Raw genomic sequence first — 57421 nt, 5'->3', positions numbered from 1 at the left:
GCATCGTGCTGCATTACCTCGTCATGCCGCTTGCCGCGTGGGTTATTGCAAAGGCGTTGCACATGCCGCCCGATCTGACGGCGGGCATGGTGCTGGTTGGCAGCGTGGCGAGCGGCACGGCGTCCAACGTCATGATTTATCTGGCGCGCGGCGACGTCGCCTTGTCGGTGACCATCAGCGCGCTCTCGACACTCGTCGGCGTGTTCGCGACGCCGCTGCTCACGCGCCTTTATGTCGATGCGTCGATCTCGGTCGATGTCCACGGCATGTTGATGAGCATCCTGCAGATCGTCGCGCTGCCTATCGTGGTCGGACTTATCGTGAATCATCTGTTCGAGAAGTTCGTGCGCAAGATCGAATGGCTGCTGCCGCTCGTGTCGATGGTATCTATTCTGCTCATCATTGCCGCCGTGGTCGGCGGGACGCAGAAGAGTATTGCGTCGGTCGGGCTCGTGGTCGCGTTCGGCGTGGTGATGCATAACGGCATCGGACTCTTGAGCGGCTATTGGGGCGGCCGCTTGCTCGGCTTCGACGAGGCCGTGTGCCGCACGCTCGCTATCGAAGTGGGCATGCAGAATTCGGGGCTCGCGGCTACGCTCGGCAAGCTTTATTTCACGCCGATAGCGGCCTTGCCCGGCGCCCTGTTCTCCGTGTGGCACAACCTCTCGGGCTCGATGCTCGCGGGTTATTGGGCTGGCCGTCCGGCGAAGGGTTCGACACGCGATACGGATACGGCCGCGGTCGTCGCTGCAAAACGAAACTGACTTGCACGTTGCGTGGTGCGCTTCGAGGCGCGCTAGTTTTTGGCGCCCCGACCTTTCCACGTCGCGATGGCCACACCGAGAACGGCGACGCCCATCGCCCACCAGGCCATTGTCGGCAACACTTCGCCGAGAATGAAGTAGGACATGATTGCCGCGCCGGGCGGCACGAAGAAGAACAGCGCCGCTACTTGCGACACCTTTCCGGCGCGTGTCAATGCGAGCAGCAGCGTGATCGCGATCAGCGAGTTGCCGATCACGAGATAAGCGAGCGTGACGGCGAGCGTCGGGTTCCACTGCACTTCCGTGCGCTCGAAGAAGAATGCCATCGGCGCACAGCACGCGAAGCCCACTGAATATTGAACGAGGTTCGACGTGAGCGGGTCCTGCGCGGTGCCCGCGCGTTTCTCGTACAACATCGCGGCCGTGATGCCGATTAGCGCGCCCACCGCGAGCAATACCGGCCCGAGTGCCGATGCGTGCAGCGTGCCGCGCGACAGGATCACGCCGGCCGAGCCGCCAAGCGCAAGTATCAAGCCCAGCCATTGCCGCACGCCGATACGCTCACCGGTCAGCGATGGCGCAAGCACGCTCACGAGTATCGGCTGCAACGAAACGATCAGCGCAAGCCATGACGTTGCAATGCCCGCTGTCATCGACAGATAGCTGAGGCCGAAGTACATCACCTGCACGAGCAGGCCCATGACGACCAGGTAACGCCAGCTTCGCATGTCGCTTGGCCATAGCGGCCGTCTGAACACGCATACGCCTATGAGCACCGCGATGCTGAGCGCAAAGCGTATCGAGAGAAACGTGAGCGGCGAGGCGTAGTGCAGGCCGGTCTTGGCGACGGGAAAGCCCGCGGACCACAAAAGCAAAAAGACAATCGGACCGCCGATGGCAAGCCAGCGTCCGCCATCTTGCGCTGCTTCCTGCGTGACGCTATGCGCGTTCGGCCCCTGTGCCATGTCTCGCTTCCCTTTAGGTTTTGATCGTCTTGCGACCGGAGCAAACGCGCGTTCGACAAGACGTGGACGGTTTAAAGCCTTCCACGTATGGCTTTGCCGGGAACAATGTCTGCTCTTGCTTACGAGCTAAGGCACTGTTGAAAGCCTTCGCATGACGAGTACTTCCTCTCAAAAAAATAGCATTAACCGCGTCTTGCACATTTGCGAAGACATTCTCGCGAAGCCACGCGCGGACTGCCTACGGAGCCCACCTATGCGTGACCTCGACCTCGATCATAACGTCCGACCCGCCCTTCGAACGCCCGCCCCGAAACTCATGCGTCGTGCCGCATTCGGTGTGGCTGCTTGCTTGTCGTTCTCTCTTGCAGCATGCAACAGCGCACCGGACAAGCCGTCACCCGTGGCGAACGCGGTCGCCAATGCAACCGCGGCCGTGCGCGCGGATGACGACATGAAGACCGTGCTCGACGCTTATGCGGCACTCGATCCGAAGGCCATCGAGAAGGTCGATGTGCCGACGGCGCGCGCTCAACCTACTATCGCCGATGCCGTCAACTCCGTGTTGAAGACGCAGGGTCGCAGCACTTCGCCGCAAGCGTTGGTGCCGGGCGTCACGAGCCGCGACATTACCGTGCAGGGCGCGGCCGGCAGCTTGCCCGCGACGGTGTACAAGCCCGCAGGCAATGGCCCGTTTCCCGTCGTGACGTATTTTCATGGGGGCGGCTGGGTAATCGCGGATCGCAAGGTCTATGACGGCGGCGCGCGCGGACTTGCGAAGGCGGCCAATGCAATCGTCGTATCGGTCGATTACCGGCGTGCGCCCGAGGCGCGCTTTCCCGCCGCGTGGGATGACGCCTTCGCGTCGTACAAGTGGGTGGCAAGCCACGCCGCTTCGCTTGGCGGCGACCCGAAGAGGCTTGCGCTCGCGGGGGAAAGCGCGGGTGGCAATCTCGCGGTCGCGACGGCCATCGCCGCACGCGATGCGAATGCGCCGAAGCCGCTTGCCGTGATCGCCGTGTATCCGGTGGCGCAAACGGGCAGCATGAACACGGAGTCGTATATCGAGAACGCAGTGGCCAAGCCGCTCAACAAGCCGATGATCGCGTGGTTCCTCGACAAGCTCTTGCGCACGCCGGCCGACAAGCAGGACACGCGTCTCGACCTGGTTCACGCCAATCTCGCGGGCTTGCCGCCGGTCACGATCATCAACGCGCGTATCGATCCTTTGCGTGACGATGGCGCGCAGTTGCAGAAGGCGATTGCAGCGGTGAACGGGCCGGTCGATCGTCGCGTCTATGACGGCGTGACGCACGAGTTCTTCGGCACGGCGGCTGTGGTGCAGAAGGCGAAAGATGCGCAGCAGTATGCGGGGACGCGCTTGCAGCAGGCTTTTGGCACAGGTCAGTAAGCGCGGGTAATGTGATTTGCACGCGGGACGGCTTCGATGTTTCCCGCGTGCGCCTCGTGGCTCATGGGTTGAATGTCATTCCTCGCACGGCACGTTGCAAGCCGCGGCAACAGGCCGTGCCTCCGCGCCGATGCCCGCAAGCGTCGCAAGTCCCAGCAACGCCAGCGCACCGCCCACCATGAAGTCCGTCGGAATGCTCGCGCGATCGACGACCGCGCCGCCGACGAACGAGCCCATCGCAATCGCCACTTGGATGATGCTCACGAAAAGCGCCGATCCCGCCTCCGGATGCTCGGGCGTCGCGCGCTGAATCCACATGCTGAAGCACAGCGGCAGCGCGCCGAATGCAATACCCCACGCCAGCACAACCGCGCTGACCGCGAGCGACGAATGCCGCAGGATCGGCATCAGCAGCAGCGCGAACATAAGGAGCGACACCATCGTGAGAAGCGTGCCCTTGAGATTGCGCTGCACGGCGGACGACGCCGCGAAATTCGAGAAGAACCCGATGATGCCAAAGCCGAGCAGAAGCCACGTGACCGTCGCCATGTCGAGGTGTGCATCGCCGAGCAAGAAGGGCGTTACGTACGTGTAGGAAGAAAAGTGCGCGCCGAAGACGAGCGCCACCATCAAAAGACTTCTGCGCGGATGCGAGTGCTTGAGAAGCGCCGTGAGATCGCCGAAGCGCAAAGCCGCAGCCGATGGCAACGAAGGCACGAGCAACCACTGCGCGACGAGCGCGACGGCAACGAGCCCTCCCGTCGCCAGAAACGACACGCGCCAAGACGCCACGCTCGCGATGAACGTACCGAGCGGCACGCCAATGACCGTCGCGCACGTCACACCGGTGAGAATGGCGGCCATTGCGCGTGCACTGTCTTTCGCCTCGACGAGCCTTCCCGCCGCCGATGTCGCGAGCGTCCAGAAACCGCCGAGCGCGGCGCCCAGAAGCGCGCGGCCAAGCAGCATGACAACGAGATTCGGTGCGAACGCCGACAGCAGGTTCGAGCACAAGAGCAACGCGGTGAGCAACAGGAACACATGCCGCCGGTCCATGCGTCCCGCGCCGAGCATCAAAGCGGGTGCGGAAATGGCCGCGACGATGCCGGGAATGGTCACCATCAATCCCGCCACGCCGGGCAGAATGTTCAAGTCGTGCGCGACGTGAGGAAGCAATCCAACGGGTAGAAATTCGGTGGTGACGAACGCGAACGCGCCAATCGTCACGGCGGCGACCGCGAGCCACTGACGCAGCGACGAGTTTTTGTCGTCGGTCAGGGGCGTGGCGCGTTCGAGCGTCGAGTCTTCCATCAGCATGGCGTTTTTCGATCCGGGTAAGGAGTGAGTGCGGGCTTATCTTCGAGCATCTTTGCCGGCAACATAACACTGCCTTTCATCTTCTGCACAAGTGACCCAACCGCGGCTTATGGGGCCGGGTTAGCAATGCCATGCATGTTCTTAGCAGAAGTGCTTGGTTCTATTTTTGGCGGCGCTGCGCTACTTTCGAGGCTTTGGCTTTTATCCGCGTCTCATGCCCAGCAACTCCACTTCTCCGCTTCTTCAAGTGCGTCACCTCGATGTCGACTACGGCGCGCATCGCGCGGTGCGCAAGCTGTCGTTCGACATCGCGGCGGGGCAGGCGGTGGCGCTCGTCGGCGAATCGGGCTGCGGCAAGTCTACTACGGCGATGTCGCTCATGCGCCTTCTGCCGAAGCATGCGAAGACCGGCGGCGCGGCGCTCTTCGATGGCATCGATCTTTTATCGGCGCCGGAACGCAAGCTCGCGGACCTGCGTGGCCGCCGCATGTCGATGATCTTTCAGGAGCCGATGACTTCGCTCAATCCCGTGCTGACTATTGGTGCACAAGTCGCCGAGGCGCTGATTCTTCATACATCGATGTCGCGTGCCGCTGCGCGCAAGCGTGCCGTCGAACTGCTCGATCTTGTGCGCATTCCCGAACCCGCGCGTCGGGCGGACGACTATCCGCATCATCTTTCCGGCGGACAACGCCAGCGCGCGATGATCGCCGCAGCCATCGCTTGCGAGCCCGCGCTTCTTATCGCCGATGAACCCACCACCGCGCTCGATGTCACCGTGCAGGCCGGCATCCTGCGTCTGCTCGATAACTTGCGGCGCGATCTTTCGATGGCATTGCTGCTCATCACGCACGATCTGGGCATCGTGTCCGACTGGGCGGATCGCGTAGTCGTGATGCATGGCGGCGAGGCGCTCGAACAGGGTTCGGCGCGCGACGTGCTCGATCATCCGCGTCATGCCTATTCACGTGGACTGCGCGGGGCGGCGCTGCATCTCTCGGCCGACAAGCATTATCGCGAGGCGCGCTTGCCGGAGATTCGCGCGCTCGCTTCGGCCACGGGCACGACGGATTTCACGCTACATGTACCGACGCGCGCGGCGCATTCGACACGGCCCATCGACCACGATGCAAGACCGCTGCTCTCGCTCGACAAGGTCGACACGGCTTACGCGACAGCGCGTGGCACGCGTCATGTGCTGCACGATATTTCCTTCGATATCGCGCGTGGCGAGACGGTGGGTCTGGTAGGCGAATCGGGTTGCGGCAAGTCCACGCTCTCGCGCACCATCATGCGGCTTTTGACGCCGGATGCCGGACGCATCGTGCTCGATGGCGTCGATATCGCGCGGCTGACGCGGCGTGAGCTGGCGCCGCATCGGCACAAGATGCAGATGGTGTTTCAGGACCCTTATGCATCGTTGAATCCGCGCAAGACGGTAGGGCAGATTCTGCATTTCGCGCTCGATGTTCAGGGCACCGTTCCTACCCGCGATCGCGACGCAAGGATCGTGAAGATGCTCGATGCAGTCGGTTTGCCTTCGGGCGCGGCGCGTCGTTATGCGCACGAGTTTTCGGGCGGGCAGCGGCAACGCATTGGCATTGCGCGGGCGTTGATACTCGAACCGGCGCTTCTGATCTGCGACGAGCCGGTATCCGCGCTCGATGTCTCTATTCAGGCGCAGATACTGAATTTGCTCAGCGATCTGAAGGATGAATTCGGTCTGTCGATGCTCTTCATCTCGCACGATCTCGCTGTCGTTCGCTACATGGCGGATCGCGTGCTGGTGATGAAAGATGGACGCATCGTCGAAAGCGGCGGGCACGACGAGATCTGGGACGCGCCCAAGCACGCTTACACGCGCACGCTCATTGCATCGGTGGCGGGGCAGCGGCAGCGTGCGGGCAGCGATTCCATCGCCGCATAAGCAGTTGAGCGCTCAACGCTCCGCATGCAAGCCGAACAAGGAAGCAAGACCATCGCCGAGCAGATTGAGCGCAAGCACCGTAACGACGATAGCAAGACCCGGCAAGGTCGCGATATACCAGTCCGTGCGCAGCACTTCGCGGCCCGCGCCGACCATGTTGCCCCAGCTCGCCACGTTTGGGTCGCCAAGCCCGAGAAACGCCAGCGCGGACTCCGTGAGAATGGCGGTGGCAACCAGCAATGTCGATGACACGAGCACGGGCGTCATCGTATTGGGCAAGACATCCGACACGATGATGCGCAAGTCGCTCGCCCCAAGCGCGATGCTTGCCTGCACCATCTCGCCGTGCCGCAGCTTTTGCGTTTCCGCGCGCACCAGCCGCGCGAGGTTCGGCCACGAAGTCACGCCGATAGCGAGCGCAATCGTCATCACCGAAGGCTGCACGATGGCGACGATGGCGAGCGCGAACAGAAACGGCGGCACCGTCTGAAAGAACACGGTGACGCGATTGATTTCACGATCGAGCCAGCCGCCGAAGTATCCGGCGAAAAGGCCCGCCACCACGCCGATGACGACGCTGATGAACGTCGAAGCCGCGGCGATCACGAGCGAGGCGCGTGCGCCATACAACAATCCCGAGAGGATATCGCGGCCCAGCATGTCGGTGCCGAGCGGAAACGCCGCATCTTGACCCGGACGCAAAAATGGTTCGGCGACGAGTTCTAGTGGATCTCCGGGACGCAGCCACTGCGCACAGAGCGCGACCGCGATGATCGCCGCGAGCAGCACGCCGCCGATCAACGCGGAAGGCGCGCGCAGAAAGCGCAGAGCGGCATGCCAGCGGCGAGGCTTTTGCAGCGCGGAGAGTTGGGACATGGTGCGGTTCTCAGGAGATGCGCGGGTCGAGCCAGCGGTTGATGGCGTCGGTGGCCCAGTTGACGAGGACGACGAGAATCGAGCTGCACAGCAGCACGCCGAGCAGCACGTTGAGATCGCGCCGCACGAGCGCATCGAAAGCGAGCCGCCCGAGCCCCGGCCACGAGAACACCGTTTCGACTACCACTGCACCGCCGATCACCGAGCCGATCTGCATGCCGAGCATCGTCACGAACGGAATGAGCGCATTGCGCAGCACGTGCACGCGAAAGAGCCGCAACGGCCGCACGCCGCGCGCAATAGCGGTGCGCACATAATCTTCGCGACGTACTTCGATGACGGTCGCGCGAATCAAACGCGCATACGTGGCGACGTAGAAAAGCGCGAGCGTGACAGCGGGAAGAATAAGATGATGTGCGACATCCAGCACATGCGCCCAGCCTGTGAGCCCGGAGGAAATGGTCTGCATGCCCCCGACCGGCAGCCAGTCGAGCCACACCGAAAACACGACCACCAGCATGAGCCCGGTCCAGAAAAGCGGCGTGGCGAAACAAAGCAGCGAGAGCGTGGAGATGACGACATCGACGAAACGTCCCGCGTACCATGCAGCGAGCGCGCCGAGCAGCAGTCCGACGATGGCCGCGATCAGCACTGCGCTGCCCATCAGCAAAAGCGTGGCGGGCACGCGGTTCCAGATGAGCTGCGCGACGGGCATGCCTTCGCGGAACGAGTAGCCGAGATCGAAGCGCGCGAGATGTCCGAGGTACTTTGCAAACTGCACCCAGAGCGGTTGATCGAGCCCGAACTGCTGACGCAACGCGGCGACGTATTGCGCCGACGCGCCGCCGGATTCGCCCGCGATGACCTGCACGGCATCGCCGGGGGCGAGCCGAAGCAGGAAGAAGTTGACGACCGCAATGCCGAGCACGACGCCCACGAGTTGCCCGAGCCGATGCAACGCGATGGAGAGCCATCGCGCGGTGCGCTTCGTATCGGTCGCGATGAGCTCACTCATGCTTCGAAGGGTCGGTGTACCACACGTTCTTGAACGAGCCATAGACCTGATCGACGCCGCTTACCGTATCGTTGAGGTCGGCCGATTGCACCGTGAAGAAGTGCAGTTCGAGCAGCGGCAGCGACGGCAGATCGGTCTGCACCTGACGCTGGAACGCTTTGAAAAGCGTTACGCGTTCGGCTTGATCGCCGGAGGCTTGCGCATCGCGAATCAGTTGGTCTACCTTGGCGTTGCGATAGCCCGAACCATTCGTGAAGGGAATGTTCTTGCCGATACTGTCCGACTGATATTCGCGCGTCACGCCCACTTGCGGGTCCGAGAAGCCTGCGTACCACTGGATCGTCACGTCGAAATCGCGGTCGCCGTAAATGCGGCGCGTGTAGGTCGGCGTGTCCTGATTGCGGATATCCGCGTCGATACCGATTTTCTTGAACGCTTGCTTGATGAACTCCGCGCTGCGAAGAAACTCGTCACCGTACGGCAGATAATCGATAGTCAGCTTGAAGCGTGTACCGTTGGGGCCTGCCTTGTAACCGGCCGTATCGAGCAGCGCGTTGGCCTTCGCAATGTCGTAGGGATACTGCGGCACGTCGGGCTCGAAGAACTCCTTGAGCGTCGATACGACAGGGCTCACCGCTGGTTTGCCGAAGCCTGACCACACCACGCGGTTATATGCATTGCGATCGATGGCCAGATAAAGCGCCTGCCGCACGCGCGCATCCTTCAACTGAGGACGATCGTTGTTGATGTCGAGAAAGAGCCACGGCGAGAGCCATTCATAACCCTTCGTTTCCACCTTGAGGTTCGGCAGTTTCGCGAGACGTTGGGCGTCGCGAGCGGGTACCGGGCTCAGCGGCGCGTATTGCACTTCGCCCTTTTCGAGCGCGGCGGTGCGTGCGCCGCCATCGGGAATCACACGATAGATCACCTTGTCGAGATACGGCTTGCCCTTGTCCCAGTAGTCCGGATTGCGTTCGAGCAAAATGTAGTCGCCCTTCACCCATTTGCGGAAAATGAACGGACCGGTGCCCACTGGCTTGTTGTTGTACGGATTGTTGAGGACGTCCGTGCCTTCATAAAGATGCTTCGGCAACACTTGCGCGCCGTTGCTGTTGAGCGAACTCAGCACGGCAAGCGATGGCTTCGAAAAATGGATGATGACGGTGTAATCGTCCGGCGTATCCACGCGGTCCGCGTTGGCGAACAGAGCCTGATTGCGCGGATGATATTTCTTCCACACGTTTTCGAGCGTCCACTTCACGTCGGCGGAAGTGAAGGGTTTGCCGTCGTGCCACTTCACGCCCTGACGCAGATTCAACGTGAGCGTCTTGCCGTCGGTCGAAAGCGCCCACTTGACCGCGAGTCCCGGCTTGAGATGAAAGTCGTTGTCGTATTCGATGAGGCCGTCGAAGACATTGGTGCTGAAGGTTCCCGTCGGCGACGACGTGCTCAGTGCTGCCGTCAGAATGACAGGCTCGGGCTGCGAGATGACGGTGAGCGTGCCGCCGCGTTTGGGCGTCTCTGCGTGAGCCAGGCTCGATCCCGCGATGAGCGCCACGAATGCGAGCGGGCGCGCCCAACGCTGCCAGAGCCTGAGTGTTGTGCTGGTCGACACGTGCGATTCCTCTTGTTGTGATGTTGCGCGATATTTGCGTAGTGTTGATTCGATGTTGCGGTAGATGGCCGCTGCAAGACAGGGCGAGCACCTTGCGGGATCGCGAACGATAGCAACGACTCGCCACGTGAGGAACCAATAAAAAGTGCTGTGCATATGACGTGGCATGCTTCGCATCGGTGCGGTGGATGAGCGCTGCGTGGCCACGAAGAATGGTGTACGTTTCGTGTCTCGCCTGGCTTTCATATCGAACGGATCGCACATGACTCATCAAGCCGATGTCCGCGCGCTCGCCGCGCTCGAATCACGTAACGCGCATGCCGGGGCGTTTCGCCGCCTCTCGCAGGCGCATTGGAGCGACGGTCGTCTGTCGAGCCGCGACAAACATTTGGTCGCTGTGGCGGTGGGGCAGGTGACGCGCTGCGAGTACTGTATCGAGCATCACGCGGAGATCGCGAAGCGCCTGGGTGCGTCGCTCGATGAGTTGCTTGCCGCTTCGTATATCGCTGCGGCGCTAGAGACTTTCGGGCGCGGGGAAGTAAAGATCGATGCCGCCTTCACGTTCGAACAACGCGAGTCGGTGATCAACGGCACGGCTATCGGCGCGGGCCGCGATACGTTCGCAAGCACCGTCTTTCGCGACGATACCTTGCCGCGTGAATTGCGCCTCGTGACCGCCGCCGCTGTCGCGCAAACGCAAAATCACGAGCCGTTGCGGCGGTCGCTGCACGCGCTTGCCATCGAAGCAGGCGTCACATCCGAGGCGCTCGAAGAAGCCTACGCGGTCGCGATCATTCTGCGTGCGGGCGCGGTCTACGCGCATACCTTGCCTATCGCGAGATTGTTCGAAGCGAAGTGATGCAAGCCGGGTCCATTCATCGTGGCCCGGCTTTTCTTCATCCCAAAATAGCTACTAACGGTCTCTCGCCAACAAGTCAGTGAATCGCGCAAAGCCGTGCGAATAGAAAAACAACGCGCTTGGTTCGGAGAGCCTGCAAGTCAGGCGCGATACTCTATGGTTTTTGCGCTCAACGTGACCGAGATGACACCGACTTCGCCTGGCAACGGCTTGGCTTCGGCCAGCAGGTTTATCGTCGTGACCGTGCTCGTGGGTGTGGGCGCGGGCATCGGCGGCATGTTGCTCGCGTTGTTGCTGCACGCCATCCAGCACATCGCGTTCGGCTATAGCCTCGATGCGGTCATCAGCCGGGAGAGCTTTCTCGAAGGCGTGACGGCCGCGCCACCCGAGCGCCGGCTCGTCGTGCTTACGGTGTGCGGTCTCGTTGCGGGAATCGGCTGGTGGTGCGTGTATCGCTTCGGCAAGCCGCTCGTGAGTATCCGCAAGGCCGTCAAATCGGACGATCCGCGTATGCCGGTGATCAGCACGCTCGCGCATACGGTGTTGCAGATCGTCACGGTAGCCATGGGTTCGCCGCTCGGCCGTGAAGTCGCGCCGCGCGAGATCGGTTCGCTGTGGGCGGGATGGCTCGCGCATTACGCGGGACTCACGCCCGCGCAGTCGCGCATCATGGTGGCGTGCGGCGCGGGTGCGGGGCTCGCGGCGGTCTATAACGTGCCGCTCGGCGGCGCGGTGTTCGTGCTCGAAGTGCTGCTCGGCACCTTCGAATGGTCCATCGTCGCGGCGGCGTTCGCGACTTCGGCAATCGGCGCGCTGGTGGCGTGGGTCTGTCTCGGCGATGAACATCAGTATCGGTTGCCCGCGCTCGCCTTCAATGCGCAGATCGTCGTGTGGGCCGTGGTCACGGGGCCGCTTTTCGGCGTCGCTGCCTGGGTGTTCGTGCGGCTGACATCGGCGGCGCGCAATGCCGCACCGCGCGGCAATGCATTGCCGGTGCTCGCACTCATCAACTTCGCGATGATCGGCGCGCTCGCCATGTATTTCCCGCAACTCGTCGGCAACGGCAAGGGGCCGGCGGGCCTGTCGTTCGACAATCAGATGACGCTCGGGCTCGCCGCCGTGCTGCTCGTGCTCAAGGTGATGGTCGAAGTGAGTACGTTGCGCGCGGGCGCGGAGGGCGGTCTGCTCACGCCGGGGCTCACGAATGGCGCGCTGCTGGCCGTGATTCTCGGTAGCGTGTGGAATGTGCTCTGGCCGGGAACGTCGCTTGGCGCGTTCGCTGTGGTGGGGGCGGCGGCGTTCCTGGGGGCATCGATGCAGATGCCGTTGACGGCCATCGTGCTGATGATCGAATTCACGCGTTTCAGCCAGGACTTTTTGATTCCGGCTGCGCTCGGCATTGCGGGTTCGACGGTGGCGTACCGGGCGGTCGAATCCTACGCGGCCCGCGCGGTCGCACGGCCGGAGCAACCGGCCAATGGCGTCGACGGGATCACGCCTTGATACATCGCGGGCTTCGCGCGGCAGCACCGCACGCGGCCGCCGAAGCCCGCGACGACCTCAATCGTCCAGCAGCGAAGCGTCCCGCACCGCGCCCTTATCCGCCGACATCACGAGCTTGGCGTAAGCCTTGAGCGCGGTCGATACCTTGCGCGGACGCGGCGCGGCCGGCTTCCAGCCTCGGGCGTTCTGCTCTTCGCGGCGGCGCGCGAGCTCGTCATCCGACAGCAGCACGTCGATAGTGCGATTCGGAATGTCGATGCGAATCTTGTCGCCATTGCGCACGAGGCCGATAGCGCCGCCCGCCGCCGCTTCGGGCGAGCAATGACCGATGGACAGCCCCGACGTGCCGCCCGAAAAACGCCCGTCCGTGAGAAGCGCGCACGACTTGCCGAGACCCTTGGACTTGATGTAGCTCGTCGGATAAAGCATCTCCTGCATGCCGGGTCCGCCCTTCGGACCTTCGTAGCGCACGATCACCACGTCGCCCGCCTTGACCTTGTCGTTCAGAATGTTTTCGACCGCCTCGTCCTGCGATTCGGTGACATGAGCCGTGCCTTCGAACACCAGAATGCTCTCGTCCACGCCAGCCGTTTTCACCACGCAGCCGTCCAGCGCGATATTGCCCGTGAGCACCGCCAGTCCGCCTTCGCGCGAGAACGCGTGTTCATACGAGCGGATGCAGCCTTCGGCGCGATCCGTATCGAGACTCGGCCAACGCGTGTTCTGGCTGAACGCCACTTGCGTCGGCACGCCTGCGGGACCGGCCATGTAGAAGGTTTTCACGGCATCGTCGGGATTGCGCTTGATGTCCCACTCGTCGAGCGCGTCCTTGAGCGTGTGCGCGTGGACCGTCGGCACGTCGGTATGCAGCTTGCCCGCGCGATCCAGTTCGCCGAGGATAGCCATGATGCCGCCCGCGCGATGCACGTCCTCGATGTGATACTTGTTCGTGTTCGGCGCGACCTTGCACAGTTGCGGCACGACGCGCGAAAGGCGGTCGATGTCCGTCATGGTGAAGTCGATTTCCGCCTCGCGCGCAATGGCCAGCAAGTGCAGGATCGTGTTGGTCGAGCCGCCCATGGCGATGTCGAGCGTCATCGCGTTTTCGAACGCCTTGAAGCCGACCGAGCGTGGCAGCACGCGGTCTTCCTCGTGCTCGTAATACTGCCGCGCCAGACCGACGATACGGCGCCCCGCGCGCTTGAAAAGCTGCTCGCGATCCGCGTGCGTGGCGACCACCGTGCCGTTGCCCGGCAGCGACAGACCGAGCGCTTCGGTCAAGCAGTTCATCGAGTTGGCCGTGAACATGCCCGAGCACGAACCGCACGTCGGGCACGCGGAGCGTTCGACCTCGGCGACATCGGCGTCGGAGTAGGAGGCGTCGGCGGCGATCACCATGGCATCGACCAGATCGAGCTTCTTGAACTCGATTGCCTTGGTCTTCGGATTGGCAAGATGCGTCTTGCCGGCTTCCATCGGTCCGCCGGACACGAAGACAACCGGAATGTTGAGGCGCATGGCGGCCATCAACATGCCCGGCGTGATCTTGTCGCAATTGGAAATGCAGACCATGGCGTCGGCGCAGTGCGCGTTGACCATGTACTCGACCGAATCCGCGATGATTTCGCGGCTCGGCAGCGAATACAGCATGCCGTCGTGACCCATGGCGATGCCGTCATCGACCGCAATGGTGTTGAATTCCTTGGCGACGCCGCCCGCTGCCTCGATCTCGCGCGCGACGAGCTGACCGAGATCTTTCAGGTGGACATGTCCGGGAACGAACTGCGTGAACGAATTGACGACGGCGATGATCGGCTTCGAAAAGTCTTCGTCTTTCATGCCGGTGGCGCGCCACAGCGAGCGCGCTCCCGCCATGTTGCGGCCGGCGGTGGAGGTTTTGGAACGGTATGCGGGCATTGTGATTTCGAGGAGTCGCGGGGAAGAATGCGGGCCAGGGGATGAGCGGCCGGACATGCGCCCGTGCGAACGACCTTTTGAGCTTCGCCGCGGGCGATCCCAATATTATCCCACAGGCCCTGAAACGACCGCTGGATGCGGCTTTGGCGGTTTTATCGCGATACGGGCGGCTGGAGCGGCTGGGGTGGCCGGGGTGGCGTTACCCACATGGCGCTCGGCACGATGAAATACTGCGGCGCATTGCGCGTGGAGAGCGTGCCAGTAACGGCGATAGGGACCCGCACCGGAGGCGGCGGCACGCCAATGAGCTGTATGCGCGGGACCATGAGCCGTCCCAGCGCGTCCTGCGAAAACCGCCTGTCCACGACGCACAGGGGCGGGTCCATTGCGAGCATCCAGGCGGTCCTGACGGAGCCATCGCTCGATTCCACGTCTTCACGCACGGCGGTGCCGAAAAGCGTGATTGCCGTGCCGACCGGATAGCACGCCACGTCGGCCCGGACCGCGCCGGCCCACAACCACAGTGCAACAAACAGGGAGCCGGTCTTCACGGATAAAGTGCGCAACGCGTTGTTCGTTACGCGCGTCGCGGACGCTGCACGCGCGCCATCGGCGTACGTTCGTCCGTCCTTCTCGGCGGCAGCGTATGCGGCTCGCACACAGTGGAGATCGCGTTCTTGTAGATGGCCTGCGAGCCTACCGGCGACTGCACGGCAATGACGTACTGATCGAAAGACTCGATGACGCCGGTGAGTTTTATACCGTTCACGAGAAAAACCCAGACGGTTTTTCGTTCGGCTATCAGGGCATCCAGGAATGCGGATTGAATTTCATGTTCGACTTGTGACATAGCGGCCATCCTCGACTTGCGTTATTCGCCTAAAAATTGTTATCACAGGGGCGTATCTGTGTAGTAAAGCATATGTGCCGGCGCTCATTCCGGGTAAGTCATCGGTACTCCGGTAAGGAGCGCCCTGAGGTCGTCGGTATTAAACGGTTTCGCCAGAACGGTTACACCCAGGCGACGCGCCTCGGCGAGATGATCAGCGTAACCTGTCATAAGCACGACCGCTTGCCGGGGCAAATGTTTTCTTATCCATTCGGCCAGGCAAATTCCGTCGCAGCCCGGCATCTGAATGTCGGACAGTACCAGAGTGAATCGGTTTCCCTCCTTTAATACGCGCATGGCCGCGTCTCCGTCCGACTCGTGGCGCGCGTGCCAGCCGAGCACGTCCAGCACCGCGACGAGTCCCGCAGCCACTTCCTCGTTGTCCTCGACCAGCAGCACGGACGTCTCATTGTCGATCAAAGGCACGCTGACCGGTTCCGCTTCGTCTGCTTCGAGCGGCGCGGCGCCCGTCCAGCGTGGAAGGTAGATGAAAACGGTCGTGCCTTTTCCCCATGTCGTCTCCAGTCGCGCCGTGCCTCCGGCTTGCTCGGCCATGGCCAGTACCTGAGCGAGTCCGAGGCCCGTGCCCGCGCCCGCTGCCTTCGTGGTGAAGAGCGGCTCGAAAGCCTGGTGCGCCACTTCGTCGCTCATGCCGGTTCCGGTGTCGCGGCTTTCGATCACCACGTAATCGCCGGGCGGAACGCTGTAGCGCCGGCTGCTGAACGAGGTATTGCGCGCGGTGACGATGAAATGGCCGCCGCCACGCATCGCGTCTTTCGCATTGACGGCAAGATTGACGAGCGCGGACGTGAGCTCGACAGGATCGACCTTGACCATCCAGAGCGCGTCCGGCGCATCGATTTGCACCGTGATCTTGCTGCTCATGGCCGAATGGAGCAGCGGCTCCGCCTGTTCGAGCCAGCGGTTCAGATTGAGCACGCGCTGTTGCAACGGCTGCTTGCGTGCGACGCTCATCAGCCGGCGAGCCAAGACTCGCGCATTGATGGACGCGCGCTCGACCGCGTTCACCTCGTTCCTGACGCCGATATAGTTCTTGCGCCGCACGAGCTCCATGTTGGCCGTGACGACCATCAGCAGGTTGTTGAAGTCGTGTGCCACGCTCGCCACGAGATTACCGAGCGCGCCCATGCGTTGCAGATGCCGCGTCGCGTCTTCGGCGCGCTGGCGCATCGCCAGTTCGCGGCGCCAGTTGAGCCAAGCCGCTTCTTCCGCCTTGAGGCGGCGCAGCGAAAATACGACGAGAAACCACAGGCAGACGCATGGCACGAGCGCAAGTCCGGCCACCAGCATGTCGTCGTGCCACCAGTCGTGTATCACGTCGCTCATCGCATAACTCGCCGAAACATAGACCGGGTAATTCGATGCCTCGCGAAACGCCATCATGCTCTGGCCGCCATCGAGCGGTGAGTCGCCTCGCAGGGAGCCGATGGACACCTTGCGCGCGAACGCGTTGGCGAGCGGCACATGATGCGTCGGCGCATTCATGAGCTTCGGCGCCGGCAGACGCACGAGAATGCCGCCGTCCTGTCGATACAGACCGAGCGTAAGTCCAGGATTGTCCACGAGAAGCTGGCGATAGAAGTCGAGCAGATAATTCCGGTCGAGCGAAACGACCACCGCGCCGATAAAGCGCCCGTCGCTCGCGGTCCGCGCGACGAGTTCGTTCACGATATCAAGGCCAGCCATCCGGCCGCGCACCGGCATCGACACATACAGCGGTGCGTGAGCGGCGCGCGTGGCCAGAAAGTCGTCCCGGTCGCCTATCGATACGGCAGGCGCGGGCATCTGCTTACTTGTCGCGAGTATCTGGCCGGTTCGTCCAACCACGGAAAGCGCCGCCACGTGCGGCAGCTTGGTGACGAGCGCACTCAGCGTGTCGTGCAACTGCACCTGTTGGGTGCGCAGCGTGGCCTCGTCGGTCGAGCCGATTGCCTCTCCGACACGTGCAAAAAGTTCGCGATTCAGATCGAGAAGGTTGACGAGCTTGCACTCGGCGATCCACGCAAGACGGTCGAGCGCAATCTGCTTTTCGTGAATGGCGCGATCGTACGTAACGTAGCCGTACAATGCCGAGCACAGCAGGGGAACCGTAACGGAGGTGACGAGCGCGGCCATGAGTCGCCGGCGCGCGGTCTGGAAGTCGGGGGTATGTCTCGAAACTTCGTCGGATGCGTCTTTGGAGGACGTGGCGGCGCCGGTCATTGAAGACCTCCGGACGAGCGCACCCGATTAGCCATGTCGGATGGCGGGCCGATATTGGTACGCATGTCACTGTCCTCGGAATAGGCGAAAACTTCGCATTTCAATGCGGCTTTCGCTCTTTTGATCTGACATCCCGAGCCGGTCTCTCAGGTCGGCTCTTGAGCTTCGCCTTTATTTCGCGGCGAGGCTTATTCGTAATCCGTAGCAATCGTCATACCGCGCAAACAGGCACCAGCAGGTCGCATTTGGGCACGCGGCAGTACTTCCCGATAAGAGTAGAGGAACAAGTTGAGCGTTGTCGATCAAAAATTCGTGGCCGGTATCGATGTCGGCGGGACGAAGAAGGGGTTTCATCTGGTCATCGTGAGGGACCGCGGCATCGAATGCGTTTTGACCAGCACGCATCCGCTCGAATTACACGAGCAGTGCCTGCGCTTCGGCGTCGCTGTCGTCGCCATCGATGCCCCTTGTCGTTGGGGAGCGGAAGGCGTTGGGCGCACGGCCGAGCGGCAACTGGCGCGCGAACGCATCTCCTGTTTCTCGACGCCAACGCTCCAACGCGCAGAATCGAATCCGAGCGGGTTCTTCGACTGGATGATCAACGGCGCGCGTGTGTACGATGCATTCGCGAACACTCATCCCATTCTCGAAACGAATCGATACTCGGGCAAGGCAGTCGCCATCGAGACGTTTCCGCACGCGACGACATGTGCGCTCCTTGGGCGCGAAGTCGCGTCGGCGAAGCTGAAGCGCGTGCAGCGCCGACGCCTTCTCGAAGACCTGGGCTTTGAAACGACGCGGCTGAAATCGATCGACTTCGTGGATGCAGCGCTCTGCGCGGTCACGGCGCAGCGCTTTGTCGAAGGCAACACGCGCGCCTTCGGCGACGAGGCCGGAGGCTTTATCGTCGTGCCGGATAAGACGCTCTAGATGGCCACATCCGTCCAGCGTCCGGCGTTCGCGCTTTGCACCGCCGCCGCGACGAAAGCGAGGCCCTTCACGCCGTCGATGACACCCGGGTAGAGCGTCGCTTCGCCGGAGACATCGCGCCCGGCCAATCGGTTGGCGACGCGCTTCGCGAACTCGGTGTACAGATTCGCAAACGCCTCGAAGTAACCTTCGGGATGCCCTATCGCAATGCGTGTCGATTGCTGCGCGCCTTGGCTCGTGGCGGGCCCGAGTCTGCGCGTGATGATCTGTTCGAAGCCATCCTTGCGCCGATGGATCAACCGGTTCGGCTCTTCCTGATGCCATTCCAGGCCGCCCGCGTCGCCATGAATTCGAAAGCTCAGGCCATGCTCGGAACCCGCGGCCGCATTGGTCACGTATAACGAGCCACGCGCGCCGTTGCCGTAGTGCGTCAACGCGCCGACATAGTCGTCCACCTGGCGGCCGGGAATGGCCGAGCCGAGGTCCGCGCAGATTTGCGTGACGTCGAGTCCCGTGACGAAGCCGCCAAGATGAAACGCGTGCGTGCCGATATCCATGAGGACGAGCGACTCGCCACCGCGTTTGCCCTCGGTGCGCCATCCCGAGGGCAAGTCGTGGTCCGCGAAATAGCCCTGGATGTATTGCAGATGCACTTGCCTGATCTCGCCCAGTTCGCCCGCCGCGACCATGTCGCGCGCTTGTCGCACCATCGGGTAACCGGTATAGCAGTAGGTCACGCAGAATTCGGCGTGTGTCTCGGCGACTTTGCGCGCAATGTCCCGCGCGGCGGCGAGCCCGTGCGCGAGCGGCTTGTCGCAGATGATATGGAACCCGCGATCCAGCGCCTGCATGCAGATGTCGTAGTGCGAGTCGTTGGGCGTCATGACGGCGACCACGTCCATCCGGTCGGGACGTTGAGCTTCGGCTTGCAGCATCTCCTGCCACGAGCCATACGCGCGTTCTGCAACGATGCCAAGCGCGATGCCCGCCTCGCGCGAGCGTACGGCGTCCGAAGTCAGCGCGCACGCGACGATCTCGTATTGACCATCGAGCCGCGCCGCGATCCTATGCGTCTCGCCGATTATCGAGCCCGGTCCGCCGCCTACGAGTCCAAGACGGATGCGCCGTCCGATTATGTCGATCGTCATTGTCGAGTCCCGTTGGAAGGTCAAGCGGTGCGCCCGAGCGACGCGTAGTGGGTGAGCGCGTCATCGAACCGTTGCGCGGACCAGGCTTCTTCGATTGCCTGGTTGAACAGATCCTGCTGTGTGGCCGGCGCAAGACCGTTGAGCGGCGGATTGAGATCGAGGTTCGTCGGGAACGCGTAGCCTTCCGCGCAGGAAGCGATGATCGTCCGCGTTTCCGTATTCGTGATGCGTCCTTCGGCACGCATCTCGCGCAGCACGGAATAAAGCGCGGCGCACATGCGGTTGCGGTCGAGCGACTCCATCGCACGTCCATACGCCGACGACACCTGTAGCAGATTCGCCATGCGCTGAACGTCCGTGGTCCGGTTCGAGCCGGCCGCATGAAATAGCGCGGGGCTGAAGAAGATTGCATCGCCCTTTTTCAGCGGCAACTGCACGAAGTTCGCTTCGAAGTAGTCGCGGAAGTCTTGCCGCCGCCACGCGACGTAGCCTTCGGCATAGCGCTGCGAACAGGGCAGCAGCTTGGTGGGACCGCTTTCAACCGGCATGTCGCCATGCGCAACCGCGCCTTGCAAAGTGAGAAACGGCGACATTGCGTGAACGTGCGCGGGAACGCGCTGCGCCTCGTCGACCGTGAGGAAACCGAGGTGGAAGTCGCGATGCGCCTGCTGCGCCGCACCGCCCGGCCGCACGACATTCACTTGCGATGTCATCTGATAACCCGGCCCCAGCCACGCTTCCGATGCAGCCGCGATCACGGGGTTGGCGAAGTATCGAGCGAAGACGGCTGGCGCTTTCATGCAGAGCTTTTCCTGTGCGTTCCAGATGCGGTCGTTCGCTCCGGCCTTGGCGAAGTGGTCCGCCTTGCCGCCGCCCGCAGCGCGTTCCTCGCGAATGATTGCTTCGAAGACTTCGGTAGCTTCGTCGATGGGCGCGGTATCCGCATACGCTTCCCGAAGCACGAAAACACCCGCGCCCTTCGACAGCACGTGCGCCCATTCCGCGAGCAAGGACTGGCGACGCGCGGCATCGCCGAGCACGTTCTCGAGTTCGGGGCACGCATAAACAGGGATGCGCTCGCGCACTTCGGCGCAGTACTCGAGCGCTTCAATGTCATCCGCGGCTTCGACCTGCGCCACGAAGTCGCTCACCGAACAATCCTCTTCCCGATACCAGCCCGACCGCTGCGCCGACGTCATGGTGTCTCCTCCACTCTGGCGACAAGCTTAGTCTTATCGACGCGGGCTGCGTTATCATCGAAACATCAAAAACACATCAAAACGCCGGGACGCGAAGCCATGTCTCACCCGTTTCTGATCAAGGAAATCGCGCTTCAGGCGGGTGTCGGCACCGCCACCGTGGACCGCGCGCTGAACGGGCGGGCGCACGTGCGCGAACATACGCGGCGGCGTATCGAACAGGCGATCAGGGAACTGGAACAGCAGCAATTCCAGCTGGCGACGACGGGCCGCAAGATCGTCGTCGATGTCGTCGTGGAAGCGCCGCGCCGATTCGCCGACGAGATTCGCGAGGCGCTGGAAGCCGAAGTGCCGGGCCTGCATCCGGCCGTGTTCCGTATGCGCTATCTCATGCGCGAAAGCATGGTTGCGTCCGAGGTGGTTCAGGCGCTGCGCGACATCGCGCGCCGGGGCAGTCACGGCGTCTTCCTGAAAGCGCGCGATGTGCCGGAGATTGCGAGCGCGATTGCCGAGCTTCAGTCGTGTGGCATTCCGGTGGTGACGGTTTTCACCGACATCCCGTCGTCTGGCCGAATCACCTACGCGGGCCTCGATAACCGCGCGGCAGGCGCCACGGCGGCGTATCTCATCGGACAGTGGCTGGGTCGGCGGCCGGGCAATGTGCTCGTCACGTTGAGCCACGAACGTTTTCGCGGCGAAGAGGAACGCGAACTGAGCTTCCGGCAGGCACTACGCGCGCGCAACCCGCGGCTCGCCTTGATCGATGCCAGCGGTGGCCACGGTCTCGACGCGGCGACGGAAGAACGCGTGAGGCAGGCTGTCGGCGGTGGCCAAAAAATCGCGGCGGTCTATTCGATCGGCGGCGGCAATGTCGCGATACTCCGAGCGCTCAAAGCATTGGGGCTTCGGCCGAAGTGTTTCGTCGCGCACGATCTGGACCGGGAGAACACGCATCTGCTGCGCGAGGGCGCGATCTCCGCTGTGCTGCACCACGATCTTCGGCAAGACATGCGTTCGGCCTGCCAGCACGTGATGCAGTTTCACAAGCTGCTTCCTGCTTCGGGCGTGGCGCTGTCGTCGTCGGTCGTGGTGGTCACGCCCGAAAACATCCCGGCCTTCGTGGCGTCGCGCTTTTCTGCAAACACGGGCACGCGGCCTAGCGTGTGACCGGGTGAACGCGGTCCTGTCGTGCCGACCTTCTCCTCGATGCCTGACGCGCCTTTTCGCGCGGCGAGTTCGACAGACGCATCATCAAGCGCAGCGCCATCATCGCGCCGACGGTTTCCAGTACGGCGGCTGGCACCCACATGATGAGTCCGCCGAGGCTCTGATCGAGCGCGGGCGGAACGGACGTGAACGCGCGACCGCAAACTTCGAACACTGGGTAGAGATCGCGCGAGCTGAAGGTGATCAACGCACCCGCCAGAATTTGCGGCGTCATGGTGATGACGGGCGACAGCACGCGCAAGCCAGGCCGCGCGCGGCTCGGCGGGCTCGGGCGATGATCGAGGATCATCCACCAGTACATGAGTCCGCTGATCGCGACGGACCAGTTCATGAAGCGATAAATGCGCCAGTCGAGCATCGACACGAATTGGATTGAAGGCAGCAGCCACACGAGCACCGACACGATGAACGCCATGCCGATGACCGTCGGATTCAGCAGTACCGCTCCGAGCAGACGCGCGCCGCGACTGCGTTGCCAGTTCCGTAGCAGGGGCCGCCAGGCGAACGGCAGGCCCGCACGCAGCGCGGCGCCCGGATACGAAGCCATGAGAACGAGCGGCGCCAGATGATGCAGCACGAGATGCTGCAACCGATGCACGAAGAACTGATGCTCGGCGTAGTAGTCCACTTTCGTGTGCAGCGCGACGTAGAAGAGGACGAGTCCGGTCCAAAACGCGATGCGCCGCGCCACGCTCATGCGCGCCTTTCGCGCGCCGCGCGCAAACAGCCCGGCCACGACGATAAACACGGCAACCAGCGCGTACGACGGCTCCCACGGTTCGAGCAAACTGATGAGCGACATAAGAAGACAGGCGAGAGTGCGAGTGTGCAATGGCGTGCATGGTATCAACCGCGCCTTGAATTCTGCTGACCGCCGCCGCATATTCGACGCGAACGCGCCGTATGACATCGATTGCATGCGACGGTAAGTCGCGCCACGCGCCGGCCGAATCCCGCGCGAAAACCCATATCCGCTTAAACTCGTCGGTTGCCGCGACGCACGCCTTCACGTTGCCGACAAAACGGTATTATCGTCGGCGAATCGCTTGCATTCGGCACGCAGAGTTTCTTTTGAAAGCCTTTAGCCTTTAGTCGATGACAGACGAATCTTCCTCGCATCAGGACGTTGCGGCGCTTCAGGCCGAAATCGAGTCCTTGCGTGCGCAACTGAATTCACGCGACAACGCGCACGAACAAGTGCTGTGGCAACTCAGTCGCGATCTATTGGCCGTCGCCGACGAACAAGGCTCGCTCGCGAACGTCAATCCCGCGTGGACGCGCAATCTCGGCTGGTCGCTCGACGAAATCATCGGCCAGAATCTCGGCGAGTTCGTGCATGAGGAAGATCGCGAGGAAACGCTGGATGCACTGCAAAAGCTCGATCGCGACGGTTCCACCGCTGAATTCAAAAGTCGCATGCGCACGGCTTCGGACAGTTATCGTCTGCTGGACGGTCGAGTGGATCGCATGCGCGGACGCATTTTCATCGTGGCGCGCGACATCACGGAACTGCGCGAGCGCGAGATCGCACTGAACGATTCTCGAGACTTCGCGCGGCTTGCGCTGTCGGCGGTCAGCGGCGTGGGCGCGTGGACGTATGAGGTCGCAAGCGACTGCTTCTTCTGCGATGCAGCCGTGTCGGAGCTCTACGGCATCGACGCCAAGGAAGCCGCGCGCGGCATCAGGCGCGAGGGATTTCTCGCGAATGTCCATCCGGACGACCGCGCCGCGTTGCAGTCCACGATGTCGGGCGGCCTCGTGCGCAGCGGCGATCTCGAACTCGAGTACCGCATTCGTCATCCCGACGGTTCTACCCGTTGGGTCTTGTCGCGCGGCAATACGCATTTCAACGACGCAGGCGTGCCGGTGCGGCGCACGGGCGTCGGCATCGACATGACTTCGCAGCGGGACCTCGAACAGCAGCTGCGCCAGAGTCAGAAAATGGAAGCGGTCGGGCATCTGACCGGCGGCATCGCGCACGACTTCAACAACATGCTGCAAGGCGTGATCGGACCGCTCGAACTCATCCGGCATCTCGTCACGAAAGGCAATACCGCTGGCCTCGATCGCTTCATCGAGATGGCGATCTCTTCGGCCAAGCGCGCGGCGGGGCTCACGCATCGTCTGCTGGCGTTTTCGCGCAGGCAGCCGCTCGCGCCGAAGTCGGTGGATATTCGCGAGCTCGTCGTATCGCTCGAAGACCTGATTCAGCAGATGGCGAAGGAGACCATCGCGCTTTCCGTCGTCGCGGATGCCGAGCCGTGCTTCGTGCTCTGCGATACGAACCAGCTCGAAAGCGCCTTGCTCAATCTCGCGATCAACGCGTGCGACGCCATGCCCGACGGCGGGTCGTTGTCCATCGAGACATCGCGCAAGACGATCAGCGAGAAAGAGGCACGCATGCACAAGGATGCGCGCCCTGGACAGTACGTTTGCATCGCGGTCAAGGACACCGGCTCCGGCATGCCGCAATACGTCGTCAATCAGGCGTTCGAGCCGTTCTTTACGACCAAGCCGCTAGGGCAGGGCACGGGCCTCGGACTGTCGATGGTCTATGGCTTCGTCGGCCAGTCCGGCGGCTTCGTGACCATCGATAGCAGCGTCGGCGTCGGCACCGTGGTGCGACTGTTTCTTCCTGAAGAGATGGAACAGGCTGACGCGGCACCGGACGCGTCGGTCCACCGCAAGGAAATCGGCACGGGCGCGGGCGAAACCATCCTCATCGTCGATGACGACGAAACCGTTCGCCAGGTGCTCCAGGATTTATTCGAGCGCCTGGGCTACAGGACGATGACCGCGCACGACGGTCCCTCGGGGCTCGCTGTCTTGCAGAGTAAGACGCCGGTCGACTTGCTGATTACGGACGTGGGCCTGCCTGGCCTAAACGGCAGACAGATGGCCGATGCCGCCCGTATGCATCATCCCGCGTTGCCGGTGTTGTTCATCACGGGCTATGCGCAAGCGGCGACCGCGAACAACTCGCTGGATACAGGCATGCAGATGCTCACCAAGCCGTTTTCGACGGAGGCGCTGCTTGATCGCGTACGCGCCATGCTCGGCGCCTGAACTTGCGAGAAGGCGCGCGAATCTGCTAAAAGCCGCCTCGCAACAAGTGCAGCGACGCCATGCATTGCAACAGCGCACCGCCAGCGAGAAAACACCCGACGACGCTGAGCCGCACGCGCATTCTCCAGTCTCCGACCGATGTGTCACCCATGATTCGGCGCTCCTTTGAGCGGTAAAAGCAATTCCGCGCGACTCCCATTCAAGCGAGCCGCGCGATGAACCTACCCGTGATGCGAAGACTTACACGAAGGCACTGCTCATATTCAGACTGCCGTTGACGCCTGCCGGGAAAAAGCCGCCTTTGTTCACTGCCGCCTTGCTCAGATAAACGATGTTGAGCACATCGTCATACGAGCGGCTGAACGCGATGCCGTTGCTATCGAGCGGGACGATGTTCGAGATTTGCGACGACGCGCCCGCAATACCCTGATCGACATCGCTGGATGAATCGAGCGAATCGCGCGCATCGGAAATGGCTTGCGTCGCGGTCACGAGGCTCGGTGTCTGAATTCCCTTCGTATAGAGCACCGTGCGAACGAGACCCGCGTGATAGGCCTCGGCCGCGAGAATGCCCGCTGCCGCTTCCAGATAGGTCTTGTTCGTGATGAGCGGCGACGCGCCCTTATAAGCGGTCACGCCCACGTCCTCGAATATATAGGCGCCGAGGAGGAAGTTGTTGTCGTTCAGATAAGGGTTGAACGCCGTGCCAGCCGGAGCCAGGCCCGCCGCTTGGGCCGCGAGCGAGAAGGCCCCGTTCGGATCGACACCGCCGACATCGAGCGCGGGCATCGCCACGGCGGATGCGCCTAACGCCGTGCGAAGGAACGCCACGTGCTCCAGTTCATCCTTGGCAATCTCGCGTGCATAAGCGGCGACGACGGGATCGGAGAACTGGACTTGTTGTCCGGCCACGACCTTGCCTGGCGTGCCCACGCCGCTCATGAGATTGGCGGGGAGTCCTGCGCCGGTCGTTGCGTAGGCATAGAACGTTGCTTCGAGATATTCGAGATTCAATGCGAAGTTGAGAATCTCGGCATCGGTTGGGCCGGTTGCGGCATTGGCGTTATCGCCCGAGCCGCCCCCGCAGGCGCCGAGAATCGTGCCGCCGACGAGCCCTAGTCCCAGGCCACCAGCACTCCGAAAGAACTGGCGCCGCTTTTCACGTCGTTCCACTCGACGGTCGAGCACCGATGTCACCGCAATATCTTCGAGCATGTCAGTCTCCTTTATCTCAGGTAGATGGGCGTACATGTTTTCCGCATGGACGAAGGGGCATGCGCCGCGCTTCTCCAACGGACTGTTTCGATGGTGAGCAGACTCGACCGATATGTCTGGCAGCCACGTCGACGGATACGTTGAAGATCGTGCGAAGAGATTCGCGCTGTAACACATGCTTGCATCTATTCGGTGGTTGACGAGTTCTTTACTCGATGCGGGACGAGCATCGGGAAACATGACGGTGCTCGAATAAAGATGTTTTTGCATCCGCAAGACACGCACTTGCGTATAGCGTAAGTGGCGTCAATCGCTCTCTTCAACTTCTTCATCCGACATGCCGTATCTACAGTCTCGCCGCTTATCGCTCAAGCTCGTTTCCTGCTTTGCCGTGTTGTCGGCGCTGACCGCATGCAGTCCCGTCAGGCTCCTGAATGCACTCGTGCCAAGCAATGATTTCGATGTACAACGCGCCGTTCCTTATGCAGAAGGTGACAGGCACGAAGCCGATATCTATGTGCCGCGCGCATCCACGGATAACCCACGCGGCCGGCCGATGGTCGTGTTCTTCTATGGCGGAAGCTGGCAATCGGGAAGCCGTCGTGACTACCTCTTCGTGGGCGAGGCGCTGGCGTCGCGCGGCATCGTCACGGTCATTCCCGATTACCGCTTATATCCGTCCACCCTTTTTCCAGGTTTCGTCGAGGACGCGGCTGCTGCCGTTGCATGGGCGAAGGCGCATGCGAAAGACTACGGCGCAGACCCTGAGCGCATCTTCCTGATGGGACACTCGGCGGGCGCGCATATCGTCATGCTGCTCGTCACGGACAAGCACTATCTGGCCGCCGATGGCGTGGAGACGAGTTCGCTTGCTGGCGCGATAGGGTTGTCCGGTCCATATGATTTCCTGCCCTTGAAGGACGATGCGCTCAGGAGCATCTTTCCCGCGAGTCTCAGAGCGGCGAGCCAGCCGATCAATCATGTAAGCGGCCACGAGCCGCCGCTCTTTCTGGGCGTCGGTTTGTCGGATGTAACGGTCGATCCCGGCAACACGTTCCGGTTCGCGGCGCGTGCCAACGAAGCAGGCGACAGCGTCGAGGTGAAGCAGTACGCGGGCATCAATCACGCGATGATCGTCGGGAGCGTGGGGCGACCGGTGCGCGCGCTGTCGCCGCTCATCAAGGTTGCACCAGTGCTCGACGACGTCACCGCGTTCATCGATCAGACGTCACTCAACGCAAGCCGTGCAGCGTCGGCGAAGTGACGCGCGTCATGTCCTTATGATGCGATGCGGCGAAACGCGCGATCGAACATCAGCCGGTCCATCAGCCAGACGGCGAGCATGGTGAGTCCCATCAACGGGAATACGATGCCAAGCAGCGCGAGTCCGGTCTTCCATGCGCGCATGGGCGGCGCCAGTCGCTCACGCGCCGGTGCGCCGAGCGTGCGTTGCGGACGACGCTTCCACCACATGACGAAGCCGGTGACGGCCATTGCCGCGAGGCCGAGCGAAATCGACGCGCACGCAAGTTGATTCCAAAAGCCGAAGTATCGGCCCATGTGCAGCGACGTGCCGTACGAAACCGCCTGCGCAACTGCGCCATAGTCCCGATAGCGGATGTCCTTGAGCACCGCGCCGCTGTATTGATCCACGTAGAGGGTGCGTTCGAGTTTCGGATCGGCGGGGAACCAGGAGACGGTGTAGACGCCCGTTGCTGTCGATGGCACCACGATGTCATAGCCGCTTCCCACGCCAAGCGATGCCGCGATATCCATCACGCGCTGCAACGGCAGGCGTGCGCCTTCCGCTGCGTGCGACTCGGGAACAGCGGCGTTCGTGACGGCCCACGGTGTTTGCGTCAAGGGTAGATCGCTCATCACCATGCCGGGCATGGAATCGCCGTTGCCGGCGTCGTGACGATGTTCGCCGGCATTGTTCGAAGCGGTCGCGACGCTGGCCTTGCCCGGCACGGATGATTGCAGGGGCAAGCCGCCCCAAGCGCCCGCCGGCGTACCGATATTCGCGCTCGTCGCAAGCGCATTGAAGTTTTTGCCCCACGAGCCCGACCACGGCAAACCCGTGACCACGAAGAACAGCGCGCCGAGCGCAAGCCAAATGCCCATCACCGCATGCACGTTCTTCCACAAGGGCCGGCCTTTAAGCGAGAGCCGCGGCAGCAGCGCATCGCGCGCGGTGGTCTTCGTGCGTGGCCACCATAACGCAACCCCGGTGCCGATCATCACGAGCGTCCAGCATGCGGCGAGTTCCATCAACAGCTCGCCAGCCTTGCCGAGTAACAGTTTGCGATGCACCATGCGATCGAGCTGGATGAACCGGCTCTCGACGCTTAGCGTGCCGAGCACCGCGCCGGTGTACGGATTGAGGTAGACACTTTCCTTTTCGCCGCTCGGCAGCTTGAAGACGAATTCGGCGCTGCGAGAAGGATCGTCGAGAACATGCACTGTCGATATGACCGCGCCATGCGGCACTGCCGCGCGTGCATCGTGCATCAGTTGATCGGGAGGCAAACGTGGCGTGGTTCGCGGTGCAACCACCATTTGTTGTCTGTATAACAACGGCTCGATTTGCGGCTGAAAACAATAGATCGTTCCCGTGATGGCGAGGACGATCAGAAAGGGCATCACGAAGAGCCCCGCGTAAAAGTGCCAGCGCCATAGCGTTCGATAACTGCCTTGGGATGCGCTGGCCGCCTGGGCCGCACTCGAGGCGGCGCTGCTGGTCTTCGCGTGCATTGTGTTTCTCCATGCCACTTTCGGTGGCGTACCGTGGGATCGGGACATCACGATGCGATGCGCGCGCATGCCTGCGCGGCGTTCGGCATCGATCAAGCGGATATCGGCTTCAGGAGAAAGCGGGCGGGGCGCGCGCATGGCGCGAGGTGCGCGGCTCGATGCGTAACGTGCTGATAAAACGCGTGGCGACGAGTTGCGCGATGGCGCGAGCGGTGACCGCAAAGCTCACCGGCAAGCCCGGAATGAAGGGCACATGCGCAAGCAGGCCGCAATAACCGCATGCTTGTCCATCCGGCATCGTGGTGTGCGAGTGAGACGCGTGGTCCGCGTCGTCGCTCATCGATTGCGTTCGTTCCATCGGGCAGTCCGCGTCCATCGTCATGGCCGGCATGCGCGCGGCGACGACGAGTTGCGAAACCGTAGGCGCGAGCGTTGCCATGAGGATCGCAAGCAATCCCAGCAAGCTGCACCATGTCCGAAAGAAACGGCTCTGCATGTCGCGGTGGGTCAATGAAGATGCCTTAGAAAGCGTAGCGCATGCCCGCGAAAATGCTACGTCCTTCGCCCGGATAGAAGATTGCGTTCGAGGTCGTGCGAGCATCGGCGACCGTGCTGATGTCGCTCACGTAACGCTTGTTCGTCAAGTTGCGCGCATCGACGAAAACCGAGAGACCATTGCGAAAATCCATTCCCGCCTGCACGCCGAGGAGCGTGTAACCGGGCACGCGCAAGGTGTTGGCGTCGTCCGCCCATGCGCCCGCCGGAACCCAGTCCACCGATGCCGATATATGAAACCCGTTGGGCCGCGAATAGCCGAGCGCCGCGCGGATCACGTTCACCGGCACGCCTGCGATGCGGCTGGAGCCGTATTGCGGATCGTCCTTGAAACGGAAATCGCTCAGATTCCAGAGCCCGGACAACGTGATCTTGTCGCCCGCGCCGGCATGCGTGATGTCGCGCAGCACATCCACCGATACACCCGCCTCGATGCCCTGCAGCACGGTCTTGTTGGCGTTGAACGTGGAGGCGGGAATGTCGGGATCGGTCGTGTATTGAAGCAGCTGATCGCGCACGAGCGAGCGATATGCGGTCAGGTCCCAACTCACGCGATCGCGCGTGCCGCGCGTGCCGATCTCGAGCGTCCATGCATGTTGCGATGCCAGCGGCGTGAAGCGCGTGGTGTTCGAGAAGGTCTGCGTGAGGTCGGTGAAGTCCGGAACATCCTGGCTGCGCGTGACATCCACGAATGCCTGAATGTCCTTGTTCGGTTGCCACAGCAGGCCGAGCTTCGGATTCACGCCGCTGAAATTCTCGCTCGCCGACTTGTAGTTCGGATCGGCGGCGAGACCGCCATGATCGACATATTTGCGCACGTCGCGCAGCGCCTTGAAGCCAGCCATCACGGCGAAGGTCGGCAGAAAGAAGAGCCGGTCTTCGACATACGCTTCGTAGTTATAGGCGCTTTGCGTCGAGTCGAGCGTTTGCGTGCCGCGCTCGCCCGACACGTTCACGTACTGCCGCGCCTGGGTGTTGCCGCCGAAGAAACGCGCGCCCGCGATCACATCGTTGCGCATGCCGCCCACGTCGATGGTCGCCGTATAACGCGGCGCGAAGCCGTAGGTCCAGCCATCCTGATCGATCACCTGGAAGATCGGGTGATAAAGGCTCTTGTGAATGGCCCACGTGACGAAATCGAGCTGTCCGACATCGAGCTTGACCGTCGTGCGATTGGCAATGCGCTCGGTGCGCGTGTCGCGCGCCTGATCGCCGGCAAGCGCGCTCGCGGAAGCCTTCGTGGGATTGTTCAGGGCATCGCTTAGCGACAGCGTGCCGGGCAGTTGCTGATCGATGATGTACGCGCCGAGATAGAAGCGCGTTTCGACATCGGGCGAAAATTTATAACCGATATTCGCGTTGAACTGCTCGTACTGGCCGCGATCGTGATCGCGATAACCGTCCGCATGATTCACCGAGAAAGTGCCGATGAAGTCCAGCGGCCCGACCACGCGCGAGAACTGCGCGCTGCCCCGGATGGTGCCGTAACTGCCGCCTTCCAGCCGCACGATGTTGGGCGCATCCGCCGTGTAGGCGGTGGGCGTGAGGAAATCGATGGCGCCGCCGAGCGTCGACGAGCCATACGCGAGACCGTTGCCGCCTTTATAGACTTCGGCGGATTGCAGCGCGAGCGGGTCGATCTGGTAGTAGTCGCCGCTGCCATCGGCGAGATTGGTGGGAATGCCGTCCTGAAGAATTTCGAGGCCGCGCGTGTGATAGCCGCGTGCGATGCCCGAGCCGCGAATCGACAAGCGCAACTCTTGTCCGTAGCGCGTCTGCACGAACACGCCGGGCACGTTCTTGAGCACGTCGCGCAACGTGAACGCGTAGGTGTCGCGGTAATCGGCGCTATCCACGAAGCCCACGGAGCCGACGGTCTGATCGAGCGTCTGCTTTTGCTTGACGACAGTTTGCGATGTCAGCGAGTTCGCGGACTGGCCCTGGACGATGACTGCGGGAAGCGTGGCGGTCGCGTCGTCTTGCGGCGTCTGCGCAATGGCGCGCGTCGCGAAGAGCGCCGTCATGCCTGTCATCAGCGCGCCCTTTCTGGCAAGTCGTCTCATGATCGCGTCCCCCGTGCGGAAGACGCGGAAGACGTCCCGGCGGGGACGTGCGTATGACGCGTGGACGGCAAAGCGCCGCCACGTTCGAATGTGGTGAACATGGTTCATCTCCGAGTTCGATTGATCGGGACTCGCACGAACAGATGAACGTGCGAGACCGCGCAACACCTCACGGCGGTGCGGCATTGCGTTGGCGGAACGAAGTCAGATCAGAACGGGAGGCGCGCGCGGTTGCGCGGTGGTGAACGGCTGTGCGGGACGCTCGATCTCGGTCCGTGCGACCGCGATACCGCGTGCTGCGGGAACATCGAGCGCGAAGCTCGCGCTTGCGCCCGGTACGACGGGTGTATGCGCGAAGAAGTGACAATAGCCACACGCTTTGCCGTCGAATTGCGAGAGCGCGTCGGGCGAGTGATGACCGGAAGCAGCATCGCTCGATGCCGCATGTGCCGAACACAATTCGGCGAGCGGGATGCCGTTATGCGTATTGGCGGCAATCAGCTGCGAGACCATCGGCGCGAACGTAATCAGCAGCATTGCAAGCAATGCCAGCAGAGAACCCGTTCGTTGATGAGTGCGGCTGCGCATGGAGGCCCAGGCGGGGAGGCAGATGAAAGTCAGCCGATTATGCCATCCGGCTAACTGTCTTTACACGCCGCTAGCGTGAAAAATTCCCGCTATAAGAAATGCTGCGTGGATCCATGTCGCAGGCTGGATTAGCCGCGCGCGTCGATCCAGTCGCGTGCCCAGATGCGTGAGAAATTCACGGCGTCGGCTTCTTTCGAAAAATAGCCGAGCGAATAAAAACGATACTGCGTGTCGATGGGATCTTCGTCGGAACGCTCGAGGAGGAGATTCGCCGAGAAGCTTTGATCGCGCAAACGGTGCGCGGACGGATATACCGCATAACCGCGGTAGTTTTGAGAATGTGCCATTTTAATTTTAATGAAGAGGCCTTCCGGCAATAAACACGGAAAGTCAGCGGACTAATGCCGCAAAAACGAAAACTGAAGGATGTCAGGCGAATTAGCCTGTTTGATGAACTGCGCGGGAGAAAATCTGGACTGCGAGATTTGGACTGCGAGGCTCAACTAAAACCCAACTGATATAAAAAAGGACCCGGTTTCCCGGGTCCTCACGCTACGAAGCTACTTGGAGCTTACAGCGGCGTGATGTTCGAAGCTTGCATGCCCTTCGGGCCGCGCTTCGTTTCGAAGCTTACCTTCTGTGCTTCGACCAGGGTCTTGAAGCCTTCCGAACGGATTTCGGAAAAATGGGCGAAGAGGTCGTCGCCGCCGTTATCCGGGCTGATAAAGCCGAAGCCCTTGGTGTCGTTAAACCACTTGACGGTACCGGTATCCATGATATTCCTTGGAAAAAATTTGGATGAAAATTGCTTTGAAACAGCGAAGCTGCAAGGAGGGAATGGACAACGAATACCGCGGAAAACGCACTATTGATGAGCAGCAATCAACTTCTTGAACTTCAGAACGGATTATCACAATTCCACATATTTTAGTCAAGTATATATTTGTCACCGTGAATAAAAGGCGGACCGGAGGTCCAAAAACCCGGCTCCGAACCCGCCCGCAACCCATGCTCAGGCTGCCGCAAGCGCGTAGCGCCGGCAATGTTCGAGATAGCCGGTTTCGTGACTGCCCACGAGTTCGACGATGCTGCTCCAAAGCCACAACGGCGCGTCGATCGATTTGGTCTTCGTGCGCCGTAGCTCCGAAAGCCAGCTGCGGCGGGTGTTCTTGTCCATTTGGCGCGCGTGCGCTTGACCGACGACGAGCGCGAGATAACGCGCGACTTCCATCGCCTCCGTTTGTCCGATCTGCTCGATCTCCAGCTTCAAATCCTGCGGCAACAATTCGCGCAGGATTACCGGCCGTCCCTGCAGACTCGCGGCGCGCATGCGTTCGCCGAGATGAGGCGAGAGATGGCGCGCGCCTTCCACGACGCGTTCGGCGTGATCGCGCGGCATCGACGTGCCGGGATAGCGCGGCGCGGCGGCCTTGACGCCTTCCTTGATGTCCATGATGCACAGATCGTCGCCTTCGATCACGCCGCCGTCGACATCCAGCAGCACGGCGTAGCGCAGACGTCCGAGCGAGCTACAACCCTTGACCCAGTAGGCGGCGTCGAGCACCGTGACTTCGCCGGTATCCGGGCGTCCGCGCAGGCTCGTCGCGAGTTGCGTCACGCTGGCCTTTTCGAAGAGCGATACGATTTCGGCGCGCTCTTTCTTGCTGATCGGCCAGAAACGGTTGCCGAATGGAATGGTGGGCTGCACGTCGTCGAGCCGCTCGCGGGCAAGATGCTTCCACGAACGGCGTACCGCTTCGCGCATCACCACGCGCACGACTTCGGGCCTGCGCACGGAATTGGCATCGCTATCCTTGTCGAAGGCTTCGGCGTAACCCGCGAACAGCGCTTCGATCATGTTGATGGTCGTAACGCCGGGCAGCGCCGATCCGCGCGCGGCCGTCGCGAGCGACAAGCCAAGCCGGATCAAATCGTGCGCGGGATTGCCGATAACCGTCTGGTCCAGATCGCGTATCTGGATTTCGATCTTCCCTTTCGCGTCCGCGATCGGGCCGAGATTCCCGGTATGACAATCGCCGCAAATCCAGATGGCCGGACCGTGCGGCAAACTGCGAATCTCGGCTTCTTCGAGCCAGTCGTAAAACTTGATCGTGTTACCGCGCACATAGGCGTGCGTCGAGCGCGCCATCTTGGCGTTGCGCTTGAGCTTCAGGATGTCCTGACGGCTTTCGGAATCAGGCACCTTGGTTTTAGGTTTGAGCATGTGGAGCAAGTAGTCGTGGGCAGAACGGGCGCATCGAGCGCGATTCGACGCTGGCTGCCGATCATCCGGCGCGCCATGTCGTTTTCGAAGCGATGCAATCGCACACCGTGTGCCTGAGCGGCATACGCGGATTACATCTCCGGAATGCGGATATCCGCCTGGACGATTTCGCTGCCGCGCGCCGATGCGGCGTTGACGGCTTCGTCCTTCTTGCTATATGGACCAATGGTTTCGGCGCCATCGAACGGAAAGAGCAGACGGCCGTCGGTCTTTCTGACGACTTTGAGCGTGCCGAAAAACCCGGAGGTGGGCGAGCCGCGGTAAGACGCATAAATTTCGAAGTCGCCGGCGCTGACGCCAGGCGCGGGAACGGTATAGCGGGAGGGGGAAAGCACGAGCTTCGGTCTTCGTCCAGTCATGATCTTCATCGGTAGCGTACGAGGGCTCGCCGGGAAGCAGCCGGACACCGGGGCAACGGTTTGAGCATCGCGCCGCTCGGGTTTGTCGATCTTCCCGACGAGCGGTGCGAGTACTGACTACTCAGCACTAACCGTTCCAGTCATCGGCCGCCTTGTCGTGCCGGTTCCGACTGGATGAAAGAAAGCGGTATCCGCTCAACGCGACGCTTATGGCGCAAGCAACGGGTCGATAAGCTTGGTGGACCAGGGAAGGATGACGGGCGCGGTTATGGCCAAATGCTGCACGGACAAACGCGAATGCCACGTAACGTGCGACGCGGAACGTGCCGTTACTTCGCGTGGCCCGCAAACCGTTCCATCGCCTTTTCGAAGCGCGGATCGCCGAGATAGCCGACGTTGAAGCGGAACCACGGCGAGACGCTATTCGCGTGCGCCGAGAAAATGGTGCCGGGCGCGAGAATCACGTGCTTGTCGAGCATCTCGCGTGCGAAGGCGATGGAGTCGTCGCAACCGGGCAGCCTGGCCCACAGGTACAGACTTTGATCGCTCACCTTGTAAAGCGTCGCGCCGCAACGCGTGAGCACTTCGACGCCGTTGGCCGTCGCGCGCCGCAGCCGGTCTTGCAGGCGATTGGTATGCCGCAGGAAATGACCGTCGCTGACGATGGCGTCTAGCGTGCGTTCGCAGTATTCCGAGCTGCTGACGTGCGTGAGCATTTTCACGTCGGCCAGATCGCTTGCCAGATCCGCGCCGCACGCCAGAAAGCCGACCCGCAGTGCTGCCGATACCGACTTCGAAAAGCTGCCGACATAGATCGTGCGCCGCAATTGATCGAGCGCGCAGATGCGCGTGGCCGAGCGCGGCTTGAGATCGGCGAGGGCATCGTTTTCGACGACGATCAGATCGTGCGCTTCGGCAAGCCGCAAGATGCGATGGGCCTTGGCCGCGCTGATATCGGTCGCGGTCGGATTATGGCCGACCGATTGCGTGAAGAAGAGCTTCGGACGATGCGTCTTGAGCTGCTCTTCGAGCGCCACGATATCGGGCCCGTCCACACCGCGCGGCACGCCGACGATATTCGCGCCCGAGAGTTTGAGCTTGCCGAAGAGCGCGTAGTAACCGGGGTCATCGACGAGAACCGTGTCGCCCGCGCGCACGAAGTAACGCACGACCATGTCCATGGCCTGATTCGCGCCATGCGTGAGGACGATCTGCGGCGGCGCGGCCTCGATCTCGTATCCGGCCAGCTTTTGCTGCAAATGTTGGCGCAACGGCAGATAACCGAAGCGGCTGCCGTACCGAAAGAGCGACGCGACGCCCGTGCGCACCACGCGCTGATGAAAGTGATCGAGCCGCGTCTCTTCGAGCCACGCGACGGGCGGAAAGCCTTCGCCCACGTTGAGAAAGTCGGGCTTGCTCTGCAACTGTTCGCGCATGAGCCAGACGGAATCCATCGCGCGATCGAGTGTGGGCGCGTCTTCATCCGGTGGTTGCTGCCCGGCGACGCTCGCGACGAAAAAGCCCGCGCCGCGTCTCGGTTCGATCAGACCGCGCGCAGTCAACGCGTCGAACGCGCTGATGACGGTGTTTTTCGAGCAACCGTTCGCCTCAGCGTATTCCCTGATGGAAGGCAGTTTGTCGCCGGCGCGCAGGAGCCCGTCCTCGATCTGTCTGGCCAGATTGTCCGCCAGTGTTCCTGACAGGCTGGGCTTCTCATGGCGCATTGCATCTTCCTCTTGTCGCATGTTCGCGTCTGTCATGGGTACAGTACGCGCGCTGTCTTCTCGAATTGTACCTTTCCATTGGGTACAGCAAGCCTATTATTCGCCCAACCGCCGCACGCCCGCAAGCTTCGCGGACAACGGAACGGACATCCATCGAAAGAGATAAGAGGAAGACACATGACAGATTCGCAATTGCCCAACTTTCGCGCGATGTCACCCGCGCAGCGCCTGAGCCATATTGCCCAGGCGACTGGCATGGACGACGCCGAGCACGCGCTACTGAACACGCCCGGCGCGCTGCCGCTCGAAACGGCGGACGGCATGATCGAAAACGTGATCGGCACGTTCGAGTTGCCGATGGCCGTCGCAGGCTACTTTCAGATCAACGGTCGCGACGTGCTGGTGCCGATGGCGGTGGAAGAGCCGTCTATCGTCGCCGCAGCCTCTTATATGGCGAAGCTCGCGCGCGTGGAAGGCGGCTTTCGCACGTCGAGCACCGGTCCGCTGATGCGCGCGCAGGTGCAGGTGGTCGGCGTGTCGGACCCGTACGGCGCGCGTCTCGCTATCCTCAAGCATCGCGACGAGTTGATCGAGATGGCGAACGCACGCGACAAGGTGCTGATCGGTCTTGGCGGCGGTTGCCGCGATATCGAAGTACACGTGTTTCCGGATACGCCGCGCGGCGCGATGGTCGTCGCGCATCTGATCGTCGATGTTCGCGACGCCATGGGCGCCAACACCGTCAACACGATGGCCGAAACCGTAGCCGGGCGTATCGAGGAAATCACGGGCGGCAAGGTGCGGTTGCGTATCCTCTCGAATCTCGCGGACTTGCGGCTTGCGCGCGCCTCCGTGCGCTACAGCGCCGCCACGCTGCAAACGAAGGAGTATTCGGGCGAAGACGTGATCGCCGGTGTGGTCGATGCCTATCTCTTCGCCGCCATCGATCCGTATCGCGCCGCGACGCATAACAAGGGCATCATGAACGGTATCGATCCGGTGATCGTCGCGACCGGCAACGACTGGCGCGCGGTCGAAGCGGGCGCGCATGCCTATGCGAGCCGCGGCGGCCGCTATACGTCGCTGACCACGTGGGAGGTGGCGAACAACGGCGACCTCGTCGGCACCATCGAAATGCCGATGCCCGTGGGGCTCGTCGGGGGCGCGACCAAGACGCATCCGCTCGCGCGGCTCGCGTTGAAGATCATGCAAGTCGAATCGGCGCAGGATCTCGGCGAAATCGCCGTGGCCGTCGGCCTCGCACAGAACATGGGCGCGTTGCGCGCGCTTTCCACGGAAGGCATCCAGCGCGGCCACATGGCGCTGCACGCGCGCAATATTGCGCTGGCGGCGGGCGCGAGCGGCGCGGATATCGACTGGGTCGTAAAGAAGATGGTCGCCGCGCGCAACGTGAGCGTCGACTACGGCATGAGCCTGCTGCAGGGGCCGCGCGATGCATGAGCTTCCGAAGCGCGTGCGGATCGTCGAAGTCGGTCCGCGCGATGGCTTGCAAAACGAACCGTCGCCTGTCTCGGCAACGGTGAAGGCCGAACTGATCGAGCGTCTGATCGATGCTGGCGTGCGCTATGTCGAAGCCGCGTCGTTCGTCTCGCCGAAATGGGTGCCGCAAATGGCCGATGGCGCGCAAGTGCTCGAGCGCGTGTTGCCGTCCGCGCGCCGCACGGGTACGACGCTCGCCGCGCTCGTGCCGAATCTCAAGGGACTCGAAGCCGCGCTCGCCGCACACGCGGATGAAGTCGCGGTGTTCGCGGCGGCGTCCGAGTCGTTCTCGCAGAAGAACATCAACTGCTCGATCGACGAAAGCATCGCGCGCTTCGAGCCGGTGATCGGCGCGGCGCGCGAGGCAGGCGTGCGCGTGCGCGGCTATGTGTCGTGCGTGCTCGGCTGCCCGTTCGAAGGCGAAATCGCGCCGGAAGCGGTCGCGCGCGTCGCCAAACGGCTTTACGATCTCGGCTGCTACGAGATCAGCCTAGGCGACACCATCGGTGCGGGCACGCCGCTCAAGACGCAAGCCATGCTCGACGCGTGCGCCGCGCAGGTTCCGCTGCAGGCGCTCGCCGGCCACTTTCACGACACGTGGGGCATGGGTGCCGCCAACGTGCTGGCCGCGCTGCAACGCGGCGTGGCGACCTTCGACAGCTCGGTATCCGGTATTGGCGGATGCCCTTATTCGCCGGGCGCGACGGGCAATGTCGCGACCGAGGACATCGTCTACCTGTGCGAAGGCATGGGCATGACGACGGGCATCGACCTCGACAAACTTGCGGATGCGGGCGCGTTCATTTCGGCAGCGCTCGGACGCGCAACATCGTCGCGCGTGGCGCGTGCACTGGAGGGCAAACGCCAGCGGGAAAGCGCGGCGCGCAAGGTTTGACGCACGACATCAATACGATACGAACTCCGTATAAGGAGGAGACATGGAACAACAACTCGCCGCGCCTCAGCGCGGTCATCGGGCAACGACGAACGCGGCCGAGGCCGACTACAAGCTCGTCGAAATCTGGGGCGATACCGTCGATACGCGGCATCTCGCTTGGTCGGTCGTGCTCGGCATCGCGATCAGCTATGGCGCGTTCGCGGCGGCCAATCGCGTGCTCGCGGCCTATGTACCCGACCCGGCGATGGCGCGCGCCTACGCGATGCTCGTCGGTCTCGCGGGATGCCTGATTGCGGGCGCGGTCTGCGCGAAGCTGTTCCGCCCGAAGCGCGAAGTGATCGAGGAAGCGCATGGCGCGGCCGGCCGCGAGGAAGTGCTCGCGCAACTTGCGAGCGAAGCGGGTGGGCTCGGACGCGTCGCGGATCTGCCGCCCGCGGTGGCGGCGGAAATGAAGGAACTCGGCCTCTACGAACTCTTCGCCGATTACGAAAAGCGCGCCGATGTGCGCGAAGGAGCGCGCTGATGGAACCGCTCGTTCAACAACTGCTCGTCGCGCTGTCGATGGGTCTCATCGGCGCGGTCGTCTTTGCGGGCATCGGCCTCATCTCGGGCACGGACGAAACCACCACGCTCGCGCCGCTCACGCTGCTCGTCGTGTTGCTGGGTGTGCCGCCTGTCGGCGTATTCTCGTTCTTTATGGCGGGCGCGGTCTCCAAGCACATGACACACGCGATACCCACCGCGCTGCTCGGCATTCCCGGCGACACGCTCGCCACGCCGCTTCTGCAACAAGCGACGATGCTGCGCAATCTCGGCGTGCCGCACATTGCGCTGCGCAAGATGATCTCGGGCGCGATCATCGCGGCATTCGTCGCGGTCCCGCTCGCGGTGCTGTTCGCCGTGCTGCTCGCACCGTTCGGGCCGGTCATCACGAAGGCCGCGCCGTGGGTGTTTCTGGCGGCGGCCATTGCCATTGCATACTTTTCGTCGGGACGCTGGGCTTCGGTGCTGCTGCTCGTGCCGTTCGTGCTTTTGATCATCGGCTTGCAGGCGCTTACGGGCAAATATGGCGTCAAGCTCTCGGTCAGCTACTTTCTCGGCATCGCCATCGGGCCGCTTATCGCCGATCTCTTTTCGATACTTTCGCCCGTGGGCCGCACGCATATGCGGCGCGATCGTCCGCGCACGTTTTCGCTCGCGCCCGATGTGAAGGGCTGGAGCGGTTACTTCCCGAATCCGCTGAAGGTGCTCGATGGCCAGCAACGCGGCTGGGTCGTCGCGACCGCCGCCATCTCCAGCGCGACCTTCGTGTTCAGCCCGGTCGCGATGACGGTCGTGCTCGGCGAACTCGTCGGCTCGCGCGTGAAGCATGCGTATCACCGGCTCACGACCGTGATTTCGGCGCGTAACGGTGTGACCGAGGCCACGTATATCGCCGAGGCGCTGATTCCGCTCATCGCTTTCGGTCTGCCGCTGAGTCCGGTCGCGGCGGGACCGGCCGCGCCGCTCTTCAACGCGCCGCCGCGCTTTACCGTGGATACCGCGACGGGTCACATCAACAATCTTCACACGATGATGACGACCTGGCAGTTTCTCGGCTTCGGCTTGCTTGCGGTGGTGCTGGCGGCGCTCGTGGCCTATCCGCTGTCGATGAACTACGCGCATCGCGCGGCGTCGTTCGTCGCACGCAAGCTGAGTCACGAGGCGATCATCGCGACCTTCGTCGGCTTGATCGTGGTGATCAGCGTGTGGGAAGGGCAACTGCTGGGGCTGCTCGTGATCCTGACCGTGGGGCTGATCGGCGGACTATTGTCGCGCTTGTTCGGCTTCAACACCGGCGTGCAGTTCATGGGCTACTACACGGCGGTCCTGAGCGTGCCGGCCATCACGAAGCTCTTCGGCGGCTAGCCGCGCGTGGACGTATCCTTGATGGTTCACGCCATCGAGGAGCGAATGTGACGAGTCAGGACTTGAAAGAGCGCGCGGTGTCGCCTCCCGTGGTGCGGCACGCCGCGCCGCAAGGTCCGTGCGATGAACTGATCATTCGCACGCAGCCTGAAGCGACCGATCGACCCTGCCGGCGCAAACGGCTCGCGCTGGCGGCGACGATCCTCGGTTCCAGCATGGCCTTCATCGACGGCTCGGTCGTCAATGTCGCGCTCTCGTCCATTCAAAGCCAGCTTGGCGCGAGCGTCGCGGCCATGCAGTGGGTCGTGAACGCGTATCTGCTTTCGCTCGGCTCGCTCGTGCTGGTCGGCGGGTCGATGGGCGACAAGCTCGGCCGTCGCACCGTGTTCATCGCGGGCATCGCCATCTTCATGCTGGCTTCGGCGGTATGCGGCTTCGCGCCGGATACCGCGTGGCTCATCGGCGCGCGGGCGGTGCAGGGCATCGGCGCGGCGCTCCTCGTGCCGAGCAGTCTCGCGATCATCGGCGCTGTGTTCGAGGGCGAAGCGCGCGGACGCGCCATCGGCACATGGGCGGGCGTTGGCGCAATTACGTCGGCGCTCGGTCCGGCGGCGGGCGGCTGGCTCGTCGATGCCTACTCATGGCGCGCGATCTTCTTCCTCAATGTGCCGCTGGCCGCCGCGACCATCGCGCTCGCCCTGCTGGCCGATCCCGACAGCCACAAGCCCGACGCGACACAGCGCCTCGACTGGCCCGGCGCGGCGTGCGCGGCGGCGGGACTAGCGGCGCTGACCTATGGACTCACGGAAGCATCGGCACGCGGTTTCGGGAATCCGCTCGTGCTGTGCGCGCTGGGCGTCGGCGTGCTCGTGCTTGCCGTGTTCGTCGCGATAGAAGCGAAAAGCGCGGCGCCGATGATGCCGCTCGATGTCTTCCGCTCGCGCGACTTCAGCGGCGCGAACGTCGTCACGTTGCTGCTGTACTTCGGCTTGGGCGGCGTGTTGTTCTTCCTGCCGTTCACGCTGATTCGCGCCTATGGCTATACGGCGACGCAAGCGGGCGCCGCGCTCTTGCCGATGCCGCTCATCATCGGACTGCTGTCGCGCGTGACGGGGGGCGTGACGGGGCGCTTCGGCGCGCGCGCATTGTTGACCGTGGGGCCGTGCGTCGCGGGCTTCGGCTTCGGCATGCTCGCGCTGCCTTTCGTGAGCGGCAGCTACTGGACGAGCTTTCTTCCCGCGCTCGTCGTGCTCGGCATCGGCCTCACGATCACGGTCGCGCCGCTCACGTCGGTCGTCATGGCGTCGGTCGAAAGCGAACGCGTGGGCGTGGCATCGGGGATCAACAATGCGGTTGCACGCGTGGCGAGCCTGCTTGCGATTGCGCTGCTCGGCATCGTGTTCGTGTGGTCGCACGACGCCGCGATGGCTTCCAAGGCAGCATCTGTCAGCGATGCCAGCGCGGTCGCCGGCGCATTGCGCGCCGTCGCGTTGCTGTCCGCGCTATGCGCGTTCGCAGCGGGAGGCGTCGCGGTCGCGACGATTCGCTCCGCCCGTTAAGTGTTGTTTATGTTCATTCGACGCTCGGCGGCGTGACGCGCGATGAGCTCGTCGAGCCGCGATAGGAAGAGGCGCAAGGTCGGCGACTGATTCGACTTGCTATAGCCGACAGCCAGGTCGATAGTCGGTGCATCGCCTCCCAAGGGACGGCTGACGACGGACCACGGCATCAAATTCTGAACGTACGATGGAATCAGCACGAGACCGCGCGTCGATGCCACGAGCGACATGACCATCGCCGGGTTATCGACGCTCTGCGATGGCACGATATGCACGCCCGAGCGTTCGAGATAATCGTCGACGACGGAACGCAGCACCTTCGCCTTGCCCGCCATGGCAATGAACGGTTCGCCCACGAGGTCTTGCGGCGCAATCTCGGCGCGTTCGGTCAACGCGTGATCGCTCGGCATCAACACGACGAGCGGTTCTTTATCGACGATGTAATACGCCAGATCGAAGTCCGGCTCCGCGCGCATGAAGGCGAGGTCGAGCTTGCCGCGCGCGACGCCTTCCGCGAGTTCGGTCGAATAATCGCTCGATACCGTGACATCGACGTTGAGCAATTCGTCGCGAAGAATATGCATGGCGCCCGGAAGCCAGTTCATCTCTTGGCCCGTGAGAAAGCCGAGCGCGAAACGTTGCTTGCTTGGCGTCGCGGCACGGCGCGCGGCTTCGACGGCGGCATCGACCTGATTCAAGGCGATTTTCGCGTGCTCCATGAAGGCCTTGCCAGCGGGCGTCAGATCCACGCCGCGCGCGCTACGCTCGAAGAGGCGCGTGCCGACCTGATCTTCCAGATCACGGATCTGTCTGCTGAGCGAAGGCTGCGACGTGAACAGCCGCTGTTCCGCCGCTTCGGTCAGACTGCCGGTTTCCGCCACTGCAATGAAGTACCGCAGATGCCGCAGTTCCATGGGCTTCCCGTGCGAGTCGTTGAACGTATCACCCGGAGATTATCCGGGCAATCGTCCAACTGCACGAGTCGTCATGCGCGTTCAACGGTCAAAGCTTCGAGCCGCCGTCCACGTGTAGCGTCTCGCCCGTGACCCAGCGTGCGGCATTCGAAGCAAGAAAGGCCACGGCGTCGCCGATGTCGTCCGGCTGCGCAATGCGTTTGAGCGCCTGCATGCCGAGCGTGAGTGCGCGGCCATCGTCGGTCTTCGTGAAGTTCGACATATCGGTTTCCACGACGCCCGGCGCCACCGCATTCACGCGAATGCCGCGTTCGCCGAGCGTCGCCGCGAAGTGCTTGACGAGCGTATCGACCGCGCCTTTGGTCGCGGCGTAAGCGGACAGCGAGGTCACGGACGCGCGCGCCACGAGCGACGACAGCAAGACCACGCTGCTGCCCTTGCACATCGCGGGAAGCAGTTGCTGCACGAGGAAGTAGGGCGCGCGCACGTTCACGGCGTAGAGCGCGTCGAAGTCATCGACGGTCGTATTCTCGATGCTCGCGGCCTTCGAGATGCCCGCGTTGGCAACCAGGATGTCGAGCCTGTCGCCGACCACTTCACGTACACGCCGTGCGAGTTGGTGCGGTCCGTCTGCATCGCGCAAATTCGCCTGCACTTTCTGCGCGGTGCCGCCTGCGGCGCGAATCTGCGCGACGACGGCTTCGGCTTCCTGTTCGCCGCTGCTGTAGTGAACCAGCACGCTTGCCCCCGCACGCGACAGCGCGATAGCCGTTGCGCGACCGATACCGCGCGATGCGCCCGTGACGAGCGCGGTCTTGCCTGAAAGATCGTTCATGTCGTTGCTCCTTTAATAGGGAAGAGAACGCGTCAGCCCGCGGTCTTGCCACCATCGACGGTGACGATCTGACCCGTGACGAACGAGGCCGTATCCGAAGCAAGAAAGACGATTGCGCGCGCGATATCGACAGGCGTGCCAACACGTCCAAGCGGCACCTTCGATGCAAGCGCGGCCTTGCGTTCGGAGGTTCCGGTGAAGCGGTCGAGCATGCCGGTATCCGTGGGGCCGGGCGCCACTGCGTTGACCCGCACGCCGAGCGCCGCGACTTCGAGTGCGGCGGACTTCGTCATGCCTTCGACCGCATGCTTGCTGCCCGCATAGACCGACGCGAACGCCGCACCTTCATGCCCGTAAGTCGACGACACGTTCACGATGCTGCCGTGCTTCTGCGCCTGCATGACGCGCAGTTCGTGCTTCATGCTAAGGAGCGTGCCGAGCACGTTGGTATCGAAAGTCGATGCATAGCTTGCGGCGCTCTGATCGACGATCGCACCGGGCTGGCCTTCGGTGCCCGCGTTGTTCACGGCGGCATCGATACGGCCGAAGTGCGCGACGGCTGCATCGACGAGATCGCGCACGCTGTCTTCGTGGCGTACGTCGGCGGCAACGAAGAACGCTTCTGCACCGCGTTCGCGCAGTTCGGCTTCGAGCGCGCGTCCTTCGGCTTCACGCCGGCCCGATACGACGATGCGCGCGCCGCTGTCGGCAAACGCAAACGCCGTTGCGCGGCCAATGCCGGTGAGCGCGCCCGTGATGAGAATGACTGGCTTGTCCATTTCGTGACTCCATGAGGTCTGAGAGAGACGGGGTTGCGTTGCAGGCCCGTCGGTGGACTCAAATGTAGGGCGCGTGCTTGCTCAAGAAAAAGACTTTCGAGGCAGCGGGCCATGCCTGCGAGGCATGGCGCATTGGGATCACGAACTGCCCTCGCGTTCGGGAAAACGCCACTCCTGTCCCGCGACGCTATGTGCGTCACGTCACATTCAATCGCCAGGCGCGAGTCTATAAAGACTGGTCGCGACGATCCAGACGTTGCGCGTCATTCGTCGTACTTGCGTACATTCGCAGCCCGCCCCCAACGGAGTTTCCATGAACACGACGATGAGCATGAGCTTCAAAACCCGAATGAAACGCACGATCAAATGGCGGCTGATCGCCGTGGTCGCCGCCTTGCCGGACTGGGTTCAGACGCTGCTCTTCGTCTCGTGGATCAGACGCTTCGGCGAACGCGTGCCTGTCTTGCGCGTGCTTTATAACGGCTGTTATAGAACGCATCCTATCGACCGCATGCTCGGCACCGATACAGGCGGCATTTATCCGCCCGAATCCGACAGCGGCCCCGGCGCCGATGCGGGCAATCTACCGTATATGGGATCGCAGCCAAGCATTGTGCGGCATGCGCTGCAGCAACTTGGAGACGTGCGTGGCAGCACGTTCATCGATATCGGCTGCGGAAAAGGGCGGCCGATGATCGTGGCCACCGAGTTTCCCTTCGACGCCGTGCTCGGTTATGACCTGGCCGAGCCGCTCATCGAGATAGCGAACCGCAATGCCGAGATCGTTGCGCGCCGGTTTCCGCAGAGGATACGCATGCAGGCCTTCGTCGAGAATGCGCTCGAACTCGCATTTCCGAAGGGCGATCTCGTTGTCTTCCTGTTCAATCCCTTCGGCGCCGCGCTCATGGCAACGCTTCTGAACAATCTGGAGAAAGCGGTTGCAGATGCAACTATCCGCAAACTCACGGTGGTTTATATCTACCCCGTCTGCGCGCATGTCTTCGATCAATCGCCGATCTTGACGCGACACCTCTCGTGCTCGATTCCCTATGACAGTCACGAAATAGGCTATGGGGCAGAGTCGGAGCAGACTGTGATCGTCTGGAGCAACGCAGCACGAACGGACGTTTGAGTTCCGGCAATGTGCGCTAGTACACGTTCACTTTCGTTGGGATTCTAAATATTCGTTGAACCCTGCGCGAAGTGAACCATACTTCCTTGGCATTTTCCGATCACTACTGCCACGTCGGCTGACTCATTAGAAGAGTCGGACGCGGAGCGTTCGCGGGCAATCCGCGGGCACGAGGGGACAAACATGGCTTCCACGATTACCCGGCGCTCGTTCGTCACGGGGACGGCGTCGGCGCTTGCGCTTGCGTCCATACCCGAACTCGGTTTCGCCGCGACGCCCAATGTCATACGGCTCGAATGGCAAGTCTTCAAGACAACGCCTCACTACGCGTCGTTTCTCAATGCCATCCGCACCATGCGAGCCACGGCCGACAGCAGCAAACCGGCATCATGGCAGTACTGGAGCAACGTGCATTCGAATTATTGCCCGCATGGCGTGGCGTACTTTCTGACGTGGCATCGCGGTTATATCTATTACTTCGAACAACAACTGCGCACTGTGTCAGGCGATAACACGCTGACGCTTCCGTACTGGGATTACTACACGTATCCCGTGATGCCCTCCGAATTCACCGATACCGCGAGCGGCAATCCCTTATACACATCGCGTGTGAACACGAACGTCTATCAGGCGCTCGATTTGAGCCCGTTCGCGCGCAGCGTCGCCAATTTTCAGCGTGGCACGAGCAACGCGTTCGAGACTAAACTGGAGAATGCACCGCACAATCCGGTGCATGACATCATCGGCGGATACATGGCGGATATCATGACCGCGCCGCTCGATCCCATTTTCTATCTGCATCATGCGAACCTCGACCGCCTGTGGAATGCGTGGTCGTTGCGCTCGACGAGCAAGGTTCCTGCAGCCAACAACAAGTACTGGTCCGGCAGCTTCACGTATGCGACCAACCTCACGATGACGAAGGCCAAGACGCGGACGACCACGGGGCTGGGATACGATTACGCCAACGATACCGTTCCAGTCATCTTGCCACCGCAAGCAGAACGCGGCGGAATCATTCGGGTTCAGGCGCAAATGTCACCCATAAGCGGACGTCCTCAGATAGGCACCTTTACCGCAAGCGCGGGGCGCACGGTGTCATCCACGCGGCGTTCGCTTGGCGGCGTGAAGGGCGTCGCCCTTGCCGACAACTCCATCAGCGCGCGCATTCCGCTTCAGGCCGCCAATGCCACGTTGCTGCGCGATACGCTTGCCGTGGCTCCGGAAGCGGACGACAGCAGCGCGATCGAATCGCACGCGCAGTCGCAGTCGCAAGCGGCCAGGCCCGCCGCTTCGGGATTTCGTCATGTGAATCTCGTGCTGGACGGCGTGTCCATGCCGGCGGCGGCGCGTGCCGGCGGATTCTTCTACAACGTCTATGTGAATTTGCCCGCAACCGGCGACCCGGATGCTCAACGCGATGCTCACTTCGTCGGCACGCTCGGCGCGTTCGAGGTATCGACAGCGACGCATCACGGCGGCAGCTCGATCGAGTTTCCCGTGACTGAATTGCTCGCGCGCGCGGGCGTGGCGAACCCGAATGAAGTGGTCGTGTCGTTCGTGCGCGTGAGCGGTGTGAATGCGGTTAAGGGAACGGCGATATCCATCGGCGAGATGCGCGTCGAACTTGCCGCGGATGCCCCATAAGCCGCGCTCACTGCGTTGATTTCTGTCCGTTTCTCGCGGTGAGTTGCTCGTACACGTCGTGCGACACCGCGAGCAATTGCGGCCGTGCAATCGCGCCCGATACCGCATAGCCGAAGTCGCCATCGACCCAATAGAACACGTTGACCGAGCCGTCCTGATACAGCTTGAACGCGGTGACGTCGCGGCTCACTTTGCGATGAGACACGTTGAGCGTGATGCGTTCGCCATTGGCATCGTGATACATGAACTGCGCGATAGGACCTTCATCGCCGGGCAAGAGACGGCCGCCCATCAGATTGAAGCCCACGCGCGTGAGCACGGGCGCGTGCACGTCGGTGCCGAGGCGGCTCGATAGCCACTTCACGAGTTCTTCTTCCTGATCCGCACCGACTTCGACGGGACGCGTGACCATTGGCGCATACGTGACATAGGCGATAGCCGATTGCCGCGCGAACGATTCGTCGCGGGAGAGACTGACGTGACGAAGCGAAGTGTTCTCGCCATTCGGCATGAGCATGTCGCGCGCTGTTTCGCTGAACATGCCGCCCGCGCCGATGCCGATACCCAGCACGAGTGCCGCAGCGAGTCCCGCAAAGCGCGGCCAATTCGCGGCTTCACGTCGACCCGCATCGACCTTCGTGACAGTACTGGATGCCGATTCGAGCGGCAGCACGAGACGTTGCGGCAGCGGCTCTTGCAATACGCGATCGTAACGATCATGCAGCATGCTGTTGAGCGAAAAGTAGTCGCTCACGCGGCCCGCGAGCGCGTCGTCGGTTTCAAGCAGCCGATCGATTTCCTCGCGCCGGTGTTCGGCGATCACGCCATCCACGTAAGCCTGGATTTCGTCCTCGCTGACGGGAGTCGATTGTCTGTTCATCGCACCACCTTCAATTGAGCGCTGTCCTGCTTGCCTGCCATTAGCGCGCGAAGCCGCTCGCGTCCGCGCGAAAGCCGCGACATTACCGTGCCGAGCGGTATTTCGAGGGCGAGCGCCACTTCCGCATAGCTCATCTCTTCGAGCCCGACGAGCAGCACCACTTGCCGCTGTTCGATGGGCAGACGCTGCAGCGCATAGTCGAGATCGCGCATTTCCAGCGATTGCGTGTCGCGGCTAGCCACCGCGAACTCGCTTTCGTCGATAGCTTCTTCATCGACGGAGACATGCACGGCTCGCGCATCCGCACGGCGCGTTTGGTTGGCGAACACGTTGTGCATGATCGTGAAAAGCCACGCGCGCAGGTCGGTGCCGGATTCGAATTTTTCGGTGTTGCGCAGGGCGCGTTCGAGCGTGTCCTGCACGAGATCGTCGGCGAGTTCCTGATTGCGGATGAGCGCACGCGAATAGCGCCGCAAACGCGGTACGTGGTCCATCAATTGGTCTCGCACGCTCATTGCGGCTCCTTGCAGTGGGCGGTTCGATTGTCGGCGCGGGCGTTCACGAGGCATTCCCTTGCATGTTTTGTTGCTTCGCCAGCAAGTCGGCCGCGCGCATCAGTCCTTGCGTGCCCGCTCTAGCGCCCACCACTGTGCGCACGCCAGCGGTCGAAGTCCATTCGAGAAGGCGCGCCGCATCGATTCTATGCGCCTGCCACGGCGTTCGCATGGATGCCGCGGGTGCGCGCATCGAGAGCAGGACGAGCGGTTCATTTAAAGCGTTGCGATAGGTGATTACGCTGACCGTCGAGAAAGCGCCGAGCGTCACGTTGCGTATGCAGGTAGCGCGAAATCCAAGCGACGAAAGATCGGGCGCGGCAGCGGCGGGAACGGGCGTTGTCGCTGTTGGTGCATCTATCGATAGTGCTTCGACGGCTGCGCGTTCGAGCGCCGCATCAGGGACGCGCACGGTGACCCAGATCGCCGAGATCATGAGCGCGATACACGCCAGGATCGCCGCGAGTAACCGGAAGCGCAGGTCGATCGTGGGACGGCGCGATGCTGGTTGAGCGTGGCTGACGTCGTACATCGAACGCAGTTGCACGTTCAGTCGATCGTAAAACACGACTCTGCGTGCTTCATCCGGCCGCCGCGCTAGATAGGCGTGCAAGCGTTCGGTCCGTTCCGACGCGAGCACGCCGTCCGCGAAAGCCTGGACATCGGCTTCGGATAGACGCATTTCAGAGGGCGGATTCACGATTGCGGGCCTGTTCGAAGATCGGGTCAATGACGCAAACAGCGCCACGCCGCGTTTATTCCGCAAGACGCGAAATATTTTCGATGCAGCGGCGGGCGAGCTTGCGGCCATCAGGAACCGGCGTAGATATGGCAGAAGCTGTAGGGCCCCACGCATTGCGAGGCGCTCATGTTCATGCGTGCGTTGCCCGAGTCTCTCGTGGACGCGGCGCCGCCGTATGAGGTCGTATCCGCGGACTTTGCATGCGCAACCTGATTCTGATAGATCGGGCTGACGTCGGGATACGAGGCATCGACCACGAGTCGCGAGCCGTTTTGCTCGGCCTGAACGAGTTGTGCGCGAACTTCGGCGCGTGTGAGGCTCTGCGCGAAAGCGCCTGAGGAGAGGACGAGTGCGGCGGATACAGCGGCGAGTTTGACGAGGTTCATGTTCGGCTCCTTGAGCGTGTTTAATGGGCTTGCATGTAGACAAACAACCGTTGCGGCGAATCTATTCCCGAGAATTTTCGGCATGAACGTGCTTGCTGACTGAGGGTCGGTCACTTCGCTTTGTCATCGCGTGCGAGCAGTGCGCGAATCTTCTGCTCGGTCTGCGCGTATTGACCTTCGCCGAAGTGGCTATAGACGAGTTTGCCGTTCTGATCGATGAGATAGAACGCTGGCCAGTATCGATTCCCATAAGCTCGCCATGTCGCGAACTCGTTGTCTTGCGCAACGGGGTATTCAATGCCATTGCGAACGATGGCTTTCCTTAGATTGCCCGTATCGCGTTCGAAGCCATACTCGGGCGAATGCACGCCCACCACGACGAGCCCTTTGTCGCGATAGCGCGCATGCAAGTCTTTCACGTAGGGCAGCGTGTGAGCGCAATTGATGCAGTCGAAAGTCCAGAACTCGACGAGCACCACCTTGCCGCGCAGTTGCTTAAGATCGAGCGGCGCGCTGTTGAACCAGTTGTCGATACCCTTGAAGTCTGGCGCGTTTGCACCGTTCGCTACGGTTGCGGTAGCGGGCAACGAGACATGAGTGGATGCGAAGACCGCGAACGCCGCGCTGCCCGCGATGCCGGCTGCAACAGCGGCGATCCTGAAACGACTGAACATGATTTACTCCTTTGGAGTCAATGTCAGGTCGTATTGGATCGCGGCGGTGTATCTCGCTTGTGGTGGTTATGAATCGGCGTGTGTCGCTTCAGGATGCGGATACGCTGTGATACGAAGCGTATCCGCAAGGCATGGGCATGACGACGCTTTAGCGCAAGCTCAATGGCTCGCGTTGTACGCAAGATAGCGCCAGGCGAATTCATCGCCGATGCGCTGCACCTTGCCTGCTGAGGTCATCGGGAAGTGCGCGGGAAAGACCGTTGCATTCGTCTCGGCTGCATGGTTCAAGAGCCATTCGCGCGAAGCGCGTGCAAGATCAGGTCGAAGGCAGAAGGTCGAACCGAACTGCGGTCTTGATACTTGCAACGGGCTATGCATGACATCGCCCGAGAAGAGCGCACGCTCTTTGCCGGACGTTATCTCTATCGCCATGTGTCCCGCGCTATGCCCGAAGGTTGGCCAAAACCGGATGCCTTCGCGAAGGATTGCGCCTTCGTCCGGCACTGTAAGCGCGATGCCCGCATCGATCAAAGGCGCAACGCTGTCATCGAACACCATGCGTCGCGGTGCGCCCGCGGGCGTGTCGAAGAACGCGCGCTCACGTTCGCCGAATACATGAGTCGCGTTGGGAAACACAGGCGTCCAGCGCCCGTTCTCCCAATGCGTATTCCAACCGACGTGATCGACATGCAAATGCGTGAGCAGCACATAGTCCACGCGATGCCGGTCGAAGCCCGCCGCTTCGAAACGCTGCAGCACAGGGTTGTCGAGCCGGTCGAATAGCGCACTGAAGGGTCTTGGCTTTCCGTTGCCGATGCCCGTATCCACCACGAGCGTCAGCCCGTCGATCTCGACGACCCATAGATGTGTGCGTAGCGTCACTTGCTGATTGTCCGAACTGATGCTCGCCAAATCCTCGTTGGGAAACAGCACGTCGGCCTTTAACGAAAATTCCGTTTCGTCGATACGCGTGACCCGCATTTCGTTAAGACGCCAGTCGAGCGCTGTGTTCATGCGTTTTTCCTCGTAGTCGATGCAATGCGCGTCGTCGCCAATGCGTAAAGCAGGGCGCTCGCAAGCGCGGATACACCGCCGACGATGGCGAGCGCCGTGCCTAAGCCGGCATGCGCACCCGCGAGATGCTCGTTGAGGTAGCCTACCGCGAGCGGACCGACGCCGCCGCTTATCGCATTGGTCATGAAGACGAGCAGCGCGATCGAACGGCCGCGCATGCGATTAGGCACGGCGATTTGCAGTGGCACGGGTGCGAGCGCCATCGCAATGCTCGCGGCGAGCGCACATGCGCCGTAGAGCAAGATCGCGAGCGTGCTGTTGGTCACGAGCGGCATGGCGATGGCGGCGGGCACCAGCGCGGTCACGGCGCATGTCGACAGCATGAGGACTTTGTGTAGCGTGCGTTCGTCGGTGACGCGCGCGGCGAGCATGCCAGCAAGCGCCACGCCCATCATGCCGCCGGTCATGTAAGCAGGCGCGGCCATCTTTCCGACCATGGCGGGCGCAAGATGAAAGTGCCGCATGAGCAAGGTGGGAAACCACGCGGCATGCGAATAGAACAGCGTGATGAGCGCGACATAAGCGGCAAAGTACGGTGCGCAGAAGCGATTGCGCATGAACAGTTCGGCGAGCACTTCGCGTAGCGAGGGCAGGGCCTCATCAAAATCCGTATTGGCGATGCTGATAGTCGTGGCTTCGCGTCTTGCCGGCTCGCGAATCGTCAAGGCAACGAGTGCTGCCAGGACGAGTCCTGGTGATCCGACGAGCACGAAAACCGCTTGCCACGGCTGAAAGCCATGCGCGGCGAGCCATGTGCTCACGTCGCCGCCAGCGGCGGATAGCAGCATGCCGCCGCCGAAGAGTGCAAGCCCGCCGCCGATATACGGTCCCAGCATGAAGACGCTGCTCGCTCGCGCGACCTTACGCGGCGCGAAGATATCGCTGAAGATGGAGAGCGCCGCAGGACTCAGCGCCGCTTCCGCGATGGCTGTTCCCGCGCGCGCGAACAGCAGTTCGGTGAAGCTCGTCGCGAAGCCGCAAAGAGCCGTGGAAATGGCCCAGATCGCGACGCATATGGCGATTAGCCTGACGCGATTAGCGCGATCCACGAGACGCGCGACGAACACACCCGCAGTCGCATAGCACATGGTGAACGAGAAGCCTTGCAGCAGTCCGATTTGAGTATCGGTGACGCCGAGCGTGAGCTTGATCGGCTGCACGAGAATGCTGACGATCTGACGGTCCAGATACGAAAACGCGAAGCACGTGAAGAACAACAGCACGACGTACAGCGGATGACGGACGTCGAGCGGGGCATCGGCGTTAGAAGCCGACGCAAGCGGATGAGCGCTCATGCGAATGCTCCTTGAAATCAGTCGAGGGATGCTTCGGCGGCAAGAAGCGCAATGCAATCGCCAGCTTCGACGCGGGCAAAGGTGCGCGCACACATCACGCGACCATCGCCACGAAATGCGATTTCGCGCGGCGCGCGCCACGGTTCTTGTGGATCGAAGAGACGGCCCGCGAGCTGACCCGAGCGCACTTCGTCGTTCAAGGCGAAGGCGGGTTCGAATACGCCCGCATGCGGCGCATACACGTAATGCTGCGTGCCTTCCACGCGTAGATAACGCGTCCTGGGCGGCGCATCGTGCGCCGCATCGTGCAATACATCGAGGCGATGCAGCACGCGCTGCAAACCGCTTTCGACGATAGCGAGATTCGCCGCGTCGCAGCCGGCATGGCCGCCGAATTCGCCGCATAGGAAGAGCGTGTCGTGGCGTTCGGCCGCGGCTGCGAAGGTGCGATCCTCGCCGAGCAGATCCATGATCATGGTGTAGGGCGCGCCGAACGCGCGCACCAGATCGAGATAGCGCGCGCGACGTGCGGCATCGCCCGATGGCGGCGATGCAAGCAGTGTCGGCGCATGTTCGAAGCTCGCGCCGCCCGCGTGCAGGTCGATGACGACATCGGCCCGCGGCAGCAGTTCTGTCTCGACATAATGCGCAATCATCTCGGTCGGCTTGCCGTGACGTGAGCCGGGGAAGAGCCGGTTGAGATTGCCGCCGTCGATAGGCGATGTGCGCGAGCCATTCACGAACGCCGGAAAATTCAGCCCCGGTATGACGATGATACGACCTCGAATCGAAAGCGATGGCATGCGCTGCATGAGCTTCATCAGCGCGACGGGGCCTTCATATTCGTCGCCGTGATTGCCGCCGGTAAGAAGCACCGTGGGGCCGTCGCCCGCGTTCAGGACGGCGAGCGGAATGGGGATATGACCGTATGCGGAACGGTCATGCGACCACGGTAGACGCAGTGTGCCGGTCTGAAAACCGTGGCGTTCGTAGTCGATATCGGTTGCAATGAGCGAGGCTGTAGTGGACATGAGCGGATCTCGAATCGAGTAGGTTCGTATCCACTATTGCCGACGAAATATCTGCTGGCCAATGCCGTTTTCTGCAGCGGGCGATGCCTTCAGGGCATCACGCTTCAGGGTGCTTTTGCGCTTCGAGCAGTTCGATGAAGCGTTGCAATGCCGCGCTGCCGTGCTGCGCAAGAAAGCAGAATTCGAGCGGCAACGGCACCGACAGGTCCTCCACTTCGACGAAGCGCACGCGTGCGGGCGGACGTTCGCGATTGGCCGCATTTACGAGCGCCGCGCCGACGCCTGCCGCCACGAGCGAGAGAATCGCGGTTTCGGTGGAGGCTTCCTGGCGAATATTCAGCGTGAGACCGCGCTCGGCGCACGCGGAGATGAGGCGGTCATAGTAGGCCGCATAGACGTGTCGCGGAAACGCGATGAGCGGCAGCGCAGCAAGCTCGCTTGCACGCACCCTGGCTTGCGCGGCGAGCGGACATTGCTCGGGCACCGCAAGCACCACGTTCTGTTCGAGCAGCCGGATGCTGGCGAAGCCATCGGGCAGCGCGCCGAAGCGGTAACAAAAGCCGCCTTCGAGCCGTTCCGCGGCGATGGCATCGAGTTGCTCGGGCGTGTTCATCGGCTGCAATTCGAGCGCTATGTCGCGAGCGTTCTGCTGAAACGCGTTGAGCGCGGACAGCACGAGACCGCTCCACGATGCGTTCTCGACGAAGCCCACACGCAAACGTCCTTGTTCGCCCGATGCAATGCGATGCGCGAGCCGGTTCGCGGCATCGACATGGGCGAGGATCGCGCGTGCTTCGGAGAGATAGGCGATGCCGGCAGCGGTCAGCTTCAGGCCGCGCGGCGTGCGTTCGAAAAGCGTCGCGCCGATGGTCTGTTCGAGATCTTGAATCTGCCGCGAAATGGCGGGCTGCGTGACATGCAGATGCTCGGACGCGGCGCGCACGCTGCGCAATTCGGCAACGGCAATGAAGTAACGAAGATGGCGCAGTTCCATGTGTTGGTCTGGCGTGAGACGGCCATGTGAGCGGTGAGAGACACGAAGAAGTCTCTCACTTTGCCCGAGGAACTGCGATGCGAATGACCTTGGAAGAAGGCTTGGTGTTATGCGGCACGCGCCTGCAACGCGGCGCTTTCTTCGCGCGCGGCCTTTGCGGCCTTGGTCTTGCCTGCACGCGACGGCGGCTGGCAGATTCCGCAGACCATGCCGGTCGTGATGTCCTGCGAGTGCGCCACGAACTTGCCGTGGCAGCGCTTGCAGCCCGCGAGGCGCAGCATGCCGGCTTCCTTGAAGCGCACCAGCGTCCATGCGCGCGTCAGGTCCATTTGCAGCGGCTCGCCTTGCATCGTGAAATGCTCGGCATAAAGACCATAGGCGCGGCTCAAGAGATCGACGCGGTCGAGTTCGCGGCTGTTGGCTTCGAGAAACGCATAGACATTGGCGAACATGGATGCATGAATGTTCGGCCCCCATGTCAGATACCAGTCGGCGGAGAAGGGCAGCATGCCCTTGGGCGGTGAAGCACCCTTCACTTCGCGATAGAGGCGAATGAGACGGTCGCGCGAGAGCTTCGGAAACTCCGACTCGAGCACTTGCATGCGTGCGCCGAGTTTGATCAGCGTAACCGCGCGCAGCACCTGGCTGGCGTCGTCGGCGAGACTCTTCGTCGATGCAGTCGTGCTCATGTTCAGGCCACCAAAAGCGATGCGTTGGATGCGGCAGAAGCGCTTTGCGCGCGTTCCGTGAGACTGGCGAGGCCCGTGAGCAGCGCATCGCCGCCAAGGCGGAAGAAGCACAGCAGTTGCGACGACGAAGCCAGCCGCACGGTCTGATCGGGCGACAACTGCGTCAGCGTTTGAGCCATTTCGGCGGACAGGCCGAGATGAGCCTGCGCCGCGTCCCGGTCTTCGGTCAGCACACGCTGCGCAAGCAGCAGATAAGACAGGTTCAATTCACGAATCGAATCGAGGGTTTGGCTGTCGTGCGTCATGGCGTTGGACCGAAGTTGACTGTGACGGGGAGTGTCGGAAACATCAGTTGTTTCAGAGCACGGAACCGATTGTGAGGCGATTCTATTTGTCATGCAACACAATGTTACAGAGGCAAACCTTTGCGATCGGACTATTTTGAGTAGGCAAACGTTTATGGAGAGAAGATAAATACTTTATTGGCGTCCTATCCGGCGAAAGAATCTTCTCGCATGGACGGAATATAGGTCCACCAGTGACGCTTCTAGTCTGATCAATCGTAAATATTTCCGCTAGTTAAAGAAAAAGCTGCTCAGGCCTTTGATCGTTGAAAAAGTCACTTTCGGCAAAATGTTCCGTAAAAATTTCTTTCGCCTGATGTATGAAAACGACAGAGTTACCACCCGTGAGGCGGAATTGTTTCCGCAAAACTTGAATCCAGATGTGATTTGGCGGTTCTTCACAGAAGGTTGTCGGCAGGCGAAAACGAGAGCGGGTATCTGCAATGCAACAATTTTGGCCGGGTTTTGTCATCCCTTCTCGTCAAGGCGCTCGGGCCGCCGAGATGCCGCAATTGCTTGCACCGCCTGCCTCGGCGGGGCGTTCTGCAGTCTAGTTCTTCCCTATCTTGGTTTCAGCGCGCATCTATCGTGCAGCACTGCAACAATTTTGAAGCAAGTCTTTAACGGGCTCAAAAACATTGCCATTAAAAAAGCACCACTGGCCGATAAAGGCGCGCAAAAGCTAAAACCGGTATTCGAGAAACACTGAAAGACGCTTGAAATGTAAGCAGGATCATTAAGCGGCGATTTAACGTGTTCGAAACTGAATCATTTTTCATCGCCCGCACTTCGTATGGCCCGGCACATTCCGGCTGACGCCTTGCTGGTATGAGGATTGAGGGCTCCTGGCACGCCTCTCGCTTATGTATGACAAAGCACGGTAAATAGTCGCGAACGGGAATCGAACAAGCGGCTAACGGTGCTACGGGGCTGGCCCTGAGGTTTCGATGATCGCCGTCAGATGCGATCACGAAACCTCAAGTGGCCAGAAAAAAGCACAGCGCAATGCGCACAGACCAAAAAGTCAAAATCATGTTGAGCCTTCAATCAGACCTGCACGGCAACCATTTGTTGGGCGCGCTTCCGGCGCAAGAATGGCAAGCAATCGCTCCTCATCTCGAACTCGTCCAGTTGCGCACGGAGCAGTTGCTTTGCGATTCCGGACAACGCATTCACCACGTGTACTTCCCGACTAC

General features: G+C 62.0%; 53 protein-coding genes and 1 pseudogene (1 of these 54 cut by a window edge). 18 read left to right on the top strand and 36 right to left on the bottom strand.

What is annotated here, in order from left to right:
- On the top strand, nt 1-764 hold the 3' portion of the coding sequence (panS, locus tag NCT04_RS32155; protein ID WP_250469876.1) for a ketopantoate/pantoate/pantothenate transporter PanS. Its footprint begins 199 nt before the window's first position; only the last 764 of its 963 coding nucleotides appear in the window; its start codon lies off the left edge, out of view; its stop codon occupies nt 762-764.
- A gap of 32 nt (nt 765-796) precedes the next feature.
- Here the strand turns inward: panS and NCT04_RS32150 are convergent, their stop codons facing one another.
- Entirely contained in the window at nt 797-1729 is a 933-nt protein-coding gene (locus NCT04_RS32150; RefSeq protein ID WP_250469875.1) for a DMT family transporter, read from the bottom strand.
- Nucleotides 1730-1982: 253 nt separating this feature from the next.
- Here NCT04_RS32150 and NCT04_RS32145 point away from each other — a divergent pair, with 253 nt between their 5' ends.
- Entirely contained in the window at nt 1983-3137 is a 1155-nt protein-coding gene (locus NCT04_RS32145; RefSeq protein ID WP_250469874.1) for an alpha/beta hydrolase, read from the top strand.
- Nucleotides 3138-3212: 75 nt separating this feature from the next.
- Here the strand turns inward: NCT04_RS32145 and NCT04_RS32140 are convergent, their stop codons facing one another.
- Nucleotides 3213-4454, bottom strand: coding sequence for an MFS transporter (locus NCT04_RS32140; RefSeq protein ID WP_250469873.1), 1242 nt, complete (start codon nt 4452-4454; stop codon nt 3213-3215).
- Nucleotides 4455-4668: 214 nt separating this feature from the next.
- On the opposite strand from NCT04_RS32140, the gene NCT04_RS32135 reads away from it, so the two are divergent.
- On the top strand, nt 4669-6381 hold the full coding sequence (locus NCT04_RS32135; RefSeq protein WP_250469889.1) for an ABC transporter ATP-binding protein: 1713 nt from the start codon (nt 4669-4671) through the stop codon (nt 6379-6381).
- A 12-nt stretch (nt 6382-6393) separates the two neighbouring features.
- On the opposite strand, the gene NCT04_RS32130 is transcribed toward NCT04_RS32135, so the two are convergent.
- Genes NCT04_RS32130 through NCT04_RS32120 form a run of 3 tightly spaced genes read right to left on the bottom strand, consistent with a single transcriptional unit; the run spans nt 6394 to nt 9887 of the window.
- Complete coding sequence (locus NCT04_RS32130; RefSeq protein ID WP_250469872.1) at nt 6394-7257, bottom strand: ABC transporter permease; 864 nt, start codon at nt 7255-7257, stop codon at nt 6394-6396.
- Between the two features lie 10 nt (nt 7258-7267).
- Nucleotides 7268-8272, bottom strand: coding sequence for an ABC transporter permease (locus tag NCT04_RS32125; RefSeq protein WP_250469871.1), 1005 nt, complete (start codon nt 8270-8272; stop codon nt 7268-7270).
- Entirely contained in the window at nt 8265-9887 is a 1623-nt protein-coding gene (locus NCT04_RS32120; RefSeq protein ID WP_250469870.1) for an ABC transporter substrate-binding protein, read from the bottom strand. The genes NCT04_RS32125 and NCT04_RS32120 overlap by 8 nt, the downstream gene beginning before the upstream one ends.
- A gap of 262 nt (nt 9888-10149) precedes the next feature.
- On the opposite strand from NCT04_RS32120, the gene NCT04_RS32115 reads away from it, so the two are divergent.
- Both NCT04_RS32115 and NCT04_RS32110 read left to right on the top strand, forming a co-directional pair.
- Nucleotides 10150-10746, top strand: a complete 597-nt coding sequence (locus NCT04_RS32115) for a carboxymuconolactone decarboxylase family protein (protein WP_250469869.1) — start codon at nt 10150-10152, stop codon at nt 10744-10746.
- Nucleotides 10747-10929: 183 nt separating this feature from the next.
- Entirely contained in the window at nt 10930-12249 is a 1320-nt protein-coding gene (locus NCT04_RS32110) for a chloride channel protein (RefSeq protein WP_250469868.1), read from the top strand.
- A gap of 57 nt (nt 12250-12306) precedes the next feature.
- Here NCT04_RS32110 and ilvD read toward each other — a convergent pair whose 3' ends face one another.
- The 4 genes from ilvD to NCT04_RS32090 form a co-directional block, all read right to left on the bottom strand.
- Nucleotides 12307-14166, bottom strand: coding sequence for a dihydroxy-acid dehydratase (gene ilvD / locus NCT04_RS32105; protein ID WP_250469867.1), 1860 nt, complete (start codon nt 14164-14166; stop codon nt 12307-12309).
- A 152-nt stretch (nt 14167-14318) separates the two neighbouring features.
- Complete coding sequence (locus tag NCT04_RS32100) at nt 14319-14732, bottom strand: hypothetical protein (protein ID WP_250469866.1); 414 nt, start codon at nt 14730-14732, stop codon at nt 14319-14321.
- A gap of 11 nt (nt 14733-14743) precedes the next feature.
- Nucleotides 14744-15016, bottom strand: coding sequence for an RNA chaperone Hfq (hfq, locus tag NCT04_RS32095; RefSeq protein ID WP_244831805.1), 273 nt, complete (start codon nt 15014-15016; stop codon nt 14744-14746).
- An 84-nt stretch (nt 15017-15100) separates the two neighbouring features.
- Nucleotides 15101-17278 carry a hybrid sensor histidine kinase/response regulator family protein gene (locus tag NCT04_RS32090; RefSeq protein WP_250469865.1) on the bottom strand — a complete coding sequence of 726 codons (2178 nt, stop codon included), beginning with the start codon at nt 17276-17278 and terminating at the stop codon, nt 15101-15103.
- 288 nt (nt 17279-17566) lie between these two features.
- Between NCT04_RS32090 and NCT04_RS32085 the strand changes: the two genes are divergently transcribed.
- Nucleotides 17567-18208 carry a DUF429 domain-containing protein gene (locus tag NCT04_RS32085; protein ID WP_250469864.1) on the top strand — a complete coding sequence of 214 codons (642 nt, stop codon included), beginning with the start codon at nt 17567-17569 and terminating at the stop codon, nt 18206-18208.
- Here NCT04_RS32085 and NCT04_RS32080 read toward each other — a convergent pair.
- Nucleotides 18205-19356, bottom strand: coding sequence for a Gfo/Idh/MocA family protein (locus NCT04_RS32080; RefSeq protein WP_250469863.1), 1152 nt, complete (start codon nt 19354-19356; stop codon nt 18205-18207). The two genes, NCT04_RS32085 and NCT04_RS32080, sit on opposite strands and share 4 nt — an antisense overlap.
- A 20-nt stretch (nt 19357-19376) precedes the next feature.
- A complete protein-coding gene (locus tag NCT04_RS32075; protein ID WP_250469862.1) occupies nt 19377-20555 on the bottom strand; it encodes a phytanoyl-CoA dioxygenase family protein in 1179 nt (392 codons plus the stop codon).
- 99 nt (nt 20556-20654) lie between these two features.
- On the opposite strand from NCT04_RS32075, the gene NCT04_RS32070 reads away from it, so the two are divergent.
- Nucleotides 20655-21722 (top strand): LacI family DNA-binding transcriptional regulator, encoded by a 1068-nt coding sequence (locus NCT04_RS32070; RefSeq protein ID WP_250469861.1) that lies wholly within the window; start codon nt 20655-20657, stop codon nt 21720-21722.
- On the opposite strand, the gene NCT04_RS32065 is transcribed toward NCT04_RS32070, so the two are convergent.
- Complete coding sequence (locus NCT04_RS32065) at nt 21712-22584, bottom strand: cytochrome c oxidase assembly protein (RefSeq protein WP_250469860.1); 873 nt, start codon at nt 22582-22584, stop codon at nt 21712-21714. The two genes, NCT04_RS32070 and NCT04_RS32065, sit on opposite strands and share 11 nt — an antisense overlap.
- A 293-nt stretch (nt 22585-22877) precedes the next feature.
- On the opposite strand from NCT04_RS32065, the gene NCT04_RS32060 reads away from it, so the two are divergent.
- On the top strand, nt 22878-24848 hold the full coding sequence (locus tag NCT04_RS32060) for a hybrid sensor histidine kinase/response regulator (RefSeq protein ID WP_250469859.1): 1971 nt from the start codon (nt 22878-22880) through the stop codon (nt 24846-24848).
- A gap of 240 nt (nt 24849-25088) precedes the next feature.
- Here the strand turns inward: NCT04_RS32060 and NCT04_RS32055 are convergent, their stop codons facing one another.
- Nucleotides 25089-26063, bottom strand: a complete 975-nt coding sequence (locus tag NCT04_RS32055) for a ferritin-like domain-containing protein (RefSeq protein ID WP_244831796.1) — start codon at nt 26061-26063, stop codon at nt 25089-25091.
- Nucleotides 26064-26505: 442 nt separating this feature from the next.
- Here NCT04_RS32055 and NCT04_RS32050 point away from each other — a divergent pair, with 442 nt between their 5' ends.
- Nucleotides 26506-27327, top strand: a complete 822-nt coding sequence (locus NCT04_RS32050; protein WP_244831795.1) for an alpha/beta hydrolase — start codon at nt 26506-26508, stop codon at nt 27325-27327.
- 14 nt (nt 27328-27341) lie between these two features.
- On the opposite strand, the gene NCT04_RS32045 is transcribed toward NCT04_RS32050, so the two are convergent.
- The 9 genes from NCT04_RS32045 to NCT04_RS32005 form a co-directional block, all read right to left on the bottom strand.
- A complete protein-coding gene (locus tag NCT04_RS32045) occupies nt 27342-28817 on the bottom strand; it encodes a PepSY-associated TM helix domain-containing protein (protein WP_250469858.1) in 1476 nt (491 codons plus the stop codon).
- Between the two features lie 109 nt (nt 28818-28926).
- A complete protein-coding gene (locus NCT04_RS32040) occupies nt 28927-29328 on the bottom strand; it encodes a DUF2946 domain-containing protein (protein ID WP_250469857.1) in 402 nt (133 codons plus the stop codon).
- Nucleotides 29329-29338: 10 nt separating this feature from the next.
- Nucleotides 29339-31435 (bottom strand): TonB-dependent receptor family protein, encoded by a 2097-nt coding sequence (locus tag NCT04_RS32035; protein ID WP_250469856.1) that lies wholly within the window; start codon nt 31433-31435, stop codon nt 29339-29341.
- A gap of 204 nt (nt 31436-31639) precedes the next feature.
- Nucleotides 31640-32023: a DUF2946 domain-containing protein gene (locus tag NCT04_RS32030; protein WP_284507892.1), complete on the bottom strand. Its 384-nt coding sequence runs from the start codon at nt 32021-32023 to the stop codon at nt 31640-31642.
- A 128-nt stretch (nt 32024-32151) separates the two neighbouring features.
- Nucleotides 32152-32370, bottom strand: coding sequence for a hypothetical protein (locus NCT04_RS32025; RefSeq protein WP_250469854.1), 219 nt, complete (start codon nt 32368-32370; stop codon nt 32152-32154).
- Nucleotides 32371-32594: 224 nt separating this feature from the next.
- Nucleotides 32595-32798: a cold-shock protein gene (locus tag NCT04_RS32020; RefSeq protein WP_244831789.1), complete on the bottom strand. Its 204-nt coding sequence runs from the start codon at nt 32796-32798 to the stop codon at nt 32595-32597.
- Between the two features lie 237 nt (nt 32799-33035).
- Nucleotides 33036-34247 carry a DUF2252 domain-containing protein gene (locus NCT04_RS32015; RefSeq protein WP_244831788.1) on the bottom strand — a complete coding sequence of 404 codons (1212 nt, stop codon included), beginning with the start codon at nt 34245-34247 and terminating at the stop codon, nt 33036-33038.
- 131 nt (nt 34248-34378) lie between these two features.
- Entirely contained in the window at nt 34379-34666 is a 288-nt protein-coding gene (locus NCT04_RS32010; RefSeq protein ID WP_250469853.1) for a DUF6723 family protein, read from the bottom strand.
- A 329-nt stretch (nt 34667-34995) separates the two neighbouring features.
- Nucleotides 34996-36390, bottom strand: a complete 1395-nt coding sequence (locus NCT04_RS32005; RefSeq protein ID WP_250469852.1) for an aminotransferase-like domain-containing protein — start codon at nt 36388-36390, stop codon at nt 34996-34998.
- Here NCT04_RS32005 and NCT04_RS32000 point away from each other — a divergent pair.
- Genes NCT04_RS32000 through NCT04_RS31980 form a run of 5 tightly spaced genes read left to right on the top strand, consistent with a single transcriptional unit; the run spans nt 36382 to nt 42255 of the window.
- Nucleotides 36382-37851, top strand: a complete 1470-nt coding sequence (locus NCT04_RS32000; RefSeq protein ID WP_284509484.1) for a hydroxymethylglutaryl-CoA reductase, degradative — start codon at nt 36382-36384, stop codon at nt 37849-37851. The genes NCT04_RS32005 and NCT04_RS32000 overlap by 9 nt on opposite strands.
- Nucleotides 37844-38785, top strand: a complete 942-nt coding sequence (locus tag NCT04_RS31995) for a hydroxymethylglutaryl-CoA lyase (RefSeq protein WP_250469850.1) — start codon at nt 37844-37846, stop codon at nt 38783-38785. Before NCT04_RS32000 ends, NCT04_RS31995 begins: the two co-directional genes overlap by 8 nt.
- Nucleotides 38786-38828: 43 nt before the next feature.
- Nucleotides 38829-39311, top strand: coding sequence for a hypothetical protein (locus tag NCT04_RS31990; RefSeq protein ID WP_244831783.1), 483 nt, complete (start codon nt 38829-38831; stop codon nt 39309-39311).
- A complete protein-coding gene (locus NCT04_RS31985) occupies nt 39311-40696 on the top strand; it encodes a tripartite tricarboxylate transporter permease (protein WP_244831782.1) in 1386 nt (461 codons plus the stop codon). The genes NCT04_RS31990 and NCT04_RS31985 overlap by 1 nt, the downstream gene beginning before the upstream one ends.
- 47 nt (nt 40697-40743) lie before the next feature.
- Nucleotides 40744-42255: an MFS transporter gene (locus NCT04_RS31980; protein WP_502800720.1), complete on the top strand. Its 1512-nt coding sequence runs from the start codon at nt 40744-40746 to the stop codon at nt 42253-42255.
- On the opposite strand, the gene NCT04_RS31975 is transcribed toward NCT04_RS31980, so the two are convergent.
- The 3 genes from NCT04_RS31975 to NCT04_RS31965 all read right to left on the bottom strand — a co-directional run bounded on the left by NCT04_RS31975 (nt 42252) and on the right by NCT04_RS31965 (nt 44783).
- Complete coding sequence (locus tag NCT04_RS31975; RefSeq protein WP_250469849.1) at nt 42252-43169, bottom strand: LysR family transcriptional regulator; 918 nt, start codon at nt 43167-43169, stop codon at nt 42252-42254. The two genes, NCT04_RS31980 and NCT04_RS31975, sit on opposite strands and share 4 nt — an antisense overlap.
- A gap of 88 nt (nt 43170-43257) precedes the next feature.
- Nucleotides 43258-44004: an SDR family NAD(P)-dependent oxidoreductase gene (locus tag NCT04_RS31970; RefSeq protein ID WP_250469848.1), complete on the bottom strand. Its 747-nt coding sequence runs from the start codon at nt 44002-44004 to the stop codon at nt 43258-43260.
- Between the two features lie 32 nt (nt 44005-44036).
- Nucleotides 44037-44783: an SDR family NAD(P)-dependent oxidoreductase gene (locus tag NCT04_RS31965; protein ID WP_250469847.1), complete on the bottom strand. Its 747-nt coding sequence runs from the start codon at nt 44781-44783 to the stop codon at nt 44037-44039.
- A 313-nt stretch (nt 44784-45096) separates the two neighbouring features.
- Here NCT04_RS31965 and NCT04_RS31960 point away from each other — a divergent pair, with 313 nt between their 5' ends.
- A complete protein-coding gene (locus NCT04_RS31960) occupies nt 45097-45915 on the top strand; it encodes a class I SAM-dependent methyltransferase (protein WP_250469846.1) in 819 nt (272 codons plus the stop codon).
- 183 nt (nt 45916-46098) lie between these two features.
- A complete protein-coding gene (locus tag NCT04_RS31955; protein WP_250469845.1) occupies nt 46099-47562 on the top strand; it encodes a tyrosinase family protein in 1464 nt (487 codons plus the stop codon).
- A 7-nt stretch (nt 47563-47569) separates the two neighbouring features.
- Here the strand turns inward: NCT04_RS31955 and NCT04_RS31950 are convergent, their stop codons facing one another.
- The 11 genes from NCT04_RS31950 to NCT04_RS31900 form a co-directional block, all read right to left on the bottom strand.
- Nucleotides 47570-48442, bottom strand: a complete 873-nt coding sequence (locus tag NCT04_RS31950) for an anti-sigma factor family protein (protein WP_250469844.1) — start codon at nt 48440-48442, stop codon at nt 47570-47572.
- A complete protein-coding gene (locus NCT04_RS31945; protein WP_244831775.1) occupies nt 48439-48957 on the bottom strand; it encodes an RNA polymerase sigma factor in 519 nt (172 codons plus the stop codon). The genes NCT04_RS31950 and NCT04_RS31945 overlap by 4 nt, the downstream gene beginning before the upstream one ends.
- Nucleotides 48958-49000: 43 nt before the next feature.
- On the bottom strand, nt 49001-49696 hold the full coding sequence (locus tag NCT04_RS31940; RefSeq protein ID WP_250469843.1) for an anti-sigma factor family protein: 696 nt from the start codon (nt 49694-49696) through the stop codon (nt 49001-49003).
- Nucleotides 49697-49806: 110 nt separating this feature from the next.
- Nucleotides 49807-50124 (bottom strand): DUF4148 domain-containing protein, encoded by a 318-nt coding sequence (locus NCT04_RS31935; RefSeq protein ID WP_244831773.1) that lies wholly within the window; start codon nt 50122-50124, stop codon nt 49807-49809.
- Between the two features lie 110 nt (nt 50125-50234).
- Nucleotides 50235-50798, bottom strand: coding sequence for a thioredoxin family protein (locus tag NCT04_RS31930; protein ID WP_250469842.1), 564 nt, complete (start codon nt 50796-50798; stop codon nt 50235-50237).
- 159 nt (nt 50799-50957) lie between these two features.
- A complete protein-coding gene (locus NCT04_RS31925; RefSeq protein ID WP_250469841.1) occupies nt 50958-51812 on the bottom strand; it encodes an MBL fold metallo-hydrolase in 855 nt (284 codons plus the stop codon).
- A complete protein-coding gene (locus NCT04_RS31920) occupies nt 51809-53167 on the bottom strand; it encodes an MFS transporter (RefSeq protein ID WP_250469840.1) in 1359 nt (452 codons plus the stop codon). The genes NCT04_RS31925 and NCT04_RS31920 overlap by 4 nt, the downstream gene beginning before the upstream one ends.
- A 17-nt stretch (nt 53168-53184) precedes the next feature.
- On the bottom strand, nt 53185-54198 hold the full coding sequence (locus tag NCT04_RS31915) for a succinylglutamate desuccinylase/aspartoacylase family protein (RefSeq protein ID WP_250469839.1): 1014 nt from the start codon (nt 54196-54198) through the stop codon (nt 53185-53187).
- A 97-nt stretch (nt 54199-54295) separates the two neighbouring features.
- Nucleotides 54296-55192, bottom strand: coding sequence for a LysR family transcriptional regulator (locus tag NCT04_RS31910; protein ID WP_250469838.1), 897 nt, complete (start codon nt 55190-55192; stop codon nt 54296-54298).
- 107 nt (nt 55193-55299) lie between these two features.
- Nucleotides 55300-55881, bottom strand: coding sequence for a flagellar transcriptional regulator FlhC (gene flhC / locus NCT04_RS31905; RefSeq protein ID WP_244831767.1), 582 nt, complete (start codon nt 55879-55881; stop codon nt 55300-55302).
- A gap of 2 nt (nt 55882-55883) precedes the next feature.
- Nucleotides 55884-56186, bottom strand: coding sequence for a flagellar transcriptional regulator FlhD (locus NCT04_RS31900; protein WP_250469837.1), 303 nt, complete (start codon nt 56184-56186; stop codon nt 55884-55886).
- Nucleotides 56187-56484: 298 nt separating this feature from the next.
- On the opposite strand from NCT04_RS31900, the gene NCT04_RS31895 reads away from it, so the two are divergent.
- Together NCT04_RS31895 and NCT04_RS31890 are read left to right on the top strand one after the other, a co-directional pair.
- A complete protein-coding gene (locus NCT04_RS31895; protein ID WP_250469836.1) occupies nt 56485-56934 on the top strand; it encodes a hypothetical protein in 450 nt (149 codons plus the stop codon).
- Nucleotides 56935-57257: 323 nt separating this feature from the next.
- Nucleotides 57258-57421, top strand: a pseudogene (locus NCT04_RS31890) (Crp/Fnr family transcriptional regulator); the annotation flags it as partial.

The sequence above is a fragment of the Caballeronia sp. GAFFF2 genome (genome assembly GCF_023631485.1).
GTDB lineage: Bacteria > Pseudomonadota > Gammaproteobacteria > Burkholderiales > Burkholderiaceae > Caballeronia.
The sequence above is the reverse complement of the archived record's forward strand: the minus strand, read 5'-3'. Positions and strand labels throughout refer to the sequence as shown.

Excerpts from the sequence above, each read along its gene's own strand:
- NCT04_RS32150 (WP_250469875.1), bottom strand. The coding sequence starts at position 1,729 with ATGGCACAGGGGCCGAACGCGCATAGCGTCACGCAGGAAGCAGCGCAA.
- NCT04_RS32145 (WP_250469874.1), top strand. The coding sequence starts at position 1,983 with ATGCGTGACCTCGACCTCGATCATAACGTCCGACCCGCCCTTCGAACG.
- NCT04_RS32140 (WP_250469873.1), bottom strand. The coding sequence starts at position 4,454 with ATGCTGATGGAAGACTCGACGCTCGAACGCGCCACGCCCCTGACCGAC.
- NCT04_RS32135 (WP_250469889.1), top strand. The coding sequence starts at position 4,669 with ATGCCCAGCAACTCCACTTCTCCGCTTCTTCAAGTGCGTCACCTCGAT.
- NCT04_RS32130 (WP_250469872.1), bottom strand. The coding sequence starts at position 7,257 with ATGTCCCAACTCTCCGCGCTGCAAAAGCCTCGCCGCTGGCATGCCGCT.
- NCT04_RS32125 (WP_250469871.1), bottom strand. The coding sequence starts at position 8,272 with ATGAGTGAGCTCATCGCGACCGATACGAAGCGCACCGCGCGATGGCTC.
- NCT04_RS32115 (WP_250469869.1), top strand. The coding sequence starts at position 10,150 with ATGACTCATCAAGCCGATGTCCGCGCGCTCGCCGCGCTCGAATCACGT.
- NCT04_RS32110 (WP_250469868.1), top strand. The coding sequence starts at position 10,930 with ATGACACCGACTTCGCCTGGCAACGGCTTGGCTTCGGCCAGCAGGTTT.
- ilvD (WP_250469867.1), bottom strand. The coding sequence starts at position 14,166 with ATGCCCGCATACCGTTCCAAAACCTCCACCGCCGGCCGCAACATGGCG.
- hfq (WP_244831805.1), bottom strand. The coding sequence starts at position 15,016 with ATGTCACAAGTCGAACATGAAATTCAATCCGCATTCCTGGATGCCCTG.
- NCT04_RS32090 (WP_250469865.1), bottom strand. The coding sequence starts at position 17,278 with ATGACCGGCGCCGCCACGTCCTCCAAAGACGCATCCGACGAAGTTTCG.
- NCT04_RS32080 (WP_250469863.1), bottom strand. The coding sequence starts at position 19,356 with ATGACGATCGACATAATCGGACGGCGCATCCGTCTTGGACTCGTAGGC.
- NCT04_RS32075 (WP_250469862.1), bottom strand. The coding sequence starts at position 20,555 with ATGACGTCGGCGCAGCGGTCGGGCTGGTATCGGGAAGAGGATTGTTCG.
- NCT04_RS32070 (WP_250469861.1), top strand. The coding sequence starts at position 20,655 with ATGTCTCACCCGTTTCTGATCAAGGAAATCGCGCTTCAGGCGGGTGTC.
- NCT04_RS32065 (WP_250469860.1), bottom strand. The coding sequence starts at position 22,584 with ATGTCGCTCATCAGTTTGCTCGAACCGTGGGAGCCGTCGTACGCGCTG.
- NCT04_RS32060 (WP_250469859.1), top strand. The coding sequence starts at position 22,878 with ATGACAGACGAATCTTCCTCGCATCAGGACGTTGCGGCGCTTCAGGCC.
- NCT04_RS32055 (WP_244831796.1), bottom strand. The coding sequence starts at position 26,063 with ATGCTCGAAGATATTGCGGTGACATCGGTGCTCGACCGTCGAGTGGAA.
- NCT04_RS32045 (WP_250469858.1), bottom strand. The coding sequence starts at position 28,817 with ATGCACGCGAAGACCAGCAGCGCCGCCTCGAGTGCGGCCCAGGCGGCC.
- NCT04_RS32035 (WP_250469856.1), bottom strand. The coding sequence starts at position 31,435 with ATGAGACGACTTGCCAGAAAGGGCGCGCTGATGACAGGCATGACGGCG.
- NCT04_RS32030 (WP_284507892.1), bottom strand. The coding sequence starts at position 32,023 with ATGCGCAGCCGCACTCATCAACGAACGGGTTCTCTGCTGGCATTGCTT.
- NCT04_RS32025 (WP_250469854.1), bottom strand. The coding sequence starts at position 32,370 with ATGGCACATTCTCAAAACTACCGCGGTTATGCGGTATATCCGTCCGCG.
- NCT04_RS32020 (WP_244831789.1), bottom strand. The coding sequence starts at position 32,798 with ATGGATACCGGTACCGTCAAGTGGTTTAACGACACCAAGGGCTTCGGC.
- NCT04_RS32015 (WP_244831788.1), bottom strand. The coding sequence starts at position 34,247 with ATGCTCAAACCTAAAACCAAGGTGCCTGATTCCGAAAGCCGTCAGGAC.
- NCT04_RS32010 (WP_250469853.1), bottom strand. The coding sequence starts at position 34,666 with ATGACTGGACGAAGACCGAAGCTCGTGCTTTCCCCCTCCCGCTATACC.
- NCT04_RS32000 (WP_284509484.1), top strand. The coding sequence starts at position 36,382 with ATGGCGCATTGCATCTTCCTCTTGTCGCATGTTCGCGTCTGTCATGGG.
- NCT04_RS32005 (WP_250469852.1), bottom strand. The coding sequence starts at position 36,390 with ATGCGCCATGAGAAGCCCAGCCTGTCAGGAACACTGGCGGACAATCTG.
- NCT04_RS31995 (WP_250469850.1), top strand. The coding sequence starts at position 37,844 with ATGCATGAGCTTCCGAAGCGCGTGCGGATCGTCGAAGTCGGTCCGCGC.
- NCT04_RS31990 (WP_244831783.1), top strand. The coding sequence starts at position 38,829 with ATGGAACAACAACTCGCCGCGCCTCAGCGCGGTCATCGGGCAACGACG.
- NCT04_RS31985 (WP_244831782.1), top strand. The coding sequence starts at position 39,311 with ATGGAACCGCTCGTTCAACAACTGCTCGTCGCGCTGTCGATGGGTCTC.
- NCT04_RS31975 (WP_250469849.1), bottom strand. The coding sequence starts at position 43,169 with ATGGAACTGCGGCATCTGCGGTACTTCATTGCAGTGGCGGAAACCGGC.
- NCT04_RS31970 (WP_250469848.1), bottom strand. The coding sequence starts at position 44,004 with ATGAACGATCTTTCAGGCAAGACCGCGCTCGTCACGGGCGCATCGCGC.
- NCT04_RS31965 (WP_250469847.1), bottom strand. The coding sequence starts at position 44,783 with ATGGACAAGCCAGTCATTCTCATCACGGGCGCGCTCACCGGCATTGGC.
- NCT04_RS31960 (WP_250469846.1), top strand. The coding sequence starts at position 45,097 with ATGAACACGACGATGAGCATGAGCTTCAAAACCCGAATGAAACGCACG.
- NCT04_RS31955 (WP_250469845.1), top strand. The coding sequence starts at position 46,099 with ATGGCTTCCACGATTACCCGGCGCTCGTTCGTCACGGGGACGGCGTCG.
- NCT04_RS31950 (WP_250469844.1), bottom strand. The coding sequence starts at position 48,442 with ATGAACAGACAATCGACTCCCGTCAGCGAGGACGAAATCCAGGCTTAC.
- NCT04_RS31945 (WP_244831775.1), bottom strand. The coding sequence starts at position 48,957 with ATGAGCGTGCGAGACCAATTGATGGACCACGTACCGCGTTTGCGGCGC.
- NCT04_RS31935 (WP_244831773.1), bottom strand. The coding sequence starts at position 50,124 with ATGAACCTCGTCAAACTCGCCGCTGTATCCGCCGCACTCGTCCTCTCC.
- NCT04_RS31930 (WP_250469842.1), bottom strand. The coding sequence starts at position 50,798 with ATGTTCAGTCGTTTCAGGATCGCCGCTGTTGCAGCCGGCATCGCGGGC.
- NCT04_RS31925 (WP_250469841.1), bottom strand. The coding sequence starts at position 51,812 with ATGAACACAGCGCTCGACTGGCGTCTTAACGAAATGCGGGTCACGCGT.
- NCT04_RS31920 (WP_250469840.1), bottom strand. The coding sequence starts at position 53,167 with ATGAGCGCTCATCCGCTTGCGTCGGCTTCTAACGCCGATGCCCCGCTC.
- NCT04_RS31915 (WP_250469839.1), bottom strand. The coding sequence starts at position 54,198 with ATGTCCACTACAGCCTCGCTCATTGCAACCGATATCGACTACGAACGC.
- NCT04_RS31910 (WP_250469838.1), bottom strand. The coding sequence starts at position 55,192 with ATGGAACTGCGCCATCTTCGTTACTTCATTGCCGTTGCCGAATTGCGC.
- flhC (WP_244831767.1), bottom strand. The coding sequence starts at position 55,881 with ATGAGCACGACTGCATCGACGAAGAGTCTCGCCGACGACGCCAGCCAG.
- NCT04_RS31900 (WP_250469837.1), bottom strand. The coding sequence starts at position 56,186 with ATGACGCACGACAGCCAAACCCTCGATTCGATTCGTGAATTGAACCTG.